The sequence below is a fragment of the Pseudomonas sp. B22129 genome (assembly GCF_044218875.1).
In the GTDB taxonomy this organism is placed as follows: Bacteria; Pseudomonadota; Gammaproteobacteria; order Pseudomonadales; family Pseudomonadaceae; genus Aquipseudomonas.
In genome coordinates, this window is record NZ_CP162592.1 from 6,698,176 (window position 1) to 6,754,650 (window position 56,475).

At 60.5% G+C, this 56,475-nt stretch carries 53 protein-coding genes (1 of these 53 only partly in view); 34 read left to right on the forward strand and 19 right to left on the reverse strand.

Annotated features, from left to right (window positions below; genetic code table 11):
- Window positions 1–19: 19 nt before the first annotated feature.
- Together AB4P94_RS30600 and AB4P94_RS30605 are read left to right on the forward strand one after the other, a co-directional pair.
- On the forward strand, window positions 20–220 hold the full coding sequence (locus AB4P94_RS30600) for a hypothetical protein (protein WP_003172389.1): 201 nt from the start codon (window positions 20–22) through the stop codon (window positions 218–220).
- Window positions 221–544: 324 nt separating this feature from the next.
- Window positions 545–2,020: an inorganic phosphate transporter gene (locus AB4P94_RS30605; protein WP_176994764.1), complete on the forward strand. Its 1,476-nt coding sequence runs from the start codon at window positions 545–547 to the stop codon at window positions 2,018–2,020.
- A gap of 276 nt (window positions 2,021–2,296) precedes the next feature.
- On the opposite strand, the gene ccoM is transcribed toward AB4P94_RS30605, so the two are convergent.
- The 3 genes from ccoM to AB4P94_RS30620 all read right to left on the reverse strand — a co-directional run bounded on the left by ccoM (window position 2,297) and on the right by AB4P94_RS30620 (window position 3,305).
- Window positions 2,297–2,413, reverse strand: coding sequence for a cytochrome c oxidase subunit CcoM (ccoM, locus tag AB4P94_RS30610; protein ID WP_017137226.1), 117 nt, complete (start codon window positions 2,411–2,413; stop codon window positions 2,297–2,299).
- A gap of 143 nt (window positions 2,414–2,556) precedes the next feature.
- A complete protein-coding gene (locus AB4P94_RS30615) occupies window positions 2,557–2,718 on the reverse strand; it encodes a hypothetical protein (RefSeq protein ID WP_395608785.1) in 162 nt (53 codons plus the stop codon).
- A 101-nt stretch (window positions 2,719–2,819) separates the two neighbouring features.
- Window positions 2,820–3,305, reverse strand: coding sequence for a lipocalin-like domain-containing protein (locus tag AB4P94_RS30620; RefSeq protein ID WP_395608786.1), 486 nt, complete (start codon window positions 3,303–3,305; stop codon window positions 2,820–2,822).
- A gap of 169 nt (window positions 3,306–3,474) precedes the next feature.
- On the opposite strand from AB4P94_RS30620, the gene AB4P94_RS30625 reads away from it, so the two are divergent.
- The 3 genes from AB4P94_RS30625 to AB4P94_RS30635 all read left to right on the forward strand — a co-directional run bounded on the left by AB4P94_RS30625 (window position 3,475) and on the right by AB4P94_RS30635 (window position 6,086).
- Window positions 3,475–4,347: a LysR substrate-binding domain-containing protein gene (locus AB4P94_RS30625; RefSeq protein WP_395608787.1), complete on the forward strand. Its 873-nt coding sequence runs from the start codon at window positions 3,475–3,477 to the stop codon at window positions 4,345–4,347.
- Between the two features lie 90 nt (window positions 4,348–4,437).
- Window positions 4,438–4,908, forward strand: coding sequence for a RidA family protein (locus tag AB4P94_RS30630; RefSeq protein ID WP_395608788.1), 471 nt, complete (start codon window positions 4,438–4,440; stop codon window positions 4,906–4,908).
- On the forward strand, window positions 4,905–6,086 hold the full coding sequence (locus AB4P94_RS30635) for an aminotransferase class V-fold PLP-dependent enzyme (RefSeq protein WP_395608789.1): 1,182 nt from the start codon (window positions 4,905–4,907) through the stop codon (window positions 6,084–6,086). Before AB4P94_RS30630 ends, AB4P94_RS30635 begins: the two co-directional genes overlap by 4 nt.
- Here the strand turns inward: AB4P94_RS30635 and AB4P94_RS30640 are convergent.
- On the reverse strand, window positions 6,083–6,424 hold the full coding sequence (locus tag AB4P94_RS30640; RefSeq protein WP_078741171.1) for an aspartate-semialdehyde dehydrogenase: 342 nt from the start codon (window positions 6,422–6,424) through the stop codon (window positions 6,083–6,085). The genes AB4P94_RS30635 and AB4P94_RS30640 overlap by 4 nt on opposite strands.
- Before the next feature lie 219 nt (window positions 6,425–6,643).
- Between AB4P94_RS30640 and rapA the strand changes: the two genes are divergently transcribed.
- The gene (gene rapA, locus AB4P94_RS30645; RefSeq protein WP_395608790.1) at window positions 6,644–9,490 is read left to right on the forward strand and encodes an RNA polymerase-associated protein RapA; all 2,847 of its coding nucleotides are present in this window, start codon (window positions 6,644–6,646) and stop codon (window positions 9,488–9,490) included.
- Between the two features lie 147 nt (window positions 9,491–9,637).
- Here the strand turns inward: rapA and AB4P94_RS30650 are convergent, their stop codons facing one another.
- Window positions 9,638–10,984: a spinster family MFS transporter gene (locus tag AB4P94_RS30650; RefSeq protein WP_395608791.1), complete on the reverse strand. Its 1,347-nt coding sequence runs from the start codon at window positions 10,982–10,984 to the stop codon at window positions 9,638–9,640.
- Between the two features lie 250 nt (window positions 10,985–11,234).
- Between AB4P94_RS30650 and AB4P94_RS30655 the strand changes: the two genes are divergently transcribed.
- From AB4P94_RS30655 to AB4P94_RS30665, 3 genes are all read left to right on the forward strand, one after another.
- The gene (locus tag AB4P94_RS30655) at window positions 11,235–11,600 is read left to right on the forward strand and encodes a YkgJ family cysteine cluster protein (RefSeq protein ID WP_395608792.1); all 366 of its coding nucleotides are present in this window, start codon (window positions 11,235–11,237) and stop codon (window positions 11,598–11,600) included.
- A 139-nt stretch (window positions 11,601–11,739) separates the two neighbouring features.
- The gene (locus AB4P94_RS30660; protein ID WP_395608793.1) at window positions 11,740–14,004 is read left to right on the forward strand and encodes a putative bifunctional diguanylate cyclase/phosphodiesterase; all 2,265 of its coding nucleotides are present in this window, start codon (window positions 11,740–11,742) and stop codon (window positions 14,002–14,004) included.
- A 136-nt stretch (window positions 14,005–14,140) separates the two neighbouring features.
- Window positions 14,141–16,318: a hypothetical protein gene (locus tag AB4P94_RS30665; RefSeq protein ID WP_395608794.1), complete on the forward strand. Its 2,178-nt coding sequence runs from the start codon at window positions 14,141–14,143 to the stop codon at window positions 16,316–16,318.
- Between the two features lie 292 nt (window positions 16,319–16,610).
- Here AB4P94_RS30665 and AB4P94_RS30670 read toward each other — a convergent pair whose 3' ends face one another.
- Window positions 16,611–16,913: a DUF2288 domain-containing protein gene (locus AB4P94_RS30670; RefSeq protein WP_395608795.1), complete on the reverse strand. Its 303-nt coding sequence runs from the start codon at window positions 16,911–16,913 to the stop codon at window positions 16,611–16,613.
- Between the two features lie 341 nt (window positions 16,914–17,254).
- On the opposite strand from AB4P94_RS30670, the gene AB4P94_RS30675 reads away from it, so the two are divergent.
- From AB4P94_RS30675 to AB4P94_RS30715, 9 genes are all read left to right on the forward strand, one after another.
- Window positions 17,255–18,382 (forward strand): branched-chain amino acid ABC transporter substrate-binding protein, encoded by a 1,128-nt coding sequence (locus AB4P94_RS30675; protein WP_395608796.1) that lies wholly within the window; start codon window positions 17,255–17,257, stop codon window positions 18,380–18,382.
- A 227-nt stretch (window positions 18,383–18,609) separates the two neighbouring features.
- Window positions 18,610–19,533: a high-affinity branched-chain amino acid ABC transporter permease LivH gene (gene livH / locus AB4P94_RS30680; RefSeq protein ID WP_017479358.1), complete on the forward strand. Its 924-nt coding sequence runs from the start codon at window positions 18,610–18,612 to the stop codon at window positions 19,531–19,533.
- Window positions 19,530–20,783 carry a high-affinity branched-chain amino acid ABC transporter permease LivM gene (locus tag AB4P94_RS30685; protein WP_395608797.1) on the forward strand — a complete coding sequence of 418 codons (1,254 nt, stop codon included), beginning with the start codon at window positions 19,530–19,532 and terminating at the stop codon, window positions 20,781–20,783. Before livH ends, AB4P94_RS30685 begins: the two co-directional genes overlap by 4 nt.
- On the forward strand, window positions 20,780–21,547 hold the full coding sequence (gene livG, locus AB4P94_RS30690; RefSeq protein ID WP_395608798.1) for a high-affinity branched-chain amino acid ABC transporter ATP-binding protein LivG: 768 nt from the start codon (window positions 20,780–20,782) through the stop codon (window positions 21,545–21,547). The genes AB4P94_RS30685 and livG overlap by 4 nt, the downstream gene beginning before the upstream one ends.
- A 1-nt stretch (window position 21,548) precedes the next feature.
- Window positions 21,549–22,250: an ABC transporter ATP-binding protein gene (locus tag AB4P94_RS30695; protein ID WP_065932826.1), complete on the forward strand. Its 702-nt coding sequence runs from the start codon at window positions 21,549–21,551 to the stop codon at window positions 22,248–22,250.
- Between the two features lie 260 nt (window positions 22,251–22,510).
- A complete protein-coding gene (locus AB4P94_RS30700; RefSeq protein WP_395608799.1) occupies window positions 22,511–22,810 on the forward strand; it encodes a DUF2282 domain-containing protein in 300 nt (99 codons plus the stop codon).
- Window positions 22,811–22,833: 23 nt separating this feature from the next.
- Window positions 22,834–23,712 carry a DUF692 domain-containing protein gene (locus tag AB4P94_RS30705; protein WP_395608800.1) on the forward strand — a complete coding sequence of 293 codons (879 nt, stop codon included), beginning with the start codon at window positions 22,834–22,836 and terminating at the stop codon, window positions 23,710–23,712.
- On the forward strand, window positions 23,709–24,485 hold the full coding sequence (locus tag AB4P94_RS30710) for a putative DNA-binding domain-containing protein (RefSeq protein ID WP_395608801.1): 777 nt from the start codon (window positions 23,709–23,711) through the stop codon (window positions 24,483–24,485). Before AB4P94_RS30705 ends, AB4P94_RS30710 begins: the two co-directional genes overlap by 4 nt.
- The gene (locus AB4P94_RS30715) at window positions 24,482–24,967 is read left to right on the forward strand and encodes a DoxX family protein (protein ID WP_395608802.1); all 486 of its coding nucleotides are present in this window, start codon (window positions 24,482–24,484) and stop codon (window positions 24,965–24,967) included. The genes AB4P94_RS30710 and AB4P94_RS30715 overlap by 4 nt, the downstream gene beginning before the upstream one ends.
- Here AB4P94_RS30715 and AB4P94_RS30720 read toward each other — a convergent pair.
- Window positions 24,964–25,872 carry a LysR family transcriptional regulator gene (locus AB4P94_RS30720; RefSeq protein WP_395608803.1) on the reverse strand — a complete coding sequence of 303 codons (909 nt, stop codon included), beginning with the start codon at window positions 25,870–25,872 and terminating at the stop codon, window positions 24,964–24,966. The genes AB4P94_RS30715 and AB4P94_RS30720 overlap by 4 nt on opposite strands.
- Before the next feature lie 104 nt (window positions 25,873–25,976).
- Between AB4P94_RS30720 and AB4P94_RS30725 the strand changes: the two genes are divergently transcribed.
- Window positions 25,977–26,576: a short chain dehydrogenase gene (locus AB4P94_RS30725; protein ID WP_395608804.1), complete on the forward strand. Its 600-nt coding sequence runs from the start codon at window positions 25,977–25,979 to the stop codon at window positions 26,574–26,576.
- Between the two features lie 47 nt (window positions 26,577–26,623).
- On the opposite strand, the gene AB4P94_RS30730 is transcribed toward AB4P94_RS30725, so the two are convergent.
- Window positions 26,624–26,980 (reverse strand): hypothetical protein, encoded by a 357-nt coding sequence (locus AB4P94_RS30730; protein WP_395608805.1) that lies wholly within the window; start codon window positions 26,978–26,980, stop codon window positions 26,624–26,626.
- A gap of 160 nt (window positions 26,981–27,140) precedes the next feature.
- On the opposite strand from AB4P94_RS30730, the gene AB4P94_RS30735 reads away from it, so the two are divergent.
- Both AB4P94_RS30735 and AB4P94_RS30740 read left to right on the forward strand, forming a co-directional pair.
- Complete coding sequence (locus AB4P94_RS30735) at window positions 27,141–27,812, forward strand: COG3650 family protein (RefSeq protein WP_395608806.1); 672 nt, start codon at window positions 27,141–27,143, stop codon at window positions 27,810–27,812.
- 107 nt (window positions 27,813–27,919) lie between these two features.
- Window positions 27,920–29,533 carry an NAD(P)/FAD-dependent oxidoreductase gene (locus AB4P94_RS30740; protein ID WP_395608807.1) on the forward strand — a complete coding sequence of 538 codons (1,614 nt, stop codon included), beginning with the start codon at window positions 27,920–27,922 and terminating at the stop codon, window positions 29,531–29,533.
- Between the two features lie 137 nt (window positions 29,534–29,670).
- Here AB4P94_RS30740 and AB4P94_RS30745 read toward each other — a convergent pair whose 3' ends face one another.
- Window positions 29,671–30,765 carry a PLP-dependent cysteine synthase family protein gene (locus AB4P94_RS30745; RefSeq protein WP_395608808.1) on the reverse strand — a complete coding sequence of 365 codons (1,095 nt, stop codon included), beginning with the start codon at window positions 30,763–30,765 and terminating at the stop codon, window positions 29,671–29,673.
- A 216-nt stretch (window positions 30,766–30,981) separates the two neighbouring features.
- On the opposite strand from AB4P94_RS30745, the gene nhaA reads away from it, so the two are divergent.
- Window positions 30,982–32,157 (forward strand): Na+/H+ antiporter NhaA, encoded by a 1,176-nt coding sequence (gene nhaA, locus AB4P94_RS30750; protein WP_395608809.1) that lies wholly within the window; start codon window positions 30,982–30,984, stop codon window positions 32,155–32,157.
- 177 nt (window positions 32,158–32,334) lie between these two features.
- A complete protein-coding gene (locus AB4P94_RS30755) occupies window positions 32,335–33,957 on the forward strand; it encodes a methyl-accepting chemotaxis protein (protein ID WP_395608810.1) in 1,623 nt (540 codons plus the stop codon).
- 249 nt (window positions 33,958–34,206) lie between these two features.
- On the opposite strand, the gene AB4P94_RS30760 is transcribed toward AB4P94_RS30755, so the two are convergent.
- The 6 genes from AB4P94_RS30760 to dinG form a co-directional block, all read right to left on the reverse strand.
- On the reverse strand, window positions 34,207–34,671 hold the full coding sequence (locus AB4P94_RS30760) for a glycine zipper 2TM domain-containing protein (protein WP_056857494.1): 465 nt from the start codon (window positions 34,669–34,671) through the stop codon (window positions 34,207–34,209).
- Window positions 34,672–34,938: 267 nt separating this feature from the next.
- Complete coding sequence (pdxH, locus tag AB4P94_RS30765) at window positions 34,939–35,586, reverse strand: pyridoxamine 5'-phosphate oxidase (protein WP_395608811.1); 648 nt, start codon at window positions 35,584–35,586, stop codon at window positions 34,939–34,941.
- A gap of 27 nt (window positions 35,587–35,613) precedes the next feature.
- On the reverse strand, window positions 35,614–36,795 hold the full coding sequence (locus AB4P94_RS30770; RefSeq protein ID WP_395608812.1) for an OmpA family protein: 1,182 nt from the start codon (window positions 36,793–36,795) through the stop codon (window positions 35,614–35,616).
- A gap of 143 nt (window positions 36,796–36,938) precedes the next feature.
- Entirely contained in the window at window positions 36,939–38,084 is a 1,146-nt protein-coding gene (locus tag AB4P94_RS30775) for a serine hydrolase domain-containing protein (RefSeq protein ID WP_395608813.1), read from the reverse strand.
- 82 nt (window positions 38,085–38,166) lie between these two features.
- Entirely contained in the window at window positions 38,167–40,464 is a 2,298-nt protein-coding gene (locus tag AB4P94_RS30780) for a beta-galactosidase (RefSeq protein ID WP_395608814.1), read from the reverse strand.
- A 98-nt stretch (window positions 40,465–40,562) separates the two neighbouring features.
- Window positions 40,563–42,707: an ATP-dependent DNA helicase DinG gene (dinG, locus tag AB4P94_RS30785; protein ID WP_116628327.1), complete on the reverse strand. Its 2,145-nt coding sequence runs from the start codon at window positions 42,705–42,707 to the stop codon at window positions 40,563–40,565.
- A 99-nt stretch (window positions 42,708–42,806) separates the two neighbouring features.
- On the opposite strand from dinG, the gene AB4P94_RS30790 reads away from it, so the two are divergent.
- Window positions 42,807–43,271 carry a CopD family protein gene (locus AB4P94_RS30790; RefSeq protein WP_395608815.1) on the forward strand — a complete coding sequence of 155 codons (465 nt, stop codon included), beginning with the start codon at window positions 42,807–42,809 and terminating at the stop codon, window positions 43,269–43,271.
- 105 nt (window positions 43,272–43,376) lie between these two features.
- On the opposite strand, the gene AB4P94_RS30795 is transcribed toward AB4P94_RS30790, so the two are convergent.
- Window positions 43,377–44,135 carry a collagen-like protein gene (locus AB4P94_RS30795; protein ID WP_395608816.1) on the reverse strand — a complete coding sequence of 253 codons (759 nt, stop codon included), beginning with the start codon at window positions 44,133–44,135 and terminating at the stop codon, window positions 43,377–43,379.
- Between the two features lie 135 nt (window positions 44,136–44,270).
- Window positions 44,271–44,966, reverse strand: a complete 696-nt coding sequence (locus AB4P94_RS30800; protein ID WP_395608817.1) for an OmpA family protein — start codon at window positions 44,964–44,966, stop codon at window positions 44,271–44,273.
- A gap of 190 nt (window positions 44,967–45,156) precedes the next feature.
- Between AB4P94_RS30800 and AB4P94_RS30805 the strand changes: the two genes are divergently transcribed.
- From AB4P94_RS30805 to AB4P94_RS30820, 4 genes are read left to right on the forward strand one after another with little or no spacing between them, the layout of a single operon-like run.
- Window positions 45,157–45,654, forward strand: a complete 498-nt coding sequence (locus AB4P94_RS30805) for a DUF6231 family protein (RefSeq protein WP_395608818.1) — start codon at window positions 45,157–45,159, stop codon at window positions 45,652–45,654.
- 4 nt (window positions 45,655–45,658) lie between these two features.
- Complete coding sequence (locus tag AB4P94_RS30810; RefSeq protein WP_395608819.1) at window positions 45,659–46,129, forward strand: YchJ family protein; 471 nt, start codon at window positions 45,659–45,661, stop codon at window positions 46,127–46,129.
- Between the two features lie 20 nt (window positions 46,130–46,149).
- Window positions 46,150–46,632: an LEA type 2 family protein gene (locus AB4P94_RS30815; protein ID WP_395608820.1), complete on the forward strand. Its 483-nt coding sequence runs from the start codon at window positions 46,150–46,152 to the stop codon at window positions 46,630–46,632.
- Window positions 46,629–46,829 carry an SEC-C metal-binding domain-containing protein gene (locus tag AB4P94_RS30820; RefSeq protein ID WP_395608821.1) on the forward strand — a complete coding sequence of 67 codons (201 nt, stop codon included), beginning with the start codon at window positions 46,629–46,631 and terminating at the stop codon, window positions 46,827–46,829. Before AB4P94_RS30815 ends, AB4P94_RS30820 begins: the two co-directional genes overlap by 4 nt.
- Before the next feature lie 142 nt (window positions 46,830–46,971).
- On the opposite strand, the gene AB4P94_RS30825 is transcribed toward AB4P94_RS30820, so the two are convergent.
- Window positions 46,972–48,357, reverse strand: coding sequence for an ATP-binding protein (locus AB4P94_RS30825; RefSeq protein ID WP_395608822.1), 1,386 nt, complete (start codon window positions 48,355–48,357; stop codon window positions 46,972–46,974).
- The gene (locus tag AB4P94_RS30830) at window positions 48,354–49,064 is read right to left on the reverse strand and encodes a response regulator (RefSeq protein ID WP_395608823.1); all 711 of its coding nucleotides are present in this window, start codon (window positions 49,062–49,064) and stop codon (window positions 48,354–48,356) included. Before AB4P94_RS30830 ends, AB4P94_RS30825 begins: the two co-directional genes overlap by 4 nt.
- Before the next feature lie 197 nt (window positions 49,065–49,261).
- On the opposite strand from AB4P94_RS30830, the gene AB4P94_RS30835 reads away from it, so the two are divergent.
- The 6 genes from AB4P94_RS30835 to AB4P94_RS30860 all read left to right on the forward strand — a co-directional run.
- Window positions 49,262–51,643 (forward strand): TonB-dependent receptor, encoded by a 2,382-nt coding sequence (locus tag AB4P94_RS30835; RefSeq protein ID WP_395608824.1) that lies wholly within the window; start codon window positions 49,262–49,264, stop codon window positions 51,641–51,643.
- 25 nt (window positions 51,644–51,668) lie between these two features.
- Window positions 51,669–52,784 carry an ABC transporter substrate-binding protein gene (locus AB4P94_RS30840; protein ID WP_395608825.1) on the forward strand — a complete coding sequence of 372 codons (1,116 nt, stop codon included), beginning with the start codon at window positions 51,669–51,671 and terminating at the stop codon, window positions 52,782–52,784.
- A gap of 140 nt (window positions 52,785–52,924) precedes the next feature.
- Window positions 52,925–53,983 carry a FecCD family ABC transporter permease gene (locus AB4P94_RS30845; protein ID WP_395608826.1) on the forward strand — a complete coding sequence of 353 codons (1,059 nt, stop codon included), beginning with the start codon at window positions 52,925–52,927 and terminating at the stop codon, window positions 53,981–53,983.
- On the forward strand, window positions 53,980–54,765 hold the full coding sequence (locus AB4P94_RS30850) for an ABC transporter ATP-binding protein (protein ID WP_395608827.1): 786 nt from the start codon (window positions 53,980–53,982) through the stop codon (window positions 54,763–54,765). Before AB4P94_RS30845 ends, AB4P94_RS30850 begins: the two co-directional genes overlap by 4 nt.
- Window positions 54,766–54,870: 105 nt before the next feature.
- Window positions 54,871–55,515, forward strand: a complete 645-nt coding sequence (locus AB4P94_RS30855; protein ID WP_395608828.1) for a glutathione binding-like protein — start codon at window positions 54,871–54,873, stop codon at window positions 55,513–55,515.
- 198 nt (window positions 55,516–55,713) lie between these two features.
- A protein-coding gene (locus tag AB4P94_RS30860; protein WP_395608829.1) for a penicillin acylase family protein crosses the window boundary here: on the forward strand, window positions 55,714–56,475 show its start. 1,680 nt of this gene lie beyond the right edge of the window; only the first 762 of its 2,442 coding nucleotides appear in the window; the start codon lies at window positions 55,714–55,716; its stop codon lies off the right edge, out of view.

Sequence of the window (56,475 nt, forward strand, 5' to 3'; positions counted from 1 at the left end):
AACTCAATTAGGTAACACTGTGACGAAAGACGAACTGCGCGCGGAACTTGAGCGCCAGGAGCAACGTTACAAGGATGTTTACGGCGGGGAAGTCACCACCTACGCCGCCCAGCCAGAGCCGGAGCGCAAACCATGGCGCAAACGAGCGAGCTTGCTGGATCAGGCCTTTGCCCAGGAAATCCAAAAGATTGAACAGGAACTCAAAGCCGAAGAGCCATAAGCACTTCGGGTTGAGCCATCAGGTTTAGCCACCGCCGCTGGCGCATTGCCAGTGGTGGGCAAGCTCACTTTTGTCACGCGGCCGACCGCCGGCAGCGAAATTTCGTACAAATGTTTCAGACATGACGTTTGGATGACAAAACCTCGTTATTTTGACCCCGCGCTTTATAAATCAAAGACTTGCCAAAGCCCCGAAAACCCTGGGATGCGCCTTCCTGCACCATGGTTTTTCAGTGAAGATTGTTACCGATGAGCAGCTAGTGCATCGATTACTGAGGTTTTCTGGCATAATCGCGCCCCCTTACGACCGGGTCAGAAAACCTTCATGATCGATTTATTCAGCGGACTGGATGCTTGGGTTCTAGTGAGCCTGTTGCTCGCCCTGGCCTTTGTCCTCGCCTTCGAGTTCATCAATGGCTTTCATGACACCGCTAACGCGGTGGCCACAGTCATCTATACCAAAGCCATGCCGCCGCACCTGGCCGTGTTCTTCTCCGGGGTGTTCAACTTCCTCGGCGTGTTGCTCGGCGGTGTCGGCGTCGCCTACGCCATCGTGCACTTGCTGCCGGTGGAGTTGCTGATCAATGTGAACACCGGCCATGGTTTGGCAATGGTTTTCTCCTTGTTGGCCGCGGCGATCACCTGGAACCTGGGCACCTGGTACTTCGGTATCCCTGCCTCCAGCTCCCACACCCTGATCGGCTCGATTCTCGGTGTCGGCCTGGCCAATGCCCTGATCAACGACATCCCCCTGGCTGACGGTGTGAACTGGCAGAAGGCGATCGATATCGGTGCCTCGTTGGTGTTCTCGCCGATGGCCGGTTTCCTGGTCGCAGCCCTGGTGCTGATCGGCCTGAAATGGTGGCGCCCGCTGTCGAAGATGCACAAGACCCCGGACCAGCGCCGCAAGCTTGACGACAAGAAACACCCGCCGTTCTGGAACCGCCTGGTGCTGGTGATCTCGGCCATGGCCGTGAGCTTCGTACACGGCTCCAACGATGGCCAGAAAGGCATCGGCCTGATCATGCTGGTGTTGATCGGCATCGTGCCGGCGCAGTTCGTACTCGACCTGGGCAGCACCACTTACCAGATCGAACGCACCCGCGATGCCACCGTGCATTTGAGCCAGTTCTACCAGCGCAACAACGCCACGCTCGGTGAATTCCTGGCCCTGGGCAAAAGCGTGAAGAACGACCTGCCAGGCAAGTTCCAGTGCAACCCGCAGCAGACCGAACCGACCATCAGCGCGCTGATGGAAACGCTCAAAGGTGTTTCGGACTACCACTCGCTGACCGCCGAACACCGCATTGAAGTGCGCCGTTACCTGCTGTGCCTGGACGACACCGCGAAGAAAGTCGGCAAGCTGCCGGGCCTGGATGCGCGTGAGAAGTCCGACTTGGACAAACTGCGCAAAGACCTGACCGCCACCACCGAATACGCACCGTTCTGGGTGATCCTTGCGGTCGCACTGGCGTTGGGCCTGGGCACCATGGTGGGCTGGAAGCGCGTGGTACTGACCATCGGCGAGAAGATCGGCAAGCAAGGCATGACCTACGCCCAAGGCATGTCGGCACAGATCACCACCGCGAGCATGATTGGCCTGGCCAACATCTTCAGCTTGCCGGTTTCGACGACCCATGTACTGTCGTCGGGTGTTGCCGGGACCATGGTTGCCAACAAAAGCGGCCTGCAAGGCGGCACCGTGAAAACCATCCTGATGGCTTGGGTGTTGACCTTGCCGGCGACCGTGGGCCTGTCGGCCGGGTTGTTCTGGCTGGCGTCCAAGGCGCTGGGCAGCTGATAAGCCGTCCGTAATAAAAAAAGGTGCGATCCGTGAGGTTCGCACCTTTTTTTATGTCTGTTTAGTTAGCTGATCCAAAGTCAGACACGATCCAAATGTGGGAGCGGGCTTGCTCGCGAATACGGTATGCCAGGCACAAAATTTTTAACTGATACACCGCATTCGCGAGCAAGCCCGCTCCCACAGGGGCCAGCGCCGTTACTTAAATCATGCGCAAAAAAAAGGGCGACCGAAGTCGCCCAAAATGCCTTGCGTGCTCATAAAACCCGGAAAGACTTACGGTTCTTTACGCTTATTAGCGTCCTTCCAGATAAAAATCCCGAACCCTACAAAAAACAACACCATGAGGCTGACCGTCAGCACTCCAGCAAACACCACATTATCGAAAAACATGACCGGCCTCCCGCTCGTGCCCTGTTGCGATAGGGCTAAGTTAAAGGAGAAGGCGGGTTGGAAAATTGACGGGGATCAATGTCGCCCGCAACGGGGCGTAAAGAAGGGCAATAACTGACCTGCATCAACAGATGCAGGTGGCTTCAACGTTTTTTCGGTTTGTTCTTCGGCTTTTTCTTGATTTTACCCAGCGGCATCGCCTGTTCAAACGCCTGGCGAACTTCATTCAGGCGCTTGTCATTCAGGTCGTGCACGCGCTTGGCGCGCTCGGCACTCAGGTCAATCAGCTTGTCGTCATCACTCATGGCATGGCTTACGTCGTGGCGGGAATGCCTCAATAATGCGGCCTGCCCCGCCCGACGGCAAATACCGGGGTAAAAATCTTCACCCCGGCCCACCCCTTGGCTTATTTGTCGCGCTCAAACGTAATGATGGAGCGCGTAGTGCCCGGCCAATTCGGCATTTGTCGCCAAGGCGTCAGCACTTGCAGGGTGTCACCCTTGAGGCGAAAGTCACGACACTGCTCAGTACCGACCCAAGCGGGGTTCCACGCGCTGTCTACCTGCGTACACCACTGGTTACCTTCAACCCGCTCGATACCGGTGTAGGCCACCAGCGTGCTCAACAACGCTGATTTTTCCGCATCCGACGTCCCCACTTGTCGTCCCTCGCCAGTCAATACGAAAGCCACGCGGTGATCGGCGGTAAAGATGACGCGCCCGGTAGGTCGCTCGCCCATGGCAGGGATTTTCGTATGGGTGTCCTGAGATTCAACCTGGTAGCCAATCAGCCGCCAGGCGCCCACCAACGGTGACTCGCTCGCCTGCGCGTCGCCGTAAAACACCGTTGCCAACCCCATGCCGACCAGACAAGCCATCACGTAATGTTTCATCGTTTTACCGTCTCCAGAAAAACATGAAGCATTTCCCAGCCGTGAAAAGGCGTATGTAGGGCATATCCTTAAACAAGGCCTAAACACCGACGGCAAATCAACCGGCGACAAAATGCAGGTCATCCCCCAAAATTGTCACTTTCCACCCAATCTCAAGAGGCGCACCCAGGTGGCACTGCACAAGGACCTTCCCCCGCTGCTGGCCCTGCGCGCCTTTGAGGCCGTGGCACGGCACTTGAGTTTCATCAAGGCGGCGAACGAGTTGTCGGTCACCCAAAGCGCCTTGAGCCACCAAGTACACAAGCTCGAACAACACTTGGGTAAACCGCTGTTTGTGCGACGTACCCGTGCAATTGATCTGACTGCCGACGGCCAGCATTACTACGACGAAATCCGCCCTGCGCTCGATGCCATTGCCTGCGCCACCCGCACTCAACGGGTCGCGCCCACCGCCACGGTGTTACGCGTAGGCTTGCTCGCCTCCTTCGCCACCTTGTGGCTGGCGCCGCGCCTGGCCGGCTTTCTGAACCGCTACCCGCTTATCCAGGTGGAATTGCTGCCGGCCATTCAATTGGCGAATGTCGCCGCCGCCGAGGTCGACCTGGCGATTCGTTATGGCAAGGGCGACTGGCCCGATGTGCAGGCCACGCGCCTGATGGATGAAGCCATCTCACCCGTATGCAGCCCGGCCTTCAAGGCCAGTCAACTGCACAAGGGCCCGCTGCTGATGGCCACTTCACACCGTCCTTTCGAATGGACAGACTGGTCTGCGCATTATCAAGTGGACCTCGCCAACCACCCGCGCGTGATGCTGCACGACTACAACATCGTGGTCGAAGCCGCCGTTGCCGGCCAAGGCATCGCCATGGGCCGGCACCGCCTGATCGAACGCAGACTCAAAGACGGCAGCCTGGTGGAAGCCTTCGATTGGCCGCCCTACCGCAGCGATATCGGTTACTGGCTGATCGCACCTCAAGGCCCCCTCAATGAAGCCGCCCAGTGTTTCAGCGAATGGCTGAAGAGCGCTTGCGCAGACGCGTGAGTTTTTTCGATACGTCGCGTGAGATCTATCCGTTTGTCGCCCCCTTGCCCTGGCCCACATGCTCAACCCTCTTAACCTGGAGGATTAATCATGAGCAACTCCCTGCGCCAACGCGTGCAAGCCCTCGGCCTGACGCTGCCGACACCCAGCCAGCCGGCCGCCAACTACATCAACCATGTCATCAGCGGCAACCAGTTGTTCGTCTCCGGGCAAATCCCGCTGGTCGATGGCAAACCCGCCTACATAGGCCGGCTGGGCGAATCCCTCAGCGATGAAGAAGGTGCCCAGGCGGCGCAACTGGCGGCGCTTGGCCTTCTGGGGCAATTAAGCGATGCCTTGGGTGATGACCTGTCGCGCCTGGTGCGCATTCTGCGTCTGGGTGTGTTCATCGCCAGCAGTGGAGACTTCAAGCAACAGAGCGTGGTCGCCAACGGCGCGTCGAACCTGGTGGTCAATGCCCTCGGCGACAAAGGCCGGCATGTACGCACTGCAGTGGGTGTTTCCAGTTTGCCGGCCGGCGTCGCGGTGGAGGTTGACGCAATTTTCGAGCTGCGGCCGTGAACCCGCTCGAAGCCCGGTACCTGCGTGACGAAACGCCGGGCTGCCAGTCGGGCATCGTGCATTTCAACCATGCCGGTGCCTCGCTGCCCAGCCAGGCAACCCTCGACGCAATCGTCGACCAACTGCAGCGCGAAGCGCGCGACGGCCCGATGGAAGCTGGCGAGCACGGCGCCGTGCTGGTGGAGAAAGCCCGACGCGCAGCCGCGCACTTGCTCAACGCGCCCGCCTCATCGATTGCTTTCACCAGCAGTGGCTCGACAGCCTGGAGCATGGCGTTCCAGGCATTGGGCCCATGGCAACCTGGCGACCGCATTCTGGTGGGCCGCCATGAATGGGGCGGCAACCTGGCGAGCATGGACCTGGCGGTGAAGGCCGGTGCGCGGGTGGAGGTCATTCCTTGCGATGCCTCCGGCGCGGTGTGCCCGATAGCGCTGGAGGCGATGCTTGATGAGCGCGTAAAGCTGATCGACCTGACTTGGCTCCCGGCCAACGGCGGCCTGATCAATCCGGCCCAGGCCATCGGCGCAGTCGCCAAACGCCATGGCATTGCTTACTTCATCGACGCCGGCCAAGCCGTCGGCCAATTGCCGGTGGATGTGCAGGCATTGCACTGCGATGTACTCAAGTCAGCCGGTCGCAAACACTTGCGCGGGCCACGGGGTACGGCGCTGATGTATGTGCGCCCGGGTTTCCTGCCACGCTTGAATCCCGCCCAGCGCGACGTGTTTTCAGCGCCATGGACCGCAAACGGTTTCGACCTGCGAGACGACGCCCGGCGTTTTGAAACCAGTGAAGTGTCTTTTGCGCTGCTGGCCGGTTTGGGCAATGCCTTGCAAGAGGCCAACCGGCTTGGAGTGGAGCGGACATGGGAACGTGTCTTACAGCTCAGCGAACTCATTCGCGAAGCATTGCGTGAGATTCCGGGTATTTCCCTGCACGACCTGGGCACGGCTCACTCGGGATTGATCGCCTTCAACCTCGCCGGCTGGGACGCCTTCGAACTCAAGCGGCGCCTGGGGTTGAAACGCATCAATATCGGCGCCAATGGCGTGGCCTACACCCCGCTGGATATGCAGGCGCGCGGCCTGACCAGCATTGCGCGAATTTCGGTCAGCCCGCTCAACGACGAGCAGGATATCGAACTGCTGATGGCGGCTTTGCGGGCATTGCGCGATTAAACCTCGATGTCCACCCACAGGCCCTGGCGCGGCGCGTCTTCAATCAACGGCACCACCGGCACGGTGTTGTCGGCGTTGAGCACGTCGCCGGGAATCGCCAGGTGCTGCTCGGGGTCCTCGTCGGCTTCGCGGCGGCGTTTTTGTTGCTCTTGCTGGCGGCGCTGTTCTTCGCGCAGAAGAAACGTCGACTGCTCGGAATCACCCTTTTTCAGATCGATCGTGCTTTCGTTGGAGCCGGCTTGAACGGGCACCACGGGCGGGATATCCGGCTTCTGACGCGCCGGATCAAGCTGTGACGTGACCGGCACAACGCTGACGGGCAGCATGGGTGGCAACATAATGATTACTCTCCTGATCAACAGGCTGTCGGCGCCATGCGGGGCAACTTGAGCCCCGCCCCGCCAAGCTGTGACCGAGTCGACACTCCCAAGTGCCCGCCACCCGTCGATTCAACTTCCGAACCACCGCCCAAACAGGGTAGTTTTCGTCAGAGTCCTTGGGCGTGGGGGCTTGTTCCGTTAAGATAGTCGGCTTTTTCACGGCGGGAGTCAGGCAGCATGGCGCAGCAGTATCAACCGGGGCAACGCTGGATTAGTGACAGCGAAGCAGAGCTGGGGTTAGGCACCGTTCTGGCACAGGACGGGCGCTTGTTGACCGTGCTCTATCCGGCCACTGGCGACACCCGCCAGTATGCGCTACGGAATGCGCCCCTCACTCGCGTGAGGTTTTCGCCGGGTGACTCCATCACCCATTTCGAAGGCTGGAAAATGACCGTGCAGGAAGTCGACGACGTCGACGGCCTGCTGGTCTACCACGGCCTCAATGGGCAGAACGAGCAGGTGACCCTGCCGGAAACCCAACTCTCCAACTTCATCCAGTTCCGCCTGGCCAGCGACCGTCTGTTTGCCGGGCAGATCGATCCGCTGGCGTGGTTCTCCCTGCGTTACCACACACTGGAACACACCAGCCGCCAGTTGCAGTCCTCGCTGTGGGGCCTGGGTGGCGTGCGTGCGCAACCTATCGCTCACCAATTGCACATTGCCCGTGAAGTCGCTGACCGCATCGCGCCACGGGTATTGCTGGCGGACGAAGTGGGCCTGGGTAAAACCATCGAGGCCGGTTTGGTGATCCATCGCCAGCTGCTGTCGGGCCGCGCCAACCGCGTGCTGATCCTGGTCCCGGAAAACCTGCAGCACCAATGGCTGGTGGAAATGCGCCGCCGCTTCAACCTGCAGGTTGCACTGTTCGACGAAGAACGCTTTATCGAAAGCGATGCCGCCAACCCGTTCGAAGACACCCAGCTCGCGCTGGTCGCGCTGGAATGGTTGGTGGACGACGAGAAAGCCCAGGACGCGCTGTTCGCCGCCGGCTGGGACCTGATGGTGGTCGACGAAGCCCACCACCTTGTGTGGCACGAAGAGAAAGCCAGCCCGGAATATGCGCTGGTCGAGCAACTGGCCGAGGTTATTCCTGGCGTACTGCTGCTGACCGCCACCCCGGAACAACTGGGCCAGGACAGCCACTTCGCGCGCCTGCGCCTGCTGGACCCGAACCGTTTCCACGACCTTGCCGCCTTCCGCGCCGAAAGCGAAAACTATCGCCCGGTGGCCGAAGCCGTGCAGGAGCTGCTGGACAAGGGTCGTCTGTCGCCACAAGCACACAAGACCATCCAGGGTTTCCTCGGTAACGAAGGCGAAGCCTTGCTCGCCGCCGTCAACGATGGCGACACCGAAGCCAGTGCTCGCCTGGTGCGTGAGCTGCTCGACCGCCACGGCACCGGCCGCGTGCTGTTCCGTAACACCCGCGCCGCCGTGCAGGGTTTTCCGGAACGCAAACTGCACGCCTACCCGCTGCCAAACCCGGACGAATACCTCGAGTTGCCGTTGGGCGAGCACGCCGAGCTGTACCCGGAAGTCAGCTTCCAGTCGCAGCCGGACATTGAAGAAGAAAACCGCTGGTGGCGCTTCGACCCACGCGTCGAGTGGCTGATCGACCAGCTGAAAATGCTCAAGCGCACCAAGGTCCTGGTGATCTGCGCCCACGCCGAAACCGCCATGGACCTGGAAGACGCCCTGCGCGTGCGCTCCGGTATTCCGGCCACGGTGTTCCACGAGGGCATGAACATCCTCGAGCGTGACCGCGCCGCCGCCTACTTTGCCGATGAAGAGTTTGGTGCCCAGGTGCTGATCTGCTCGGAGATCGGCAGTGAAGGTCGCAACTTCCAGTTCTCCCACCACCTGGTGCTGTTCGACCTGCCGTCCCACCCCGACCTGCTCGAACAGCGGATCGGCCGTCTGGACCGGATCGGCCAGAAACATGTGATCGAACTGCACGTGCCGTACCTGGAAACCAGCCCGCAAGAGCGCCTGTTCCAGTGGTACCACGAAGCGCTGAACGCGTTCCTCAATACCTGCCCGACCGGCAACGCTCTGCAGCACCAGTTCGGCCCACGCCTGCTGCCGCTGCTGGAAAACGCCGACGACGGCGAGTGGCAAGCCCTGATTGACGAAGCCCGTGCCGAGCGCGAGCGCCTGGAGCAGGAGCTGCACACCGGTCGCGATCGCCTGCTGGAACTCAACTCCGGCGGCGCGGGTGAAGGTGATGCGCTGGTCGAGGACATTCTCGAACAAGACGACCAGTTCGCCCTGCCGATCTACATGGAAACCCTGTTCGACGCCTTCGGCATCGACAGCGAAGACCATTCGGAAAACGCGCTGATCCTCAAGCCCAGCGAAAAAATGCTCGACGCCAGCTTCCCCTTGGGCGACGACGAAGGTGTGACCATCACCTACGACCGTAACCAGGCGCTGTCGCGTGAAGACATGCAGTTCATCACCTGGGAACACCCGATGGTGCAAGGCGGCATGGATCTGGTGCTGTCCGGCTCAATGGGCAACACCGCCGTGGCGCTGATCAAGAACAAGGCGCTCAAGCCGGGCACCGTGTTGCTGGAACTGCTCTACGTCAGCGAAGTGGTTGCGCCGCGCTCGCTGCAATTGGGCCGCTACCTGCCGCCGGCCGCGCTGCGCTGCCTGCTGGACGCCAATGGCAATGACCTGTCGGGCCGTGTGTCGTTCGTGACCCTCAACGACCAGTTGGAAAGCGTGCCACGGGCCAGCGCCAACAAGTTCATCCAGGCCCAGCGCGACCAGCTGACGCCACGGATCAATGCCGGTGAAGAGAAGATCACCCCGCAGCATGCCGAGCGTGTGGCCGAGGCCAAGCGCCGTCTGGCGGCAGACACCGACGAAGAACTGGCGCGCCTGACGGCGTTGCAAGCGGTCAACCCGACCGTGCGTGACAGTGAACTGGTGGCGCTGCGCAACCAGCGCGAGCAAGGTTTGGCGATGCTGGACAAGGCTGCTTTGCGCTTGGAAGCGATTCGAGTCCTGGTCGCAGGCTAAAAACGAAGGCCCGCGCAATGCGGGCCTTCTTTATTGCCTTTCGGGCCTCTTCGCGGGCGAGCCCGTTCCCACATTTGATTGCATTTCAACTGGAGAAACTCAGTCGAATGTGGGAGCTGGCTTGCCTGCGATAGGGTCAACCCGGTCTCATGCCGGAACCGCCGAGGCCGGCACCGGCACTGCGCCCAACCCCTCCTTCATCTTCTGGGCATCCCGCACAAAGCACCGCGACGCCTGAAACAGAAACAACATCGTCAAAAACAGCGCCACCGGAATCAGGTACATGGCGTCATGCAACCCCACCGCCTTATAAGCCTCGGTCATCTGCGCGGCGCCATCGGCATACATCGCCGAATGGGCAAAATGGTCAGACAAGCCCCCCACCACAATCGGCCCCATGCCGCCGCCCAGCAAATACAGCCCGGCGAAGAACAGCGCCATCGCCGTGGCGCGTAAACGCGGCTCGACCACGTCTTGGATCGCCGTGTACACGCAGGTGTAGAAGTTGTAGGCAAACAGCCAGCCCACGCTGAACAGCGCCACAAATACCCCGATCTCAATGCGCCCCGCGTGCAGCGCCCAGGCCGTAGTGACGGTGGAGATGATCAGGCTGAATGCGGCAAACAGCAGCCGGCCATTGGCGACGCGTTGGTGGATCTTATCGGCGATCCAGCCACCGAGGGTCAGGCCCACCAGGCCCGTAATGCCGACGATCACACCGGTGGCCACCGCCGCCTCCTGCAATGGCATCAGGAAGTAACGCTGCAGCATCGGCACCAGAAACGAGTTGCACGCATAGGTGGCGAAGTTGAAGCACAACCCCGCCAGCACCAGCCACAGGAAGGTCGGCACCGCCAGTACGCGGCGAATCGGGCGGTCGACACGCTCCTGGGAGACTTGCACGGTTTCCGCCGCGCCGCGCTTGGGCTCCTTTATATAGAACATGAAAATGGCCAGGATCAGCCCCGGCACGGCGGCAATAAAGAACGGCGCGCGCCAGCTGTCGAACGCCTTGACCATGGCGCCGATGGTAAAGAACGCCAGCAGCAGGCCCAACGGCAGGCCCAGCATGAAAATCCCCATGGCCCGCGCGCGGCGGTGCGCCGGGAAGAGGTCGCCGATCAGCGAGTTGGCCGCTGGCGCATAGCTGGCTTCGCCAATGCCGATGCCCATGCGCACCAGCAAAAACGTCCAGAAACTGCCAACCATGCCGTTGACCGCCGTCAGCCCGCTCCAGGCAAACAGGCCCCAGCCCATCAGTTTGCTGCGCGAGCCGGTATCGGCCAGGCGCCCAAGCGGCAACCCGGCAATGGCATAAACGATGGTGAAGGCCGTACCGATGATGCCGAGCTGGAAATCACTCAGATGCCATTCCATGCGGATTGGCTCGATGATGATCGCGGGAATGGTGCGGTCGAAGAAGTTGAACAGGTTGGCGAGGAACAGCAGGAACAGAATGCGCCAGGCATTCGCCGCTTGGGTCGAGTTCTGCATGGGTCCGTCTCTTTATTGTTATTAGAGCTGCGATGCCCGATGCATCCTGCCCGGTACCTGCAACATAGTCAGGCGCGCCCCGGTTGTCTGTAATGATTCGTAAAGCTGATAGGGCATGATTTCACCCGTCGCAATGGGACTTTGCCTACGAAAAATATAAGTGCCGCCCCCTCTTCCCAACGGCCATGGCACGGCTAGAATGGCGAGCCTTCCCGTAGCACCCTTCCCTTACTTTTTATTGATGACGCCCATGTCCGAAGCCAGTCCGTGTCTGAGTTGCGGTGCCTGCTGTTCATACTTTCGTGTGTCTTTCTTTTGGGGAGAGTGCGCCTCATCGGGGGGCACGGTGCCCGACGACCTGGTGGTGCAGATCAACCCCACCCGCGTGGCGATGATCGGCACCGACCAGAAGCCCGCGCGTTGCTGCAGCCTGGAAGGCGAAGTGGGCAAGGGCACCAGTTGCTCGATCTATGAACTGCGCTCGAGCCCCTGCCGCGAGTTTGATGCGTCGTGGAGCCAGGGCGTGCAAAACGTCGATTGCGACGCCGCCCGCGCCGCATTTGGCTTGCCGCCACTGGACGCGCCGTTCGAACTTGACCTGCCGATCAGCGCTTAGCATCAAACGCTATGGCGAGCATGCCAAAATCGTTGAGAGCAAAGTGCCATTATGCATGGCGAATCCCGTGAGGCTTCTATACTCGAAGTCGTAGGCTGTTGCTGTAGGCAACGGCACAATGACTTTGACGGGATTTGCTATGGAATGGCTTGGTTTGCATTTTTTTACCGACCTTCCGGACACTGGGCACTTATTACTCAACTGCAGTCATAACCCCTTTCTGGTGCTGTTGGCGTACCTGGTCGCGTGTGCGGCGGGTTTCGGCACGCTGGACATGGCCGAGCGTGTCGGCCACGTCGAGGACCCAACCGCCCGTCGCCACTGGCGCTGGCTCGGCGCCGGTTGCCTGGCCGGTGGCATCTGGTCGACGCACTTCATCAGCATGCTGGCCTTCCAGGCGCCTATCGCCATTCATTATGAATTGCTCATGACGTTCGCCTCGCTGGTGATCGCCCTGATTGCCTCGCTGTTTGCCATGCAAACCCTCAGTCATGCCCACCTGCGTTTTCATCAGTATTTGCTGGCGTCGGTATGGATGGGGCTGGGCATTGCGTTGATGCACTACGTCGGCATGTCGGCGATGCGCTCGCAAGCTCAAGTGTATTTCGAGACAGGGCTGTTCATGGCCTCGGTGGGCATTGCCATCGGTGCCAGCCTCACCGCGCTTTTGCTCTCGTGCTACCTGCGCGAAGGCGCCGGGGTGTTCCATCAATTACTTAAATATGCCGCCAGCCTGATACTCGGGGCCGGCATCCTGAGCATGCATTTCACCGGCATGGCGGCCATGCAAATGCTGGTGCCCACCGGGGCCGATCTATCGTTACCGGTGGACAACAACCCCATTCAACTCGGGTTGTCGGTGGCGGTGATTACCTTGCTGGTCATCGGCAGCAGCGTCAGCGCCGCCCTTGCGGACAAAAAGCTGCAGCACAAGGAGCGCGACCTGCGCCGGGTCAATGCACTGCTCAGCGAACTGGACCAGGCCCGCGCCTCGCTGCAACAGGTGGCCCACTTCGATGCGTTGACCAGCCTGCTTAACCGTCGGGGGTTCAACCAGATCTTTGCGGAGAAAGTCGCTGAAAAAGCTGGCAGCCACGGCATGATGGCGGTGATCTTCCTGGATATCGACCACTTCAAGCGCATCAACGACAGCCTCGGTCATGACGCCGGCGACCAATTGCTCACCGTGCTCGCCGGGCATATCAAGGGCTCGGTACGCAGCCATGATGACGTGGTGGCACGGTTCGGCGGCGATGAGTTCTGCATTCTGATCAACATCCACCATCGCGATGAAGCGCGGCACCTGGCGCAGCGCATCATGCAAAAGATGAAAGAACCCATCGAACTGGCCGGCCGACGCATGGTGATGACCACCAGCATTGGCATCAGCCTGTTTCCCGACGATGGACTGACCTGCGAGGAACTGCTGAAAACCGCTGACTTGGCGTTGTACCAGTCCAAGGACACCGGGCGTAACAGCCTGAACTTTTTCAGTTCCAACCTGAAAACCCGCGCTTTCCTGGAGTTGCAACTCGAAGAAGAGTTGCGCGCCGCCCTGCGTGGGCGCAATGAATTGGTGCTGTTCTATCAACCGATCTTTGACATGAAGCTGGGCAAAGTCACCCGCCTGGAAGCCCTGGTACGCTGGCAGCACCCGCGTCATGGGCTGCTGGCGCCGGACCGGTTTATCGGCATTGCCGAAAACAACGGGCTGATTGCCGACCTGGACCACTGGGTATTGCGCCAGGCCTGCCACGACTTGAGCTTGTTGTCTGATCGCGGCTACACCGAACTGACCATGGCCGTGAACTGCTCGGCGCTGAACCTGGCGCGTGATGAACTGGCGGATGAAATCGAAGCGGCCCTGCGCTTCGCCGGGATTGCCGCCAACCGCCTGGAGTTGGAAGTCACCGAAAATGCCCTGATGGGTAATATCAGCAGCACCCTCGCACTGCTGCGGCAAATCCGTGCGCTGGGTGTGTCACTGGCGATTGATGACTTCGGTACCGGCTATTCGTCGCTGGCCTATCTCAAGCGTTTGCCGCTCAACACGTTAAAAATTGATCGCTCGTTTATCCAGGACATCCCCAAATCCACCGCGGACATCGAGATCGTCCAGGCGATTATCGGCATGGCCCACACGCTGCACCTGCAAGTGGTGACCGAAGGGGTGGAAACCCAGGCCCAGTTCGAACTGCTGCTCAAACACGACTGCGACTTCATTCAGGGCTACCTGCTGAGCCCGGCCGTGCCTGCCAGTGAAATTGTTGGCGTGATGCAAGGTATCCAGATGCGCAACCCGCTCTACCCTTTCAGCGTGGAAGGCAACAAGGATGCCTCCTCGCCAAAAGAACCGGCTCCGGGACGCATTGGCCCGCCCTCCATCGTCAGGCCAATTCGCTGACGCCGAAATTTTGGCATTCTGCCATCATTCGCCTAAAGAACCCCGACGAACGGCCGATTCATCAGAATCCGGCCTGGCTTCCCCCTGTAAACAGGGGCAAACCTGACCGCCCCATTCGTCCAGGTACATGGCGCCCATGACTTCCAATAACAACGCTGCCACCGTGGTTCCCGATCTGTTGCCCACAGCTACTGCAGAAAAACCCTCAGGTTCGAGGTCATTGAGCAGCGCCCGTCCGCTGGCGACCCAGCAGTACCTGTACTTCACCGAAACCAATACCGACCGCATCCTCGACAACCTCGACGGCCTGCGCGACATGGTGTTCCCTCGCCCACTTCAACCGGAAGCCGAAGGCGCCCCACGCAGCGAGCAGGCATTTCCCTCGGTCTGCCTGATCGGCCTGGGCCGTTGCGGCTCGAACATTGCGTTGGACGTGGCAGAGTTGGTGTACAACGCGCGCAAGTTCTACCTGAACGAATTCAGCGCCGAAGACAAAACCCAGGACAAGGGTTACAGCCCCGCCCAGTGGATCCGCAATAACCTGCGGTTGGGCAGCGGCAAGGCCAGCAAGCCGGTGTTCCTGGTGGAGCCGCTGGTGATGCTCGGTGACCTGGACAAGGACATTGCCGGGCGCATCCGCTTCTCGCGCAAGGGCGAAAAAAGCGGCTTCCTGCGCGACTACAGCAAGATGAAAATCATGGACCTTTCGGAGGTGCATGCCGGCGGCGCCGGTAACGCGCCGATCCTCGGCCAGTACCTGGCCAAGATCATTCTCAACAAAGACACCCAGCGTTTTTCCAGCCCCGATTGGAAGATGATCCACTCGTACCTGATCGACTCCTGCGGCATCAAGGCCAACCAGTCGCGCCTGTATTTCTCGATCTTCAGCGCCGGCGGCGGCACGGGCTCGGGCATGGCCTCGGAGTTCGGCCTGGCCCAACAACATTCGTACATGAACAAGACGTTCGACACCAAGCCCGCCGACGAGCACGACAGCAAAAGCGGCCACGCCTTTGTGTTTGAGCCAATCTTCACCAGCGGCATCTGCGTGTTGCCGAACATCTCCGACCACCGCAGCGAAATGTCCGAGGCGCTGCACATCAACGCCGGGCGGCTGCTGTGCAAATATCTGTCGGAGGAATGGGACTTCTCGTACAACTTCGACAATGAAGACAGCAGCGAAGCGAGCGTCAAAGGTCGCATCCGGCCCTGGAACGCGATGATGCTGATTTCCAACGACATCATGCGTTACGCCGAAGAAAGCGATGACGGCAATATCCAGAACATTGACGTCAATGCCATGGAAAAACACGCCAACCAATATATCTCGCAGCAGATCTTCAACATTCTGACGGCCCAGGCGGTAACGACTGACTATGATCAGAACTACTTCCGTCGCGCCGGTATCGACATCGGTGAAACCATCCGCCTGGATGCCAACGACCTCTTCATGAGCCTGGCCGGGCCGGTCGCGATTGCGTATGCCGAATCGGTGGTTCCCGAGACACCAGCGCCGTCGAACGACAAGTTCAAGGTGTTCGATAAAGAGCCGCAACGCCTGAATATCGATGACTTGTTCTTCCGCTCCATCGACCTGCCGCACTTCAATAAAGTCACCCAGGCCATTGAAGGCATCAGCCTGTTGCCGATTGAGTCCAAGCGCTACAAGGCGTCCCTGGAGCAATACAAGAATTCCGGCTACGACGCGGCGGCGCTGCACGACCTGCACTTCTTCAAGAACTGTTCTTCGGTGGTGTCAATTGTCTCGCTGCCCAAGGATTACAAGCTGTCCTACATGGACCTGAACCGGCTCAAGACCCACCTGAACAGCTTGTTTCCCAATACGACGCTCAAGCGCTACGCACTGGTGATCGGCGCGTCGGCCAACTTGTCGCTGACCACATTGATCGCCAAGAGCCCGTGCCTGTCGGATGATTTTTTGACGTTGATCGTGGCGTTTATCAAGCGTTGTTTCGCGCGCAACGCCTACCGGTTTGATGACACGCTGGACCATTCGATTCTGGATTTCATCATCCACGAGGATTTTGACGAAGGCCGGATTGACGACTTGCTTAACGAATTCGAAAACCCGGCGAAGATTCTGGATACCAACTGGTACGCGATCAAACCGATGTATGAGAAGAAGTACCGCGAGCTGATCAACGACAAAGACAAGTTCGTGTCGATCAATGACATTCGCCTGTCACGGGACTGCGTGAAAAAAGCGATCAAGTATCTGCGTGAGATTTATCGCCACCGGATCGGCAAGACCAAGGTTATTTCGTTGAATAACCATACCGGCAAAACCGCCTAGACCGAGCCGCCTTTATCGCAGGCAAGCCAGCTCCCACACTTGGAATGCATTTCAACTGTGGGAGCTGGCTTGCCTGCGATAGCGGTCAGTCACACACCAACTATCTACAGCTCTGCCACACCCGGAAACAATTCCCTGCCCGCTTGGCCCCGCGTAAAACTGTTCCCGTGACGTGCACGTCACCCTGACCTGTGACCTTTCTCTACGGCAAGGTGCCATCACAGCGTGAGCGGTTACTCGGCTACACACTTCTCACCGCAAAAAACACGCACCTTTTAAGTGCGCTCAATTCTTACAGCGCCCTTTCCTGGATCAGAATCCACGGCGAAACCACTACCGCCCACAGGCTCGGATCACGCTCAACCAGGTCCAATGCCCGCGTCGCAGACACTTCGCCAAGGCTGCCCGAGGCCAGCCAGCCAGCGACTTTCTCGCGGTTATCCTCGGCCATTCCCTCGGCCGCTTCGATCAAATCCAGACCGGCGTCGACCCACAATAGGGCACCCTTGGCAAAGAACGGCTCGAGCTCCTTCCAGGAAATTTCGGCGGTTTCACCGAGCAGCTTGGCATAGAGGGTGCTAGGTTCTTGCGTCATGGGAATTCACCTGAGTAAAAAATCGGCGCAATCATAACGTCGTGACTCTTGTAGAAAAACCCAGTTGCAAATGAGGCACCGAACGAAAGTGTCAGGAAAGCCAAGGATTGCCCGAAACTCTGGCATAACCCCGCCGCAATTCTGTCTTTTTCTTTCATTTAAGCGACATCCCCGGGGTTTGCCCCCAGCAGCCAGCTTTTCAAGCGATGAACCGGCGCTCTACACTGTACCGGTACAGTTGCCAGGGCACTGCCGGGGGGATATCCGAGATATCTGATCCGGTTCTGCAGCTCACAAGGCCGCTAGAACTATAAAAAATACAACAGCAAGAGTGGAGCACTATGAATAAGGCTACTAAGCAGATTTCCAAACTGTTTGCCGCTATGGTCCTGGCTGGGGTTGCCGGCCATTCGTTCGCAGCCGACACCATCAAGATCGGCATCGCCGGCCCTAAAACCGGCCCGGTGACGCAATACGGCGACATGCAATTCATGGGTGCCAAGCAAGCCATCGCCGACATCAACGCCAAGGGCGGCGTCGACGGTAAAATGCTCGAAGCGAAAGAATACGACGACGCTTGCGATCCGAAACAAGCCGTGGCCGTAGCGAACAAAGTGGTCAACGACGGCGTCAAGTTCGTGGTCGGTCACCTCTGCTCCAGCTCCACTCAGCCAGCGTCCGATATCTATGAAGACGAAGGCGTCATCATGATCACCCCGGCTGCCACCAGCCCGGAAATCACTTCCCGTGGTTACAAACTGGTGTTCCGTACCATCGGCCTGGACAGCGCCCAAGGCCCTGCAGCCGGTAACTACATCGCCGACCACGTGAAGCCAAAAGTCGTTGCGGTCATTCACGACAAGCAGCAGTACGGTGAAGGTATCGCCACCGCCGTTAAACAGACCCTCGAGAGCAAAGGCGTGAAAGTTGCCCTTTTCGAAGGCATCAACGCTGGCGACAAAGACTTCGGCTCCCTGATTCAGAAGCTCAAGCAAGCCAACGTCGACTTCGTCTACTACGGCGGCTACCACCCTGAACTGGGCCTGATCCTGCGCCAAGCCAAGGAAAAAGGCGTGAACGCCAAGTTCATGGGCCCAGAGGGTGTCGGCAACGACTCCATCTCGCAAATCGCCCAGAACGCTTCCGAAGGCCTGCTGGTGACCCTGCCGAAGTCGTTTGACACCGACCCTGCCAACAAGGCGATCGTTGAAGAGTTCACCAAGGCCAAGCAAGACCCAAGCGGCCCGTTCGTGTTCCCGGCCTACTCGGCTGTTGAAGTCATCGCCGGCGGTATCGCTGCCGCGAAGTCTGAAGACACCGCCAAAGTGGCGGCTGCCATCCACGCAGGCACCTTCAAGACCCCAACCGGCGACCTGAGCTTCGATGCCAAGGGCGACCTGAAGGACTTCAAGTTTGTGGTCTACGAATGGCACTTCGGCAAACCAAAAACCGAAGTTTCCCCTCAGTAAGCCAGGCGTTACTGGTCCAACAAGCCCACTGTGAGAGCAGTGGGCTTTGTTTTACGAGGTTTATGGGCCTGACACCCGCGATCCGGGCGCTGGCTCACCTGAAAATCTTAAAACCGTCACCAGCGGTTCGCTGGCAAACGCTTCGTGCAACCTGATCATAGAGCAGGGCACCGAGCCGGAAATGACTCCACCAGTGAAATGCGTATCGGGTTTTTAGGAGCGCTGTAATGCCTGAGATCTATCATTTTTTCCAAACGCTGGTTAACGGCATGACCGTTGGCAGCACCTATGCCTTGATAGCCATTGGCTACACAATGGTTTACGGCATCATTGGAATGATTAACTTCGCCCATGGCGAGGTGTACATGATTGGTTCCTACGTGGCCTTTATCGCCCTTGCCGGGCTGGCCATGCTGGGTATCCATTCCCTGCCGTTGTTGATGACCGCCGCGTTCCTGGCGTCGATCGTCGTGACCAGTGCCTATGGCTACAGTATCGAGCGCGTTGCCTACCGCCCCTTGCGTGGCAGTAACCGTTTGATCCCGCTGATTTCCGCCATCGGCATGTCGATTTTCCTGCAGAACACCGTATTGCTGTCCCAGGACTCCAAGGACAAGTCCATTCCCAACCTGATCCCGGGGAGCTTCTCCTTCGGCCCGGGTGGCGCACAAGAAGTGCTGATTTCGTACATGCAGGTCCTGGTCTTCGTCGTCACCCTGGTGGCGATGCTCGGCCTGACCCTGTTCATCTCCCGCTCCCGTCTGGGGCGCGCCTGCCGGGCCTGCGCCGAAGACATCAAGATGGCCAACCTGCTGGGCATCAACACCAACAACATCATCGCCCTGACCTTCGTGATCGGTGCCGCGCTGGCCGCCGTTGCGGCGGTGCTGCTGAGCATGCAGTACGGCGTGATCAACCCCAACGCCGGTTTCCTGGTGGGCCTGAAGGCCTTTACCGCAGCGGTCTTGGGCGGCATCGGCAGTATTCCGGGCGCGATGCTCGGCGGCCTGGTGCTGGGTGTGGCTGAAGCCTTTGGCGCCGATGTGTTCGGCGATCAATACAAGGACGTCGTGGCGTTCGGCCTGTTGGTTCTGGTGCTGTTGTTCCGTCCGACCGGCATTTTGGGCCGTCCGGAGGTTGAGAAAGTATGAGCAGATATCTTAAATCGGCGTTTTTCAGCGCGCTGCTGGTGTGGGCGGTTGCGTTCCCCGTCCTCGGCCTCAAGCTGAGCATTGTCGGCATCAACCTGGAAGTGCATGGCACTGGTCCCGTGACCTTGACCATCATCGCCCTGTGCTCGGTGCTGATGTTCCTGCGTGTGCTGTTCACCCAGCAGGTCGGCGCCCTGTTCAAGGGCAACCGTGGCCCACTGGTATCGCCCAAGGTCAGCCAATTCCTGACCCTGCCGCGCACCCAGCGCTACATCATCATCGCGTTGATCATTGCTGCACTGATCTGGCCGTTCTTCGGCTCGCGCGGTGCCGTCGACATCGCCACCCTGATCCTGATCTACGTGTTGCTGGGCCTGGGCCTGAACATCGTGGTGGGCCTGGCCGGTCTACTCGACCTCGGTTATGTGGGCTTCTACGCCGTGGGTGCCTATACCTACGCGCTGCTCTCGCACTACCTGGGCTGGGGCTTCTGGATCTGCCTGCCACTGGCCGGTATGGCGGCGGCCACCTTTGGCTTCCTGCTGGGCTTCCCGGTGCTGCGCTTGCGTGGTGACTACCTGGCGATCGTGACCTTGGGCTTCGGTGAAATCATCCGGCTGTTCCTGCGTAACCTCACCGATATTACGGGCGGCCCCAACGGTATCAGCAGCATTCCCAAGCCGACGTTCTTCGGGTTGTCCTTCGACCGTACTGCGGCTGAAGGCATGCAGACGTTCCACGAGTACTTCGGGATCGACTACAACCCGGTGAGCAAGGTGGTGTTCCTGTACCTGGTGGCACTGTTGCTGGCGCTGGCGGCCTTGTTCGTGATCAACCGTTTGCTGCGCATGCCGATCGGACGCGCGTGGGAAGCCCTGCGCGAAGATGAAATCGCCTGCCGTGCACTGGGCATGAACCCGACAGTCATCAAACTGTCGGCCTTCACCCTCGGCGCCACATTCGCCGGTTTTGCCGGCAGCTTCTTCGCCGCTCGCCAAGGTTTGGTGACCCCGGAGTCGTTTACCTTTATCGAGTCGGCAATCATTCTCGCCATCGTGGTACTGGGTGGCATGGGCTCGCAGTTGGGCGTGATCCTGGCGGCGATCGTGATGATCCTGCTGCCGGAAATGATGCGTGAGTTCAGCGAATACCGCATGTTGATGTTCGGCGCCATGATGGTGCTGATGATGATCTGGCGTCCTCAAGGCCTGCTGCCCATGCAACGTCCACACATGGAGCTGCGCAAATGAGCCGCGAGATCCTGAAAGTCGAAAACTTGAGCATGCGCTTCGGCGGCTTGCTGGCGGTCAACGGCGTGGCCCTGACCGTAAAAGAGAAACAGGTTGTGGCGCTGATCGGCCCGAACGGCGCCGGCAAGACCACGGTGTTCAACTGCCTCACCGGCTTCTATAAGCCGAGCGGTGGCAGCATCCTGCTCGATGGCCAGCCGATCCAGGGCCTGGCCGGTCACGAGATCGCCCGCAAGGGCGTGGTGCGGACCTTCCAGAACGTACGGTTGTTCAAGGACATGACAGCGGTCGAAAACCTGCTGATTGCCCAGCACCGCCACCTGAACACCAACTTCTTTGCAGGCCTGTTCAAGACCCCGTCGTTCCGCAAGAGCGAGCGCGAGGCCATGGAGTACGCCGAGTACTGGCTGGACAAGGTCAACCTCACCGAGTTTGCCAACCGCCCTGCCGGCACCCTGGCCTATGGTCAGCAACGTCGCCTGGAAATCGCTCGCTGCATGATGACCCGCCCGCGGATCCTCATGCTCGACGAACCGGCCGCCGGCCTGAACCCCAAGGAAACCGAGGACCTCAAGGCACTGATCAGCGTGCTGCGTGAGGAACACAACGCCACCGTGCTGTTGATCGAACACGACATGAAACTGGTGATGAGCATTTCCGACCACATCGTGGTGATCAACCAGGGCACGCCTTTGGCAGACGGGACGCCGGAGCAGATCCGCGACAATCCTGAAGTGATCAAAGCCTATTTGGGGGAAGCGTAAAATGCTGCAATTCGAAAACGTTTCCACTTTCTACGGCAAGATCCAGGCCTTGCACAGCGTCAACGTGGAAGTGCGCCAGGGTGAAATCGTCACGCTGATCGGCGCCAACGGTGCCGGCAAATCGACCCTGCTGATGACCTTGTGCGGCTCGCCGCAGGCGCATAGCGGCAGCATCCGTTATATGGGCGAGGAATTGGTCGGCAAGCATTCCGCCGAAATCATGCGCAAGAGCATCGCGGTGGTACCCGAAGGCCGCCGCGTGTTCTCGCGCCTGACCGTGGAAGAGAACCTGGCCATGGGCGGGTTCTTCACCGACAAGGGCGACTACCAGGAGCAGATGGACAAGGTGCTGCACCTGTTCCCTCGGCTCAAGGAACGCTTCAGCCAGCGCGGCGGCACCATGTCCGGTGGCGAGCAGCAGATGCTCGCCATCGGCCGTGCACTGATGAGCAAGCCCAAGCTGTTATTGCTCGACGAACCTTCGCTTGGCCTGGCGCCGATCATCATCCAGCAGATCTTCGACATCATCGAACAGCTGCGCAAGGACGGTGTGACGGTGTTCCTGGTGGAGCAGAACGCCAACCAGGCGCTGAAAATCGCCGACCGTGCCTACGTGCTGGAAAACGGCCGGGTGGTGATGCAGGGCACGGGTGAGCAGTTATTGACCGACCCGAAAGTGCGCGAGGCTTACCTCGGAGGCTAAATAGCCGGTAGCTGTATGAACCGGATCTAAAATGTGGGAGCGGGCTTGCTCGCGAATGCGGTGGATCAGCAAATGAACTTATTGGCTGACACACCGCATTCGCGAGCAAGCCCGCTCCCACATTTGCTTTGTGTGATCCTGAAGTTTTGCGATATTTGAAATTATTTTCGTCGGGCGTGTAACGAAATTCGTCCTGCTGCCTCTAGTGGAGTAAGCAGGCAAACATGCCTGATACCTCAACCCACTGCTGGAGCTACACCATGACTACCAAACTCTCCGCCGCTACCCTGATCCTCGCCCTCGGCTCCGCTCTGAGCCTGTCCGCCATGTCCAACATGGCCCACGCTGACGACGCCAAAATGGACAAATGCTTCGGCGTCGCTGAAGCCGGCAAGAACGATTGCGCCGCAGGCGCTGGCACCACCTGCGCCGGCACCTCGAAAGTCAAAGACCAAGCCAACGCCTGGAAACTGGTCCCGGCCGGCACCTGCGGCAAAACCACCAGCGCCACCTCGCCGACCGGTTTCGGCCAGCTGCAAGCCTTCACCGCCAAGTCCTGAAACCCTGCGCAACCTGAGTACTGATGATGACGCTTTTACCCCAGCACACGGTCTCGCCAGCTCAGGTGCCCGGCCTCCCTTACAGGGCCGGGCTGGGGCTGAAGAACGAACACTTCATCGAAGTGCTTGAGACTTCACCCGACATCGGTTTTTTTGAGGTGCACGCCGAAAACTATATGGTGGCCGGCGGCCCTTTTCATCACTACCTGGGTTTGATCCGCGAACAGTACCCACTGTCGTTGCATGGCGTGGGCCTGTCCATCGGCGGCGAAGGGCCATTGAACCGTGAGCACCTGGCACGGCTGGCCACGCTGATCGAACGCTATCAACCCCACTCTTTTTCCGAACACCTGGCCTGGTCCAGCCACGGCCCGGTGTTTCTCAATGATTTGCTGCCGCTGGCCTACGATACCGCCACCCTGAACCGGGTGTGCGAGCACATCGACCAGGTGCAAAGCACCCTAAAGCGGCCGATGCTGCTGGAAAACCCCTCGACGTACCTGCAATTCCGGCATTCCACGCTGGACGAGGCGGACTTCATCAGCGAGATCATCCGTCGCACCGGTTGCGGGCTGTTGCTGGACGTCAACAACGTCTATGTGTCATGCATCAACCATCAGCGTGATCCTCTTTCCTACATTGATGCGCTGCCGTTGCGCGCCGTGGGTGAGATTCATCTGGCGGGTTTCGCCGAAGACACCGACAGCCTCGGCGACCGCCTGCTGATTGACGACCATGGCGCCCCCATCGATAACGCGGTGTGGCAGTTATACGAACAGGTGCTGGCACGCACCGGCCCGGTGGCCACATTGATCGAGCGGGATAATCAAGTGCCGGCTTTCAGCGTCTTGCAAGCGGAAGCCCAACACGCCGACTGGCACCTCGCGCAGGTGGCCTCATGAGCCATCAAACAGCGTTTGCCAACGCCCTGCTCGCGCCCGACCAAGCCTGCCCCGAAGGTGTATTCAGCAGCAACGGTGCCGACCCCGCCAGCCGTTTTTCGGTGTACCGCAACAACGTCCACAGCTCGTTGATCAACGCCTTGGCGGCGGCTTACCCGGTGACTCTGCAATTAGTCGGCGAGGAGTTCTTTCGCGCGATGGCCGCTCTGTTCGTACAAGCCTACCCACCGACCAGCCCGCTGATCAGCGAGTACGGCAGTGCATTCGCGGCCTTTATCGAAGATTTTGAACCAGCGGCCAGCGTGCCATACCTCGCCGATATTGCACGCCTTGAGCGGCTGCGCGTACGCGCCTACCACGCGGCGGATACCCAAGCGCTGGACCAGCAGGCGGTGCTCCAGGCGCTGCAAGGTCAGGCAGCCCTGGGAAAACTGCGCTTGCGACTGCATCCCTCGCTTGCCGCCCTGAACTCCGCCTATGCCGTCGTGGCGGTGTGGGCTGCGCACCAGACCGAAGGCGCCATGGCCACTTTGGACCCCTGGCATGCCCAAGGCGCACTGGTTCTGCGTCAGGGCCTGACGGTCAAGGTGTTCGCCATCGACAGTGGTTCGGTCGCGTTTATCAACAGCCTGAACCAGGGCGCAGAACTGGAGATGGCCGTGGCTCACGCCCTCGAAGCCTCTACCGAATTCGATCTGAACCAATGCCTGACGCTACTGATCAGGCACGACGCCATCACTGGCCTGCACCCAGAACAAAAGGAATCACCATGAGCACTTCTTCTTCGAACCCCATCAACCGGGTGATTGCACTGTTTGAGAAAATCCCCTACAGCCTGATCGCCTTTCTCGCACGCTTCTCGATTGCAGCAGTATTCTGGAAGTCCGGGCAAACCAAGGTCGAAAACTTTGCGATTGACTTGATCAGCGGCACGTTCCAACTGGGCGCGCCACAGCTGGCACCCTCCACCATTCCGCTGTTCCAGAGCGAATATCACGTGCCGCTGCTCTCCCCGGAAGTGGCTGCACACTTGTCCGCATTCGCCGAGCACTTCTTCCCGGCACTGATCCTGATCGGCTTTGCCACGCGCTTCTCGGCCCTGGCCCTGATTGGCATGACACTGACCATTCAGCTGTTTGTCTACCCGGAAGCCTACCCGACCCACGGCACCTGGATCGCGATACTGCTGCTGTTGGTCGCCAAGGGCCCGGGCTGCTTCTCCATCGATCATCTGATCGCACGCCGCTACCGTTAAAGACGGTCCAGGGCTTCGCCGCTGCGCTTGAACCAGTCGACCAAATAGTCGGCGAGTACCTGGGTTCGGCGCGGCAGGCCACCCTGATAAGGATGAACCAGATACATCGGCATGCTTCGCGTCTGATAATCACGCAGGAGCCAGCGCAATCGGCCGTCAGCCAATTCCGCCGGTAACACGTAGGACGGCAAGCGCGCGATACCCGCACCTACCAGCGCGGCCTTTTTCAACAGGTTGTAGTGGTTGGAGGCAAAGGTGCCGCTGACCCGCACTCGCAACAGCTCATGTTGCTGGTGATAGAGCCACTCCTCGCGCCCGCTGTAATGGCTGTTTAGCAGGCAGGTATGGGTGGCGAGATCAGCCGGGGTCAATGGCTCACCGTGCTCCTCAAGGTAGGCCGGGCTGGCGCAGGTCATTTCGTGCCAGGCCAGCAGCGGTTTGGCCACCAGTCGCTCATTTTCGATAGCCCCCGTGCGTACGCCCAAATCGAAGCCGTCTCGCGCCAGATCGCGGTAGCTGTTGTTCAGCTCCAGCTCAATCTGCACCTGCGGGTATTGCTTGGAAAATTCCAGCAGCAAGCCGTCAAAGAAGGTTTCTCCCAACGATACCGGAACGGTCATACGCACCGGCCCGGCCAAATCGTCCTTGAGTCGCGCCAACGCCTGACGTGCACGGTCCACTTGGACGACAAGCGCCTGAGCCTGGGGCAACAACGCCGCCCCGGCAGCAGTGAGGCTGAGCTTACGCGTGGTGCGATGCAGCAGCACCACGCAAAACTGCGCCTCCAATTGGCTGATGCGCTTGGACAACTGGCCTTTACTGCAGCCAAGTTGCTCGGCGGCTACGGTGAAACTGCCGGCTTCGATCAGCACGGCAAAGGCCGCCAGGTCATCCATCTCGCTCATGGATTGTTTCCATTTGAAAACCAAAGGTTGCCTATTAGCACGTTTATCAAGGGAAAAAGCCACTCTAGACTGAACCTTCACTTACCCCCTGGAGGAACAGCACGATGAAAATCCTATTGATTGGTGCCAGCGGCACGGTCGGTTCAGCAGTCAAGGCAGAGCTGGCGCAGCGTCACGAAGTGATCAGCATCGGCCGCAACAGTGGCGACTTCCAGGTGGATATCAGCGACAGCGCCTCGATCCGCAAGCTGTTCGAACAAACCGGTAAATTCGACGCCTTGGTCTGCGCCGCGGGCAGCGTCAACTTTGTTGCGCTGGGCGAGATGAGCGAAACCGATTTTGAACTAGGCCTGCGTGACAAGCTGATGGGCCAGGTCAACCTGCTGCTGATCGGCCGCGAATACGCCAACGACGGCGCCTCGTTTACCTTCACCAGCGGCATTTTGAACCGTGACCCGATTCGCACCGGTGCCTCGGCGGCACTGGTCAATGGCGCGCTGGATGCGTTCGTCAAAGCGGCAGCAATCGAATTGCCACGCGGCCTGCGCATCAACTCGGTGAGCCCGACCGTGCTAGTGGAAGCGATGGGCAGCTATGCGCCCTACTTCCGGGGCTTCAAACCGGCGCAGGGGGCTGATGTGGCACTGGCCTACGCAAAAAGCGTTGAAGGTTTGCAGACTGGTCAGACGTTCATTGTGGGTTGAATGCCTCGCGGGTGCCACCGGCCTTTTGGTTGAGTGACATCCGGGGGTTATCGCATCAATGACGGCATCATCCTCAGGAGCATCTGTCTGGGGATTTGAAACTGCATCTGCCCACTTGCGATGGGGTCGTGAACTGTAACAGTGCTCAACTGCCAGCCATTTACATAGAGCGTCATCGACTTGTTCAAGGCCAGCGTCATCAACTCTGTCGTACGCGCTTTGGCAGCCGGGCTCAGGACTACCTGCACGCCAACGTATTGAGGGTTGGCGTTGTCCTGTGCTTTCAGCGACAGGCTAATCTGTGCAAAGTCAGTCTGCGAGTTGTAGAAAAGCTTGACCGGTTGCTCGGCCCACGCACTGGACGCCATCACCAGCACGCCAAACAAAGCGGTTTGTATGTTCACGGCTTACACCTCCCACGCAAAATCCAAGCATTGCACACCAAAGCACCTCTCGCTGTAGGACGATGCCCTTCCGGTTTTCTCACAGCATCAGTTCTCACTCCTGACTTGTGATGCAGCGCCAGCCTGCGTAACGTGGCGGCACTTGTTTGGAGACTGATCAATGCGTGCCGCCCGTACCCTCGTCCTGTTTGCCCTGCTGCCCTTGTTCACCGCTTGCCAGATGTTCGAAAGCGAGCCGGCCAAGCCCTCCACCGCCGGGATGACCCGCATGCAGGGTGAGCTGACGGCCGTGGGCGGCAAGCTGCTGTTCCAGCCCTGTGGCGACCAGCGCAACTACGTGGTCAACGACACCGGCGGCACCAGCGTGCTGCAGGAAGCCGCCTCTCTGGCTGGCCAGCAAGGCGCGCTGTTTGCCGACCTGCGCGGCAAATTCTCCGGGGTTGCCGCCGGCACCCAGGGTTCGGTGGAGTTGCAGCAGCTCTATCGCGTCGAGCGTTCGACGTCGGCCTGTAACGACCCGGACTTCAAACGCATGATCCTGCGCGCCAATGGCCACAAGCCGGCCTGGGCAATGAATGTCACAGCCAAGGGCATGGTGCTGGAACGCGAAGGCCAACCGCCATTGGCCGTACCCTACGTCGAAGAGCAAATCGGTGACGGCCGTTTCAACCTGATGACGGAAGCCAACAATCAACATGTCGAGTTGTGGGTAGCCCCGCAGCGCTGCGTCGACCCGGTCAGCGGCAACCTGCAGCACATGACCGCCGAGCTGCGCGTCAATGGCCAGGTACAGCGCGGTTGCGCGGCATTTGGTGGTTCGCGCGACGACTGATTGCGCCCCCCCGTTGTTTTAACCTGACGGAAAACCGCCTTTGGGGCTTATAATCGCCGGTTTGCAAAACAGCCGGCATCAAAGCCCGCCGCCTACCGGACCCTGTCATGTTACGAATCACCGAACTCAAGCTGCCCATCGACCATCCCGAAGAAGACCTGCGGCCTGCCATCGTGCAGCGCCTGGGCATCGCCAGTGATGACCTGCTCGATTTCACCCTGTTCAAACGCAGCTACGACGCCCGTAAAAAGTCGTCGGAGCTGTGCTTCATCTACACCATCGACCTGAACGCCAAGGGCGAAGCCGCCCTGCTGCTCAAGTTCGCTGATGACCGCAACGTCAACCCGGCGCCGGACGTCAGCTACAAGGTGGTGGGCCAGGCGCCGGAAGGCCTGGTCGAACGTCCGATCGTGGTGGGGTTTGGTCCGTGCGGGATCTTCGCCGGGCTGCTGCTCGCGCAGATGGGCTTCAAGCCGATCATTCTCGAGCGCGGCCGCGAAGTGCGCCAGCGCACCAAGGACACCTGGGGCCTGTGGCGCAAAAATGTGCTCAACCCCGAGTCCAACGTACAGTTTGGCGAAGGCGGCGCCGGTACCTTTTCCGACGGCAAGCTGTACAGCCAGATCAAGGACCCGAAATTTCACGGCCGTAAAGTGCTGCACGAGTTCGTCAAGGCTGGCGCGCCGGAAGAAATTCTCTACGTCAGCAAGCCGCACATCGGTACCTTCCGCCTGACCGGCGTGGTGGAAAACATGCGCCAGCAAATCATCGCCCTGGGCGGTGAGGTGCGCTTCGAACAGCGCGTGACCGACGTGCTGATCGAAGATGGCCAGTTGAACGGCGTGGTCGTCGACGGCGGCGAGCAGATCCTTTCCAAACACGTCATCCTGGCCCTCGGCCACAGCGCCCGCGACACATTCCGTATGCTCCACGGCCGTGGCGTGTACATGGAAGCCAAGCCGTTCTCGGTGGGTTTTCGCATTGAGCACCCGCAGTCGTTGATCGATGCCGCGCGCCTGGGCAAGTACGCCGGGCACCCGAAACTCGGCGCAGCCGACTACAAACTCGTGCACCACGCCAAGAACGGTCGCTCGGTCTACAGCTTCTGCATGTGCCCGGGCGGGACGGTGGTTGCGGCAACGTCCGAGCCGGGCCGCGTCGTCACCAACGGCATGAGCCAATACTCGCGTAACGAACGCAATGCCAACTCCGGCATCGTGGTCGGCATCACGCCTGAAGTGGATTACCCGGGCGGCCCGCTGGCCGGGATCGAGCTGCAGGAGCGCCTGGAATCCCACGCCTACATCCTCGGCGGCAGCAACTACGAGGCCCCGGCGCAACTGGTGGGAGACTTCATCGCCGGCAAGCCGTCCACCGCCCTTGGCAGCGTGGAGCCGTCCTACAAACCGGGCGTGGCGCTGGGCGATTTGGCCCTGGCACTGCCGGAGTTCGCCATTGAAGCGATCCGTGAAGCACTGCCGGCGTTCGAGAAGCAGATCAAAGGCTATTCGCTGCACGACGCGGTATTGACCGGGATCGAGACCCGCACTTCGTCGCCACTGCGGATTACCCGTAACGAAACGATGCAGAGCTTGAACGTGAAAGGCCTGTTCCCGGCCGGTGAAGGTGCAGGGTATGCCGGCGGCATTCTGTCGGCGGGCGTGGACGGCATCCGGATTGCCGAGGCGCTGGCGCGGGATATGCTGGGCATCGAAGACTGATCGGAAAATCCGAAAACTACGCAGTTTAAATGTGGGAGCGGGCTTGCTCGCGAAGGCGGTCTGTCAGTTGATTAATGTGCTGACTGATCCACCGCATTCGCGAGCAAGCCCGCTCCCACATTTAGCTATGCGTCGTGTCAGATGTTGGCGCGCAGGATCGTATCCGGCAACTGCTCACCCCGCTCCACACTCGCCGCAACGGCCGCGATCAAACTGCCCAGCTCGTAACCCTGCGCGGTAAGCCACGCCTGATCATAATAGGTGGTCGCATACCGCTCGCCCCCATCACACAGGATCGCCACGATCGACCCCGATTCCCCCGCGGCTTTCATCTGCTGCGCGGCCACCAGAGCGCCGATCAGATTAGTCCCGCTGGACCCACCGACCCGCCGTCCCAACCGCTCAGCCAAGTAATGCATGGCCGCCAGGGACAATGCATCCGGCACTTTGACCATCGCATCAATCACGTTCGGCAAAAATGACGCTTCTACGCGTGGCCGCCCAATACCCTCAATGCGCGAACCACAGTCCAGGCGCAGGCTGGCGTCACCCGTCTGGTAAAAGTCGAAGAACACCGAGCGTTCGGCATCGGCGCACAGCACGCGGGTGCAATGCTGGCGATACCGCACATAACGCCCCAGGGTCGCCGTGGTGCCGCCCGTGCCGGGGCTGGAAATCAGCCAGCTCGGCTCGGGGTAATGTTCGAAGCGCATCTGCTGGAAGATCGATTCGGCGATGTTGTTGTTCGCCCGCCAGTCGGTGGCGCGTTCGGCGTAGGTGAATTGGTCCAGGAAATGGCCACCCGTTTCCTTCGCCAGGCGCTCGGACTCGGCATAGATCTGCGTCGGGTCTTTAACCAAGTGGCTCTTGCCGCCGTAAAAGGCAATCTGGTCGATCTTTGCTTGAGAGGTCGTGGCCGGCATCACTGCAATGAAAGGCAGGCCGAGCAAGCGCGCAAAGTACGCCTCCGAAACGGCCGTAGAACCGCTGGACGCCTCGATGACAGGCGCCCCTGGCTTGAGCCAGCCGTTACACAGCGCGTAGAGGAACAGCGAACGGGCCAGTCGGTGCTTCAGGCTGCCGGTCGGATGGCTGGACTCGTCCTTGAAGTACAACTCGATACCCGGCAACCCCGGCAGTGGCAAAGGAATCAGGTGCGTGTCGGCGCTGCGCTGAAAATCCGCTTCGATGATACGAATGGCTTCGCGTGCCCAGGTACGGTGGTCGCTCATAAGGTGGATCTCTGAAGATTTCAGCCCCAATTTTAGGGGGTTTCCTACACTGCACACAGATACAGTGACGACTCAATTGGACACACAATTGCCAGGCTTTGGCATAACCCCAACCCACGTCGCTGCTTATAACAAATAAGAATATAACTTTTGTTTTAACAACTAACGGTACGGGTTAGGGTACCCACCTATTGAACCTGGATTGGAGAGCATCTCGTGCCTCTGCGTAGCACTTTCACCCGTTTCTTCCAGCTGGAGGCTGCCAGCGGTCTGTTGTTGATCGCCGCTGCCGCCTTGGCGCTGATCATCAATAATTCACCGTTGTCGCACCTGTACAACGCCTTTCTCGACACACCCGTAGTCGCACAGATCGGTGCCGTAAAAATCGCCAAGCCTGCGCTGCTGTGGATCAACGACGGCCTGATGGCCCTGTTCTTTCTGCTGATCGGCCTTGAGGTCAAGCGCGAGTTGCTTGATGGCCACCTGTCCAAACCGTCACAAGTGGTTTTGCCAGGCGCGGCGGCCATTGGAGGGATGGTCGTTCCAGCACTCATCTACTGGGCAATCAACAGGGACTTCCCCGCCGCACTCTCGGGCTGGGCGATTCCCATGGCCACCGACATTGCCTTTGCATTGGGCGTATTGGCCTTGCTGGGCAAGCGTGTGCCGGTGTCGCTGAAACTGTTCCTGATGACCCTCGCGATCATTGACGACCTCGGCGCAATCATCGTAATTGCGGTGTTCTACTCTACCGACCTCTCGGGCGCCGCCCTGGCAGGTGCAGGCGCGTGCCTGATTGCCTTGATCGCGATGAACCGCCTGGGTGTGATCAAGCTTGGGCCCTACCTGATCATCGGCCTGATCCTGTGGGTGTGTGTGCTCAAAAGCGGCGTACACGCAACGCTCGCCGGCGTGACCCTGGCGTTCTGCATCCCGCTGCGCACCAAAAATGCCGAGCCATCGCCACTGCTGACCCTGGAACACGCGCTGCATCCGTGGGTGGCCTACGGCATTCTGCCGCTGTTCGCCTTTGCCAACGCCGGCGTCTCGCTGGCCGGGGTCAGCCTCGACAGCTTCACCCACCACGTACCCATGGGCATCGCCGCCGGCCTGCTGATCGGCAAGACCGTCGGCGTATTCGGCCTGACCTGGATCGCGGTCAAAACCGGCCTCTCCGCGTTGCCGAGCGGTGCCAATTGGGGCCAGGTATTCGGGGTGGCCATCCTGTGCGGCATTGGCTTCACCATGAGCCTGTTTGTCGGCTCCCTGGCGTTTGTGCCGGGCGCCAGTGAATTTGCCGGCGAAGACCGGATGGGCATTCTGACCGGCTCGATCCTGGCGGCGTGCATCGGTTATGCAGTCACGGCGATGGCGAGTCGCAAGCACGCCTGATCCTCTGAAGCGCTCTGAAAACCCCAACCGGGTAACCGGTTGGGGTTTTTCTTTTTGCGCAGCTCAGGTTTCATCATCAGCCACCTAAAGACTTGCCCCCTCCCGCCGACTATCTGTTGTGGCGATCTCACTGCCCGCACTTGCTCCCCAACGCGTTTCAGCCCGAGCGACAAGCCCATGTTCCTGAGAAATATAAGAATCGCGGCCAGAGCCTTCATCGGCTTCGCTGCTATTGCGTCGCTGAGTGTGTTTCTCGGCCTGTTTGCCCTCAAACAGATTGGCGAAGTCCAGTCCCAGGCAACCGACATTCAGAACAACTGGATGCAGCGTGTGCGGTTGCTGGCCCTGGCGAATGCCTCGCTCGACCGTTTCCGCCTGGGCGAAATGGCGCACATCCTGTCCTCAAGCGATGCGGATATGCAGACCTACGAAGATAAATCTGCCGGGCGCTTGAAAGCCGTCAAGGAGCAATTGGGCCAATACGCCGCGCTACTGCGCACATCGGAGGAAAAGTCCCGGCTTGAAGTGTTCAACCAGAGCCTTGATGGGTACGCGAAAAACCACACCGAGATGCTCAAGCGCTCACGCTCAGGCGACAAGGCCGGCGCCCGCGACTTTCTCAACAGCATCCGGGAAAGCTATGAGCAGATGACCAAGAACTTCGACCAGTTGATCGACCTCGCCAACAAAGGCGCAGAACAGGCCGGGCGCACGTCCGAAAACGCTTACCGGCATGCGGTAAACGGTATTGCGATCGTTATCCTGCTGGTGAGTGCCGGCACCGTGTTGGTGGCGTGGCTGCTGACCCGCAGTATCACCGGGCCAATCAATGAAGCCGTACAAGTGGCCGAAACCATTGCCAAAGGTGACCTGACCCACCCGATCAATCCCACAGGCAACGACGAAGCCACGCGCTTGCTTCGGGCCCAGGAAACCATGCGTAACAACCTGGTGCAGACCCTGCGGCAAATCACCGGTTCATCCAGCCAATTGGCCGCTGCGGCCGAAGAACTGAATGCCGTGACTGCCGAGGGTAGCCGCGACCTGCAACAGCAGCACGGAGAAATCCAGCAGGCCGCCACCGCCGTCACCGAGATGACCACGGCGATTGAAGACGTCGCGCGCAATGCGGCATCGACTTCCGACCTGTCCCAAGAGTCACGCAGTATTGCGTTGAAAGGTCAGCAACGCATGGTTGAGGCGCTGAACTCAATCCAGGCGCTGACCCGTGGGGTTGAAGTCAGCTCCGGGCAAGTCGGTGGCCTCGCCGAGCAGGCCAAAGGGATCGGCAAGGTGCTTGATGTGATTCGTACGATTGCCGAGCAAACCAACCTGCTGGCGTTGAACGCCGCCATCGAAGCGGCCCGCGCCGGTGAAGCCGGGCGCGGTTTCGCCGTGGTCGCCGACGAGGTTCGCGCCCTCGCCCATCGCACCGCTCAATCGACCCAGGAAATCGAGCAGATGATCGGCAGCATCCAGACCAACACCGCCAGCACCGTCAACACCATGCTCGACAGCAGCACCATGACCCGGCAAACCCTGGGGCTGGCCGAACTGGCGCAACAGGCACTGGCGGATATCCTGGCGGCCAACGACGAGATCAACGACCGCAACCTGGTGATCACCACCGCAGCGGCTGAGCAGGCTGATGTTGCCCGGGCAGTGGATCGCAATTTGCTGAATATTCAGCAGTTGTCGATTCAATCGGCTGAAGGTTCAACGCAAACGACGGCTGCTTCGCAATCACTGGCCAGCCTGGCGCATGAGTTGAATACGATGGTGAAACACTTTCAGGTTTGAACTGACGCTTGGAGGGGCTAGCGCAACCTTGTGGCGAGGGAGCTTGCTCCCGCTGGGCCGCGAAGCGGTCCCGTCTCTTTGTTTACAAAGCCTGGGACTGCTGCGCAGTCCAACGGGAGCAAGCGCCCTCGCCACAGGTACAGCGTTCGCCCTTAACTGACTGGCATTAGGGCAAGCCCGCTCGCCTCTAAAACCAAAAACCCCCAACCAGTCACCCGGTTGGGGGTTTTGTGTTGCTACAACCGACGCTTAACGGGTAACGCGGCTGGTACCGTTGACGGTCATGATGCGTACGCGGTCGCCAATGCGGAAGATTTCGTTCTCTTCAACCGCCTGGACGTAGGCGCGCATGCTGCCGTCGTCTTCGCGAACGGTGATTTCCACGCCTTGGGTACGGGTCAGGCCTTCTTCGGTGGCCGAACCCAGCAGGCCACCGGCTACCGCGCCGATCACTGCGGTCACGATGCTGCCACGGCCGCCGCCGATGGCGCTGCCGCCAACGCCGCCGATGACTGCGCCCGCAGCGCCGCCGATTGGGGTTTTGGTGCCTTCGATCTTCACGGGGCGCAGGGACTCGATGGTGCCCATGCGAACGGTTTGTACACGACGCGCCTCGTCACGGGAGTACGAGTCGCCGGTCAGACTCGAGGCGCAGCCACCCAACAGCAACGACAGGGTGGTAAAGCAGGCAACTAGTAAAACGGACTTACGCATAGCATCAACTCCAAAGGACAGGTATTCATTAGACGCTGCGGCTTGGCGCCTGTCACGGCAAGCCAGGCAGAAAATTGCTTTCATTCAGCCTTAGTACAGACTGCCAGTACCAGAAAACTCGACGAACGGTAGCACTCGACGTGTTCGAAAGAATGTCATGGACCCACTCGGCAGTGTAGTCGTCACGCAGCCGCGCACGCCCCGAGACGCTTGAGTAAAACGTCGGAGCGGCACGCAATATTCCTGGAAGGTGACGAAAGGCGAAGCTCAGGGCGCCAGGCGTTCGCGCGTCCACTCGCCCGCTTCAAGGCGATAGTTGAGGCGGTCATGCAGGCGGCTGGCGCGGCCTTGCCAGAACTCGATGCGCTCTGGCAGCAAGCGATAACCACCCCAATGCTCGGGGCAATCGGGCTGGGTATCACTGAAACGCTGCTCGGTGGCCTTGAGCAGGTCGTGCAGCTCTTCGCGGTCACGAATGACCTTGCTCTGCGGCGACGCCCAAGCGCCCAGACGACTGCCCAGCGGGCGTACCTGATAATAAGCATTCGACTCTTGCGGCGTGACCTTGACCACCCGGCCTTCGATGCGCACCTGGCGCTCAAGGGTCGGCCAGAAGAAGGTCATGGCCGCAAACGGCCGCGCCGCAAGCTGTTCGCCCTTGGCACTCTGATAGTTGGTGAAGAAGGTAAAACCCTGTGCATCCAGGCCCTTGAGCAACAGGATGCGGCAGTGCGGGCGACCTTCCTGGTCGACCGTGGCCAGCGTCATGGCATTCGCCTCCACCGGTGGCTGTTCGGTTTTCACCGCATCGCCAAACCATTGGTGGAACAACGCAAACGGCTCGCCTGGGGCTTGCGCCTCGCTCAAACCGTCCCGTGTGTAGTCACGGCGCATATCGGCCAGTGCCTGGGTCATGCGGCTTTATCCTTCTGGTTCAACGGATCAGTTTTTTGCCTGGTCGTTCGTTGCGGGGGCGTCCGCCTTCGGTGCAGCCTTTTTCGCGGCCGGCTTGGCAGCGGCTTTTTTCGCGACTGGCTTGGCGGCGGCTTTCTTGGCCGGAGCTTTCTTCGCCGGAGCGGCTTTCTTCGCTGCCGGTGCCGGTACAGGTGCCGGTGCGGTTTGCACCGCGACCATCTCGGCCACCGGTGGTTTGCCCGAGCTGTATTTGTTCAACAACGCCAGCATGGTGGTGCGCTGGGTAAACATGATTTCCATACGACGGTTCAAGGCGCGGCCCTGGGTGCTGTCGTTGGCGGCACGTGGCATCAGGTCACCCATGCCGCGCATCATCAAGCGGTCCTGCTTCAGGCCGCTGAGGCTGAAAATCGAAGCGATGGACTGTGCGCGCTCGCGGGTCAACGCCTGGCTCACGGGCTCGGCGCCGTTGGTGTCGACGTGGCCGAGCACCAGCACGGCCGTCTTCGGGTCGCCTTCAACCGCCTTGGCGACGCGGGTGAACGGGCCCAGGGTCACCGGCAGCAACATCGCCGGGCGCTTCGGGTTGTAAGAGCCGTCTACCGGTGCGATCACAACCAGTACGTTTTCACGACGCTCCAGTTGCAGGTTGCTGTCCTTGATGGCGGCGCGCAGGCGCGGCTCGTAGTCGTCCAGCCAGGCTTGGGTGATTTTCGGGTCAGGCATCACCACGTTGGTGACATCGACCTTGGCCAGAGGTTTTGGCTTGCTTTCAAACGGCCACCACCATTTGGTGTCGGTGTCAGTCTTGGCGACAGCAGGCGCGGCGTCCGGCGCACTGGCCGGGGTTGCAGCCTTGAGGTCGGCTTTCAGGTCGGCCTTGGCGTCGGCCGCCTTTTCGTCAGCGCTTTTGGAAGAGAACGGCCACCAACTGGAGCCGGTGTCAGCCTTGGCGACCGGGGCAGGCGCGGCGGCCGGGGCTGGAGCCGGGGCAGCGGCGGCGGTAGCCGGTGCGGCGGGCTTGGCGCCAGCAGCCGGGGCCGACGGGGCAGCAGGCTTGGCGTCGGTTTGGGTCACTGCGTCCTTGGTAGCAGCCTTGTCACCGCCAAATGACCACCAGTGCCCGCCTTCGGCATCATTTTGTGGAGTTTGTGCGCAGCCAGTAATAGTGAGGCACAGCGCCAGTGCCAAGGACTTGTTCGATAACATGAGATATCCACAAAATGAGAAAAAATCAGGGGGTCTGGTTGACCCGTTAAACAGACGCTTACAGAACATTAAAGTTACACAATTTCGTTCAGCGCCTTCTTATAGTTGCCTTTGTAACAAAAAAACGTGAAACAGCAAGCGCTTTACAGACAATCGGCCAATATTCCGACCAACTTCTGTGCACGCGGGTCCATAAGTACATAAGGCCCCAGTGTATTAGTCACGAAACCGAATGCTACATCATGTTCCGGGTCGGCAAACCCCACCGAACCACCAGCCCCGGGGTGCCCAAAAGCACGTGGGCCAAGGCCATACGTGGCATTGGGCAACTGCGGCTGATCCAACATGCAACCCAGCCCGAAACGGGTTTGGGTCAATAAAGTTTTATCCGGCCCGATACTGTGTTCGCGCGTCAATTGTTCGAGCATGTCGCTTTCCAGCAAACTACCGTCCAACAATCCGCTATAAAAACCCGCCAGGCTGCGTGCATTACCGTGACCATTTGCCGCCGGCTGCTGCATGCGTCGCCATTCGGGCTTATTAGTGCTGGTCAGAATAGACGGTGGGTTGGCAAATGCACGGGTAGTCATTGCCGCAGGTTCACGCATCATTACTTGCAATAAGCGTTGTGCCGCTTCATCACCCATATTGCCTTTGCTGCGCGCAATATGAGCAACGCGATAAAACTCTTCGTCCGCCAGGCCGACATGAAAGTCCAGGCCCAATGGCCGCGCGACTCGCGCCACAATCGACTCACCCGGCCCGCGCCCGTCGGCACGGCGCAACAATTCGCCGACCAACCAGCCATAGGTGATGGCCTCGTAGCCATGACCTTCGCCCGGCGTCCACCACGGGGCTTCGGCCGCCAGCGTGTCGACCATCAATGGCCAGTCGTACAGCGCTTCGGTGGGCAGCATTTCGCGGATCGCCGGCAACCCGGCCTGATGGCACAGCAACTGGCGCAGGGTGATGGCTTCTTTGCCGGCCGCCGCGAATTCAGGCCAGTAATCGGCAACTGGCGCGTCGAGTTTCAACTTGCCCTCGGCCACCAATTGCAGGGCCGTGACAGCGGTGAAGGTCTTGGTGCAGGAAAACAGGTTGACGATAGTATCGTTGTGCCAGGCTTCGGCACCGTCCTTGTCGGCGGTACCGGCCCACAGGTCGACGACGGTTTCGCCGCCGATCTGTATGCACAACCCGGCGCCACGCTCCTGCGGGTCATCGAACAAGGCGGCGAATGCCTCACGTACCGCTTCGAACTGGAGCTCGTAATGACCCTGAATCTGCACCTGATCCGCCTCGGAAAACGCTGTAAGAAATGGCGGCCATTGTTCCAGCCATTACGGGTTTTGTGAACCCGTCAAACATGAATCAATGGCCATTTCCAGAGTGCCCGCCGGCATGCCCGCCGCCCTGCCCCGCACCTTTGCCCTCATGCCCGGCCTTGCCGCCTTCACTTTCACGCACCGCGCTGGCAGCCTTGGCTTTTTCGGCTTCCTTGCCCAACTGATCGACCGCCGCAAGGTTGCTTTTACGCACGCTGTCGACAAACCCCTGGAAGGGCACATCGGTGATGCCGACCAGGCCGAAGTGGCCGTTTTCACCGTCCAGCAGGCGCCCGGTCACTGGCTGGTCGAGGTACTGAAACCAGTGCACGCCGACAATCGACGGCTCGGCCATGGCTTGCTTGAGGAAGGTGCTGTACGCCGCGCTGCGATCTTCTTCGCGGGCCAATTGCGTCACGCCGCCCCAGAACGGGCCACGGTCCGCCGAGCCGAAGTTGAATTCGGTGATCAGTACCGGTTTGTCCAGCGCGCGCAAGGCAGCGAAGTCATAACCGTCCTGCGGTTTGAGGGTGTACATGTTGAAGCTCAACACATCGCAATACTGCGCACACGACGCCACAGCTTCCGGGGTGCTCACGGCATAACGGCCGCCCAGCAACAGTTGGTTCGGCGCGTGCCATTTGAGCGAGTCGGAGATGGTCTTGAAGTAGGCGTCGGCAAAGGTCTTCTGGAAGTATTTGAAGTCGGCTTCGATTTCCGGGTGCTCAGGGCTCGGCATCGGCGGCTCGAAACCCGGGTCTTCCATCAGTTCCCAGCCCGCCAGGTGAATACCCCAGGCTTTCGACAGGCCGTCTTCGTTACGGTATTTGTCGCGCAATTGCTTGAGGAACGCCCGCTTGGCCGGTACGTCAGTGGTCATGCGCAAAGTGCCGTAAGCCAGGGCGTAACGGGACTTCGGATCGTCGCCCGGGCCGGCCCAGGCCAGCTCGTTGTCGGCAAAGTAGCCAATCAACCACGGATCATCCCGATGATCACGCGCGGCAATGGCCACGGCCCGTTCGGTGGCCATGGCGAAGCGCGGGTCGAACGGGTCGGGCATACCGCCCCACCAGTCGGTGCCGGTGCTGATGCTGGCGTAATCACCGACGATCGACAGCGGCAAGGTGTAGGGCACGCGGTCAGCGGTGGCTAACCCTTCGTCGCTCCAGTTGCCCACGGTGTTGAAGCCCCAGGCTTGCAAACGGTCGAGGGTGTGAGTCACCCAGCGTTTCGGGTCGAAACCTTCGCCGCCATAGGTGCGCTGCAAGTTGGCGCCGTAAAAGTCGTACCAGCGGCCTACGTTGAAGCCCCGGCCCTGATCGGCGCCATTGCCACCACGGTTGTCACCGCTGCCGTAGTACTTGTCGAACGGCTCGCCGGCCTTGGGCAACGCGGCGAACATCCACTCGCGGCCTGCCACGTAGGTTTGGTTGTTGTCCGGCGCCACGGTGTTCACGCCGAGGGAATAGAACGGATGGCCTTGCGGCGTCACCAGGTACCAGCGACCGTCACGTTTCTCGGTGCGGAAAAACCCGCTGGCCTCGAACGCCGGGCCTTTGTTCCAGCCGCCATATTGGTCCAGCGAAGACTTGTCACGCTCAGCCAGCCAGCCCTTGAGCTGTTGTTGCTCCTTGGTGGCGGCAGCCTTGAGTTGGTCGTCGCTGCTGACTTTTTCCGGCCAGCGCGCACGGGTGGACTGACCATAGGCATCCACCAGTTCGCTGTAAGCCGCTTTCATGACCGGTTCAATGTCCTGCACGCCAAAGCGCTCCAGCAGGATGCTTTGCGCGGCATTGGGCTTGATCATCGACAGGGTGACCGAAGCAACCTGGCTGCGGTCGATTTCCCCGGCGCTGCTGCCCAGCAGCACACGCTGGCCATCCACGGTGATTGGCATCGGCGGACCCGCCTTCATGCCCTGGCTCAATGGCGAATTGGCTTGCAACGGAATCAGCAGCGTCTGAGCCGGGCCGGCGGGTAGATCGATGCGGCTGACCAGCGTCTTGCCATCCGTACTCTGCACTTTGACGTACAACGTCAGCGCCCAGTCCATGGCGCTCTGGATACGCAGGCTCATGGCCCCCGACTGCGACCAGTCCCAGGTCCCGGCCTGCGGGCTGAGTACCAGGCTCGGTTCAGCGGCCGGGTTGAAGGTGATGCGGCGCAGCACTTCGCCTTCGGGGGTTTGTTCGGCGTTGTATTGCGGCAGGCTGGCGTCCTGGGTCGCCACTTTGACCACATCGGCAGGCCGCACGAAATTGAACAGGGTTTGTTGCCCGGCGGGCGCAGCCATCAAGGGCGCGGCGAACAGCAGGGCAAAAAGGGCGGGCAGCGTGCGAATCATACGAGCAAGGTTCTCCCAAACGGCCGATGAATGGCCTGATGACATAAAGCGTTGGCAGTGAGATAGACCACGAAGTGGGCGAATTCGCCCACGGTGGCTCAAGAAATTTCGCGCCTGAACGGCGGCAAGGCATTGAGGATCGCCTTGCCGTAGCGCTGGGTGACCAAACGGCGGTCGAGCAAGGTGATGGTGCCCCGGTCTTCTTCGGTACGCAGCAAGCGCCCGCAGGCCTGGACCAACTTCAGTGAAGCATCCGGCACCGAGATCTCCATGAACGGGTTACCGCCCCGCGCCTCGATCCATTCGGCCAGCGCGGCCTCGACCGGATCATCCGGTACCGAGAACGGGATCTTGGCGATCACCACGTGCTCACAGTAAGCGCCGGGCAAGTCCACGCCTTCAGCGAAGCTGGCCAGGCCGAACAGCACGCTGGAATCCCCGCCATCGACGCGTGCCTTGTGCTTGTTCAGGGTTTCCTGCTTGGACAGGTTGCCCTGGATAAACACTTGCTTGCGCCAGTCGCGGTCGAGGCCGTCAAACACGTCCTGCATCTGCTTGCGCGACGAGAACAGCACCAGAGTGCCCCGCGAGCCTTCCACCAATGACGGCAGGTCTCGGATGATCGCCGCCGTGTGGGCGGGCGCGTCCCGTGGGTCGGCCTTGAGGTCCGGCACCCGCAGCACACCGGCATCGGCGTGATGGAACGGGCTCGGCACCACGGCGGTGACGGCCTTTTTCGGCAGGCCGGCGCGCATGCGAAAGCGGTCGAAGGTGCCCAGTGCGGTCAGCGTCGCCGAAGTCACCAGGCAGCCGTAGGCCACGTTCCACAGGTTGCGCCGCAGCATTTCCGCCGCGAGGATCGGGCTGGCATTGACCTCGATATCAAACAGCGCACCGCTTTCCGACAGCGTCAGCCAACGCGCCATCGGCGGGTTGTCTTCCGGGTCTTCGACGGTGAAGGCGGTCCACAACTCCCAGTTGCCCTGGGAGCGCGACAACAGGCTGCCGAACAGCGGGTACCATTCTTCGGCCTGGTTGCTGGCGATGCCGATGTTGACCTCACCGTCCATGCCTTCTTTGAGCAGGTCGGTCAGGCGCGTGAACAAATCCGTCAGGCGTGAAAAGCCTTTCTTCAGCTCGATGCCCATTTCGCGCATGTGCTCGGGGATCAACCCGCCGACGAAGCGGTGACGCGGCCGCTCCCGGCCCTCCACGTCTTCGCCGGGCTTGAAGTCGGCCACCTGTTCGCAGGCGCTGAACATGAATTGCTGCTGGGTCTTGATCTCCCGCGCCAGCTCCGGCACCTGCTCGATCAACTTGCCGAGGTCGCCGGGCAACGGGTGCTGCGCCAGCAGTTTGGTCAGGTTCTTCGCGGTGGTTTCCAGCCAGTCGGCGGTGGAGCGCAGGCGCGTGTAGTGGGCGAAGTGGCCAATGGCCTTGTCAGGCAAGTGATGGCCTTCGTCGAACACATAGAGCGTGTCGCGCGGGTCGGGTAGCACGGCGCCACCGCCCAGGGCCAGGTCGGCCAGCACCATGTCGTGGTTGGTGACAATCACGTCGACCTTGCCCATGCCTTCGCGGGCCTTGTAGAAGGCGCACTGGCCGAAGTTGGGGCAATGGCGGTTGGTGCACTGGCTGTGGTCGGTGGTCAGGCGCGCCCAGTCGGCATCTTCGAGAGCGGTGGGCCAACTGTCACGGTCGCCATCCCATTTATTGCCGGCGAGTTTCTCGATCATGCTGGTAAACAGCTTCTGGCTGACCTCATCGACCTCGATCTTGAAGCCTTCTTCTTCGAACAGCGAAGCCGTGGCGGTTTGCGCGTGGCCTTCCTGCAGCAAGACGTCGAGCTTGGACAGGCACATATAGCGGCCACGGCCCTTGGCCAGGGCGAACGTGAAGTTCAAGCCGCTGTTGCGCATCAGGTCGGGCAAGTCTTTGTAGACGATCTGCTCTTGCAGGGCGACGGTGGCGGTGGCAATCACCAGGCGCTTGCCGGCGGCCTTGGCGGTCGGGATGGCGGCCAGGCTGTAAGCCACGGTTTTACCGGTACCGGTGCCGGCTTCAACGGCCACGACCGCAGGCTCACCTTCGCGGCGGCCTTCGTCGTCGGTGTCGATATCCCCGAGGACCTTGGCCACTTCGGCGATCATCAGGCGTTGGCCGTAGCGCGGTTTCAAGCTCTTGGCTTCGAGAAAACGCGAGTAGGCACCCTGGATCGTGGTTTTGAGTTCAGTGCTGATCATGGATAGTCGGGCGCAAAAAACGCTGGATAAATTTTCAGTGGTTCGGATCGGCGGCTATCATACCCCGCTAATGAATCCCGCGCAGAACGGAGTACCGCAATGACCGTGTTTAGCCTTGTTTATACCCTGCATGTATTGGCCGCCGTCGTCTGGGTCGGCGGCATGTTTTTCGCCTGGATGATCCTGCGCCCCGCCGCTGTGGCGGCACTTGAGGGCCCTGCCCGGCTCAAGTTGTGGGCCAATGTGTTTCAACGTTTTTTCGTGTGGGTGTGGGTGGCGGTGCTGGTTTTGCCGATCAGCGGTGTCGGCCTGCTGCAATTGCGTTTCAGCGGGTTTGAAACCGCGCCGCGTTATGTGCAGGTGATGATGGGCTTGTATCTGGTGATGACGGCGCTGTTTATCCGCATCCAGGCGCTGAAGTTCCCGCAGTTGCGCACGGCGGTGGCGGCTGAAGACTGGCCGGCAGGTGCGGCGGTGCTGGGGCAGATTCGCAAGTTGGTGGGGATCAATCTGATTGTGGGGTTGGTGGTGGTGGCGATTGCTTCGGCTCGGCCGATGTTCTGAGGATGTTTTTCAGGGCCTCATCGCGGGCAAGCCCGGCTCCCACAGGTTGGAATGCATTCCAATGTGGGAGCCGGGCTTGCCCGCGATGACGTCAGGGCAAACGCATCAAAGCCGCTGGATGGTCACAGCACCCGCAGGCCCGGCAGGCCCCGGCTGCCCTTCCAGCCCTGGGCGCCCCTTCTGGCCGCCATCGGCGCGGTACACCAGGCACCCCTTGGACTGCCCGCCTTTACCGGGCTTGCCCGCCGTACCGGCCAACCCACCGGCGCCGCCATCGACCCAGACCTTGATCTGTTCAGCCGGGAAGCTTTGCGGCAGCTCGACACGCACCTGCGCACCCGCCGCGCCCGGCAGGCCATCGCCGCCGTTATCGCCATTGGCGCCGCGCCCCGCCGAACCCCAGGTGCAACCCGGATCAACGCCGTTGGCGCCATCCAGCCCCGCATAGCCTTGAGCACCGGCGCCGCCACGGGCGTCCACCGACAGTTCGTCGGCAGTCAATTCATTGATGCGCAACGTCAGGTCGCGTCCAGCCTTGGCCGGGCGTTCGTGGGTACCAGGCGCTCCGCGCGAGGTGATCTGGCTGCCATGTTCCAACTGCGCATGGCGCACCTGCAACTGCAACGCGGTATTGCCGGGCACGATGGTGATACGGGCTTCGCGCCCCAGGTGCAGTTCATCCACCGCCACCTGGCTGATGTTGGCCGGAATCAGCAAGGTGCCGTAATCCGCCACGTCCAGGCGTTCGAGCTGCAAGACGCTGGTGCTGTTGGGCAGGCGCATCAACGAGTTGCTCTCAACGCTGACGTTCTGCGCCAGGGCAATGGGGCTGACCAACAGGGCCAACAGAAAAACCTTACGCATGATTGGCCTTCTTATTTTGTTCTAGACGGCCGCACAGTAACGACTTCTAAAGGCGTTTTGCCAGTGAAGGATCAAAAAAAACCAAAAAGGTGCCATTGAGCAATGCCCCCGTGGCTCACACGGGGGCAAAGGCTGTCAGCGGTTGATTTTGATTTCCACGCGACGGTTCAGTGCGCGGCCCTCTGCCGTTTTGTTATCGGCCACCGGCTGGCTTTCGCCCGCGCCGACGACAGACACAAAGTTGCTGCGCGGCACGCCCGCGCCGATCAGATAATCGGTCACCGAATGCGCACGTTTTTCCGAGAGTTTCTGGTTGTAGGCGTCTTTGCCGACGCTGTCGGTGTGCCCGCTGACCCGCAGTTGCGCGCCCGGGGCTTCCTGTTTCAAGCGGGTGGCGATGGTGTCGAGTTTGGTTTTGTCCGCCGCCGTCAACTTGGCCGAGTCGAACTGGAAGTGCACATCGCGAATCACGATGGTTTCTTCCTTGACCACGACCACCTCCTCAACCACCGCCGCCGGCGGTGCCGGTGGGCAACCGTTGGCATCGACCTGTACGCCTTTGGGCGTGCCCGGGCACTTGTCGCGGCTGTCCGGCACGCCATCACCGTCTTCGTCGCCATCGCCGTGCACCCAGCAATAGGCGCCGGCCATGCCGCCGATCAGCAGCGCGCCGTAGCCTGCGTAGGCCGAGCTTTCAGTGGCGCCAATCGCGGCGCCCGTCACACCACCCACGGCTGCACAGGTGGGCCAATCGGTTTTTTGCAAACCTGCGCAACCTGTCAATACTCCGGTTAGCAGAACCAAGGGTAGAGCTGTCCGCATGATGCTCATGTGATTTCTCCTGAGGGTATCGGCGGGGGCCGATGGGTGGAGTAAAGACGGCTCTTTTCATCTGCGCCAGTACGCCACACCCCCGGTTTTATTGAGGATTACAGCCCTCCGAGGACTTTTCGCAGCCGCCCGCTCTAGGCCCGCACGCTCAGCCGCGCTAGTCTCTACGGTCCTGATGTGAGGATCTGTGATGACCGCTGGTATTTCTTCCCGTACACCTCAGCAAGCCTTGGCCGCCTTGCTCGACCTGCACCAGCCAAAACGCCTGCTTTTATTGGGTGCCAGCCAATTTCCGGCATTGGAGGCGTTTCAAGCAGAGCACTCCGACACCGTAGTGGCCATCGCCCCGCCCGGGCCGCTGCCCGCGGAGTTGGCCGCGCAGCGTTTTGACCTGGCGCTGGTGGTCGACTGCCTGGAGCACCTGTCAAAACCGCAAGGCCTGACCCTGCTCGGCGGTATCCGCAACCTGAATGCCAGCCGCATTGCAGTGCTGGTGGACTTGAATGCCTGCGGCTGGAAGGAAACCGACTTCTTCTCCCTGGCCCTGCAAGCCGGCGAGCGTTTCCAGCGCGACGAGCAGGTTCTGACGCTGTTTACCTATGATCTGCTTGACTATAAGCAAGTGCCCGACTGGCTCAACGCCCGCTTCTGGGCCAACCCGGAAAACTTCGGAAAGTATTGGTGGTAACCCGATGAGTACATCCATTTGCCCCTGCGGCAGCGGCAACCTGCTGGATGCCTGCTGCGGCCATTATCACGCCGGCCACCCGGCACCCTGCGCCAGCGCGCTGATGCGTTCACGCTACAGCGCCTATGTGCTGGGCCTGGTGGACTATCTGGTCGCCACCACGTTGCCGGCGCAACAGGCGGGTCTTGACCGCGCCGCCATCGGCGCCTGGAGTGCACAGAGCACCTGGCTGGGCCTCTCGGTGGAAAGCTCCGAGGTATTCGGCGGCCAGCCGGAACACGCCTTCGTGACCTTTACCGCACGCTGGCACGACAGCACCGGCGAACACAGCCACCGTGAGCAGTCTTCTTTCGTACAGAACGAGGGGCGTTGGTACTTCATCGACCCGACAGTTGAGGTGAAGGCCGGGCGCAATGATGTATGTTTATGCGGCAGCGGGCAGAAGTTCAAGAAGTGCTGTTCCAGCTACCTCTAACCACCTGACGGGAAAACGCCATGCTTCGGATGTATTGCTTGATGCTGGCGTTGACCCTGGGCTTGACCGGCTGCGCCTCCTGGTTTGAGGACGATGCCCCGCCGCCCCATGTGTCGTTGGTGAAAGTCGAAGTGGTGCGCGCGAAGTTGCTCGAGCAGAAATTCAAACTGTGGTTTCGCGTGGACAACCGTGACGACGAAGACCTGACGGTTCGCGGCCTGATCTACAAGGTCAGCCTCGGCGACTTTGTGCTGACCGAAGGCGAGTCCAACGAGTGGCTGACAGTGCCGCCGCGCAGCCATGCTTTTTTCCGTGTCTCGGTGCGCACCAACCTCTGGCCGCAGATTCGTGATGTGGTGCAAATGCTGAAAAATCCCGACAAGCCCGTGCCGTATCGCCTGGAAGGCGAACTGAAAACCGGATTATTCATCGGTAATGACGTGCAGGTGAACCACAATGGCGAGATAATCCCCGGCGATTTTATTCCGGAGCGACATCGATGAACCAGCAACCCCATGTCCATGGTCCTGACTGCAACCACGATCAAGATCACCATGATCACGACCACGGCCATGTCCACGGCCCGAACTGCGGCCACGCTCACCAGGAGCCGGTGCGCAACGCCTTGAAGGACGTTGGCCGCAACGATCCTTGCCCGTGCGGCAGCGAAAAGAAATTCAAGAAGTGCCACGGGGCGTAAAGCCACGCTGAAGATACAACTGTGAGCTGGCTTATGTGGGAGCGGGCTTGCTCGCGAAGGCGGTGGATCAGAAACACATGCAGTGACTGACGCTCCGTATTCGCGAGCAAGCCCGCTCCCACATTTAGATAGCACTTCAAATTCAGGATTTGCGTTGGAATTGTAAATCCACCTCAAGCCCCCCACCTTCCCGATTACGCAAACTCAATCGCCCGTCATGCGCCTTAGCAATGGTGTGCGCAATACTCAAGCCCAACCCATACCCGCCCGTTTCAGCATTGCGTGAGCCTTCCACCCGGTAAAACGGCTCCATCACCTGCTCCAGCTGTTCCGGCGCAATCCCCGGCCCGCGGTCGCTGATCACAATCTTCAAGCTGCCCGCCTGGTCCTCGACCCGCACCACCACTTCACAGCCATAACGCACCGCGTTCTCCAGCAGGTTCTGCACACAGCGTTTCAAGCTGCGCGCGTATCCCGGCAACGGCTGCCGGGCGCGGCCGACGAGGGTGACGCTGTTGCCCACATCCTCCAGATCCGCCTGCAGGCTTTGCAGCAAGGCATTGATGTCGATGTTCTGCCGCGTTTCGTTGATTTCGCCGCTGCTGACAAAATCCAGGGTGCTAGAGACCATGTGTTCCATTTCCTCCAGATCACTGCGAAAACGCTCCTTGGTGCGGTTGTCTTCAAGCATTTCGGTGCGCAGGCGCAGGCGTGTGATCGGTGAGCGCAGGTCGTGGGAAATCGCCGCGAGAAACCGCGTGCGCTCGGCGATGTTGGCGATCAGCCGCTGCTGCATCGCATTAAAAGCCTGGGCGGCCCGGCGCACTTCGGTGGGGCCGTCCACCGACAGTGGCGGGCGCTGGATGTCCCGGCCCAGCGCTTCGGCGGCCTTGGCCAAGGCATTGAGCGGGCGAATCGCCAGGCGTACCGCGACCAGTGCGATCACCACCAACACCAGCACCCGCAGCAAATAGATGCGCATCACGTAGTCGAACAACAAATCCAGCGGCGAGGTGCTGGTCCAGCCCTGCTCTTCGCTGGCGTCCACCTGCAACCAGCGCCCATCGGGCAGGCGCAGGTCAATCAGGAATTGGCCCACCACCGGCTTGGAGCCGAGCAAGGTCGAGAGGCCAGCGGTTTGCCCTTCGCCGTCCACCAGCGACAGGCGCAACAGAATCAGGGTTTGCGCATAGCCGGTTTTCTCCGACAGTACCTTTTTGATCAGGCGCTCGGTGGGCCGGTCACTGTCGGTGAGGGTGCTGGGCGTGCTGCTGGCCTGGTCGCTCAGGGTCAGTTGAAAGTGCGGCGCATTGAGCAGTTTGATCAGTTGATCGGCCTGCTGCGGGTCGCTGTGCACCAGCCGCACCACGTCCGCCAGCCGTGTGGCGATCAGCCGCGCGGGGATTTCCAGCACCTGCCCATGGCGCCGGTCGTACCAGATGCTGCTGGTCAGCGCCTGGGCCGCGAGCATGCCGCTGACCAGAATCAGCACCAGCCGCCCGAACAGCGACTTGGGCAGCAACCTCACGAGCCCAATGCCACGTCGTCGGCGGTGAGCATGTAACCCTCGTTGCGCACGGTCTTGATCAGCCCGGCGGGCAGTTGCGAACGCAGGCGGCTCACGCACACGTCAATGGAACGGTCGAACGGCGTGCTGTCCTTGTCGAACACGTGGTTGAGCAGAAAGTCGCGGCTCAACGGGCGGTTCGGGTGCTGCAATAACAGGCGCAACACGCGGTAATCCGAATTGCCCAGGCTGACCACCACGCCTTCGGGTGTCAGCAATTGCCGCGCCCGCGTGTCGAGTTGCCAGCCCGCGAAGCGAATGCTCGGCGCCTCATCCAGCCGTGCGCGGTCGGGAAAGCTTTGCACCCGGCGCAACACCACCTTGATCCGCACCAGCAGCTCGCGCGGGTCGAAGGGTTTGGGCAGGTAGTCGTCGGCGCCGATTTCCAGGCCGACGATGCGGTCGATCAGCGACCCCTTGGCCGTGAGCATCACCACCGGCGTGTTGGAACTCACGCGCAGTTCGCGGCACAGGCTCAGGCCGTCTTCGCCGGGCAGCATCAGGTCGAGCACAATCAGGTCGATGACATTCAGCGCCAGGCGGCGGCGCATTTCCTTGCCGTCAGCGGCGGTGGACACCTGAAAACCGGCGTCACTGAGGTAGTCGCAGAGCAGTTGGCGGATTTGCGGGTCGTCATCAACGATCAGCAGGTGGTCAAGCTTGGCCATGGGCGGTCAATCCGAAAACTCAAAACGCAGGATCTAGCCGAAAGTTCGGCCAGCAGGTCGGGCAAATGTAATGGAATGTTGTAGGAAACCATAATCACGCATCAGCGATACAAAGCCAGGGTATGGCAGGGGAAATCGCTCTTTAGACTACCGAACCTAAATGAGAGTAATTGTAATTTAGACTCGGATCACTGCCCATGTCATCTCCCACGCCTTACCGCCACACGCTGAATACAACCCTGGCGCCGATGTTCGGTTTTCTCGCTGCCGGCAGTGTCGCACCGACCGCCTGGGCCGACACCAACACCACCGCGCCGAATGATTCAGTGCTGAGTCTGCCGGAAATCAAGGTCGACGGCGAAGCCACCTCCACCTTTAAAGTGGACCGCGTAACCTCGGCCAAAATCAGCCAGCCACTGCTCGACGCCCCGCAAAGCGTGACCATCGTGCCGCAGCAGGTGCTCAAGGAGCAGAACGCGCAGACCTTGCAGGAAGTGTTGCGCAACGTGCCGGGCATCACCTTCATGTCTGGCGAGGGCAACCTGGGCTGGGGCGACCTGTTTTCGATTCGCGGTTTCTCGTCCGAACAAAGCCTGACTGTCGACGGCGTGCGCGATGCGGGCATGTCGACGCGCACCGACACCTTCAACCTGCAGCAAGCTGAAGTGTTCAAGGGCACCGGTTCCATCGAATCCGGCGTGTCTGCCGTGGGCGGCAGCGTCAACCTGGTGAGCAAAGAAGCACACTTGGGCGACGCCAACAAAGTCGCCGCCGGCATCGGCACCGACAGCTACCGCCGCCTCACTGCCGACCTGAACAAACAGATCAACGACACCACGGCCGTGCGCATCAACCTGATGAAGCACTACAACCAGGTCGCCGAGCGCGACGACGTGGACTACGACCGCTGGGGCATCGCGACGTCCTTCGGTTTTGGCCTGGGCACCGATACGCGGTTTTTCGTCGACACCTTCTACCAGAAAGACACCAACACCCCGGACGGCGGCGTGCCGATTCAGCGGGGTACAGACGGTCACCGCATGCCCGGCGTGTCGCGTTCAAACTGGTACGGCGACTCCAGCCTCTACACCCAGCAGAACGAAACCACCTCGCTGACCGCGCGTTTCGAGCATGACTTCGACTGGAACGACGCCCACCTGCGCAACCAGACGCGCTGGGAACGCAGCGACAACTTCGCCGTGCTGTCCCCGGCCCGCTTTTTCGCCGCAGGCGCCAACGGCAAGAAAACCTGCACCGGCACCCGCTGTGCGACCCTGGGCTACACCGGCGTAGGCCCAATTAGCCAAGTGCCCGGCAGCACGGTAAACGCCTACACCGACTACGCGAACAACAGCAACACCGCCTACGGCATCCTGCGCGGCAGCGATTTCGGTTTGTCCAAGCGCTACACCATCCTCGATAACCAGACCGACTTCAGCTTCGCATTCAACACCGGCAGCCTGCAGCACTCGATCGTCTCGGGCCTGGAGTTCTATCACGAGACCTACGGCGGCCTGAAACGCAACGCCGAAGTACCGGCCGGCGACATGTTCTTCAACATGAACGACCCCAGCCACAGCTTCGCCAGCACCTACGTGACCAAGGGCGAAGGCGACCCGCGTTCAATCGTCGACAACGCCGGCATCTACCTGGGCGACACCGTCACCCTCAACGAGCAATGGCAAGTCCTCGGTTCGCTGCGCTACGACAACTGGCGCGCCCAGACCACCCAGCGTGGCCAGGCTGACATCAGCAGCACCGACGGCGCCGTCAGCGGTCGCGTCGGCGCGGTGTTCAAGCCGTTGCCGAACGGCAGCATCTACGTGTCTTACAGCGAGGCGGCGCAACCGTCGGCGCTGGGTGCGTCCACCAACAACCAGATCTTCGGTTCGGCCACCACCAGCAACTACAGCCCGGCCAAATCGAAAACCTACGAGATGGGCACCAAGTGGGACATCGCCGACGACATGCTTAATGTCACCGCGGCGATCTTTCGCACCGAACTGGACAACGCCTGGGAATACCAGGACGGCGAAGCCGCGCCGGTGCGCGCCCTGCCCGCCAAACGCGTGGACGGCGTAGAACTTGGCCTGCAAGGCAATATCACGCCGCGCTGGACCACTTACGCCGGCTTCTCGGCGCTCAAAAGCACCCAGACCAAGGGCATCAACAAAGGCAGCGAAGCCAAGAACGTCCCCGACCTGACCGCCAACCTGTGGACCACCTACGCCGTCACCGACGACCTGAGCCTGAGCTACGGCGAGCAATACGTGGGCCGTCGCCGCTACACCGACAACAAATATGTCGGCGGTTTGAACAACAACAGCAGCTACGCCAACGGCCCGTCCGGGGTTAACGCCATCTACGTGCGTGACAACGAAAAAGCCCCCGGCTACTGGCTGAGCAACGTGGCCGCGCAATACAAGGTGAACAAGGCCACCACGGTCAACCTCAACCTGAACAACGTGTTCAACAAGTTCTATTACAGCCAGATCGGCGCATCCCTCGACGGCTTCCAGCTGTACGGCATCCCCGGCGCAGGGCGCACCCTCACGGCCAGTGTCGATTATGAATTCTGATGTTCCCTCACCCGGAGTCCTTTCCATGTTCAAACCCCGTAACGTGTTCAAGCTCGGCGTGCTGTTCGCCGCGCTGGTCCTCGGCCACGCCGAAACCGCCGCCGCCCATGAAGTCACCGACGTACTGGGCCGCAAGGTCGAGGTGAAGGACGACGTCAAACGCGTGGTGCTCGGCGAAGGCCGGTTGATTTCCGCGTTTGCCCTGCTCGACAAGGAGGCGCCGTTCCAGCGCATCGTCGGCTGGCAGAACGATTTGAAACTGCTCGACCAGCACACTTACAACGCCTATGTGGCGAAATTTCCCACGGTGAAAGACATCCCGCTGATCGGCCAGGCGTCGGAACAAAGCGTCAGCGCCGAGGAAATTCTCTCGCTTAAACCGGACCTGGCGGTGTTCAGCATCTCGGGCCACGGCCCCACCGAACACAGCCCGGTGGCTGACGTGCTGGCCAAAGCCGGCATTCCGGTGCTGTTCGTGGATTTTCGCATCAACCCGGTACAGGGCACCCACACCAGCATGCAGGCGCTGGGCGAGGCGTTGGGCCGTGAAGCCCAGGCCAAGGCGTTCCTGAGTTTCTATGACCAGCACATCAAGGTCATTACCGACGCCGTCGCCACCCTGCCGGCGGGCCCGCGCCCGAGCGTGTTCCTCGAACTGCTGGCCGGCGCCTGGCAAGCACCGGGGCACACCACCGGCAAAAGCGGCATGGGCGAAGTGATCAAGCTGGTCGGCGGGCGCAACATCGCCGCCGACGTGGTGCCAGGGGCGCTCGGCGATATCAGTGTCGAGTACGCGCTGAAGGCGGATCCAGATGTGTACGTGGCCACCGGCAACCATAAACCGGGGCTGATTCTGGGTGCAGGCGTGAGTAATGAAGACGCCCGTGAAGCGTTTGACCGCGTGCTGGCCCGCCCGGAATTCGCCAACCTGCGTGCCATCCGCGAGGGCAATTCCCACGGCCTGTGGCATGACTTCTACAACTCGCCGTACAACCTGCTGGCGATTGAAGCATTGGCCAAATGGGTGCACCCGGAGCTGTTCGCCAAGCTGGATCCGCAGGCGACCATGGAGCAGATCAACCAGCAGTTTCTGGGGATGCCGCTGCAGGGTGCGTATTGGATTGACGCAAAAACCAAGTAAACACAGGCCCCCATGTGGGAGCGGGCTTGCTCGCGAAAGCGGCGTACCAGTCAATGAATATATTGACTGACACACTGCATTCGCGAGCAAGCCCGCTCCCACATTTTGATCTTCATCGACTTCAAGAATCTGTGAGCCAAATGACCACTCAAACCCTCGACCTCGCCAGCGCCACCCACGGCTATCGCCGCTTGCTGGCGCGGCGTGCCTGGCTGCTGGCGTTGCTCGGCACCGCGCTGGTCTGCGCCATTCTGGTGGACCTCGCCAGCGGCCCGTCCGGCATGGGCCTGCTGGCATTGCTCGACGGCATTTTGCACCCCTCCCACCTGAGCGCCACTGACCAAGTGATCATCTGGAACGTGCGCCTGCCCTACACGCTGATGGCAGTGCTGGTCGGTTGCGCGCTGTCGCTGGCCGGGGCCGAGATGCAGGCGATTTTGAATAACCCGCTGGCTAGCCCGTTCACCCTCGGCGTGTCCTCGGCGGCAGCGCTGGGCGCTTCGCTGGTCATCGTGTTTCCGGTGACCACACTGTGGGTGTCGGCCAACACGGCGATTTCCATCTCGGCCTTTATCTTCGCCGCCGCCTCGGTGTTTTTGCTGCAAGCCATGTCACGCCTGCGTGGCGCCGGGGTCGAGAGCCTGGTGCTGTTCGGTATCGCACTGGTGTTCAGTTGCAACGCCGTGGTGGCCTTGTTGCAGCTGGTCGCCACCGAAGACGTGCTGCAACAACTGGTGTTCTGGACCCTGGGCAGTGTGACCCGGGCCAATTGGGACAAACTCGGCATTCTCGCCTTTGTGGTCGCCGTGGTGATGCCGTTTTCTTTCACCGCCGCCTCGCGCCTGACCCTGCTGCGCATGGGCGAAGACCGCGCGCAAAGCTTCGGCGTGGACGTGAAGCGCCTGCGGTTTTTCTCGTTGCTGCGCATCAGCCTGTTGTCAGCTACCGCCGTGGCATTTGTAGGCACCATCGGTTTTATCGGCCTGGTCGGCCCGCATATCGCACGGATTCTGGTGGGCGAAGACCAACGTTTCCTGCTGCCGGCCAGCGCCTTGACCGGCGCCTTGCTGCTGTCGCTGTCGTCGATTACCAGCAAACTGATCATGCCCGGCGTGATCGTGCCGGTGGGCATCGTCACCGCGTTGGTGGGCGTGCCGATTTTTGTGGTGCTGGTATTCAAGCGCGGGAGGCAGTTATGAGTGCAGGTTTATCGGTACACCACGCCAACGTCAGCTACGGGCGACGGCAGATTGTGCATGACCTGAGCATGCCCACCCTGCCCCACGGCAGCCTGACTGCCTTGATCGGCCCGAATGGCGCGGGCAAATCCACGCTGCTGCGCGCCGTGGCTGGGCTGGAAAAGATGCAAGGCGTTGTGCGCCTCGGCGACCTTGACCTGTCGGCCATGTCCATCGGCGAGCGTGCGCGGCGCGTCACTTACATGCCGCAAAATCTCCCACCGGGGCTGAGCCTCAGCGTGATGGAAAGCGTAATCGCCGCCCTGCGCGTGGCAGACGTCGATGGCATCCCGCTGTCGAGTGACGCCTGCCTGCGTGAAGGTTTCGAGGCGTTGCAGCGCATCGGCATCACGCATTTGGCCGACCAACTGTTAAGCACACTTTCCGGCGGCCAGCGCCAACTGGTCAGCCTCGCCCAACTCATCGCGCGCCGCCCGCAAGTGATGCTGCTGGACGAACCCACCAGCGCCCTGGACCTCAATTACCAATTGAAAGTCATGGACTGCGTCCGCGCCCTGGTGCGCGAACACAACCTGATTGCCGTGGTGGTGTTGCACGACATCAACCTCGCCGCACGTTTTGCCGACCATATCGCCGTACTGCGCGAAGGCCGTTTGTATGCCAGCGGCAAAGCCGATGCGGTGCTCGACCCGCTGATGTTCGCCGAGGTGTACCGCGTACGAGCACGTATCGAGCGCTGCTCGCAGCAGTCGTTGCAGGTGCTGGTGGACGGTGCTGTGTGAATGGCTTCTAAGGGTATGCACAAATGTTTCATTGAATTTTCGTCAGTGGAACATTACCTATAGCGACAGGCATTCGCTCAAGCATCACCACCTTTGGAGAGCTTCATGATCGACCTGTATTACTGGACTACCCCCAACGGCCACAAAGTATCGTTGTTCCTGGAAGAAGCCGGGCTGCCCTACAAGGTGCACCCGATCAACATCGGCCAGGGCGACCAGTTCAAGCCAGACTTCCTGAAGATCGCTCCCAACAACCGCATTCCGGCCATCGTCGATCAGAACCCGACCGACGGCGGCGCGCCGATTTCGCTGTTCGAATCCGGCGCCATCTTGCTGTACCTCGCGGAAAAAACCGGCCAGTTCATCCCGCAAGACCTGCGCGGTCGCCAGGAAGCCCTGCAATGGCTGTTCTGGCAAATGGGCGGTTTGGGGCCGATGGCCGGCCAGAACCATCACTTCAGCCTGTTCGCACCGGAAAAAATCCCCTACGCGATCAAGCGCTACGTGGATGAAACCGCGCGCTTGTATGGCGTGCTGGACCGTCGTCTGGCCGATCGCCCGTTCGTGGCCGGCGAGGCCTACAGCATTGCCGACATGGCCATCTACCCGTGGATTGCTTCCCACGAACGCCAGAGCCAGCGCCTGGAAGACTTCCCACATGTGCAGCGCTGGTTCACCAGCATCAAGGAGCGGCCGGCCACTGTCCGCGCCTATGAATTGGTGCAAAAGGTGAACCCGCCCAAAGCCTGACCTTTGTGGGAGCTGGCTTGCCTGCGATAGCTTCACCTCAGTACAACTGACAGACCGAGGTGCCTGCATCGCAGGCAAGCCAGCTCCCACATTGAACGCCCCTCGGCTCAAAAATTGACAAAACTCCCGCTTGCGTCGTTTCGCCGCGCTCACTAACGTAGCGCCTTTACTGACGCTACCCCCCGCAGGAGCTTTGCCATGGCCTCGCCAGCCCTCTCACATTTTCTTCCCCGGTTCGGCGTTGCCGCGGCAGTGGCCAGTGCATTAAGCCTGGCCGGTTGCCAGCTCCAGAGCACCCAGGACACCCTGCCACCAGTCGCCGGTGTGCAGCCGATCAAAGGCCTGGCACAGAATGTGTCGGTGCGCCGCAATGCCCAAGGCATGCCGTTGATCGAAAGCAACACCTTTCACGACGCGCTGTTCAGCCTCGGTTATGTGCACGCCAGCGACCGCATCACACAGATGGTCACCCTGCGCCTGCTGGCCCAAGGCCGCCTGGCAGAAATGTCCGGCCCTGAAGTGCTCGACGTCGACCGCTTCATGCGCGCCGTCAACCTGAAAAAAAGCGCCGGCGAGCTGTATAACGCCTCCAGCCCGCGCCTCAAGCGCTTCTTTGAAGTGTATGCGCGGGGCGTCAACGCCTACCTGTTCCGCTACCGCGACAAGCTGCCGCCGGACCTGGCCCAGACCGGCTACAAGCCCGAGTACTGGAAGCCGGAAGATTCGGCGCTGCTGTTCTGCCTGCTGAATTTCAGCGAGTCGAGCAACTTGCAGGAAGAACTGTCGTCGCTGGTGCTGGCGCAGAAAGTCGGTGTCGACAAACTCGCCTGGCTCACCCCCAGCGCACCGGATGAGCCGGTTCCGCTGGAAGAAACCGAAAAACTCAAAGGCGTGAACCTCGGCCAGATCACCGGCCTGGCCGGGTTGGAAGCGGTAGGCCAGCAACTCAACAGCCTCAAC

Bases quoted from the DNA above. Each gene is read 5' to 3' on its own strand.
- AB4P94_RS30605 (WP_176994764.1), top strand. From the start codon at position 545: ATGATCGATTTATTCAGCGGACTGGATGCTTGGGTTCTAGTGAGCCTG.
- ccoM (WP_017137226.1), bottom strand. From the start codon at position 2,413: ATGTTTTTCGATAATGTGGTGTTTGCTGGAGTGCTGACGGTCAGCCTC.
- AB4P94_RS30615 (WP_395608785.1), bottom strand. From the start codon at position 2,718: ATGAGTGATGACGACAAGCTGATTGACCTGAGTGCCGAGCGCGCCAAG.
- AB4P94_RS30620 (WP_395608786.1), bottom strand. From the start codon at position 3,305: ATGAAACATTACGTGATGGCTTGTCTGGTCGGCATGGGGTTGGCAACG.
- AB4P94_RS30630 (WP_395608788.1), top strand. From the start codon at position 4,438: ATGAGCAACTCCCTGCGCCAACGCGTGCAAGCCCTCGGCCTGACGCTG.
- AB4P94_RS30640 (WP_078741171.1), bottom strand. From the start codon at position 6,424: ATGTTGCCACCCATGCTGCCCGTCAGCGTTGTGCCGGTCACGTCACAG.
- rapA (WP_395608790.1), top strand. From the start codon at position 6,644: ATGGCGCAGCAGTATCAACCGGGGCAACGCTGGATTAGTGACAGCGAA.
- AB4P94_RS30650 (WP_395608791.1), bottom strand. From the start codon at position 10,984: ATGCAGAACTCGACCCAAGCGGCGAATGCCTGGCGCATTCTGTTCCTG.
- AB4P94_RS30655 (WP_395608792.1), top strand. From the start codon at position 11,235: ATGTCCGAAGCCAGTCCGTGTCTGAGTTGCGGTGCCTGCTGTTCATAC.
- AB4P94_RS30660 (WP_395608793.1), top strand. From the start codon at position 11,740: ATGGAATGGCTTGGTTTGCATTTTTTTACCGACCTTCCGGACACTGGG.
- AB4P94_RS30665 (WP_395608794.1), top strand. From the start codon at position 14,141: ATGACTTCCAATAACAACGCTGCCACCGTGGTTCCCGATCTGTTGCCC.
- AB4P94_RS30670 (WP_395608795.1), bottom strand. From the start codon at position 16,913: ATGACGCAAGAACCTAGCACCCTCTATGCCAAGCTGCTCGGTGAAACC.
- AB4P94_RS30675 (WP_395608796.1), top strand. From the start codon at position 17,255: ATGAATAAGGCTACTAAGCAGATTTCCAAACTGTTTGCCGCTATGGTC.
- livH (WP_017479358.1), top strand. From the start codon at position 18,610: ATGCCTGAGATCTATCATTTTTTCCAAACGCTGGTTAACGGCATGACC.
- AB4P94_RS30685 (WP_395608797.1), top strand. From the start codon at position 19,530: ATGAGCAGATATCTTAAATCGGCGTTTTTCAGCGCGCTGCTGGTGTGG.
- livG (WP_395608798.1), top strand. From the start codon at position 20,780: ATGAGCCGCGAGATCCTGAAAGTCGAAAACTTGAGCATGCGCTTCGGC.
- AB4P94_RS30695 (WP_065932826.1), top strand. From the start codon at position 21,549: ATGCTGCAATTCGAAAACGTTTCCACTTTCTACGGCAAGATCCAGGCC.
- AB4P94_RS30700 (WP_395608799.1), top strand. From the start codon at position 22,511: ATGACTACCAAACTCTCCGCCGCTACCCTGATCCTCGCCCTCGGCTCC.
- AB4P94_RS30705 (WP_395608800.1), top strand. From the start codon at position 22,834: ATGATGACGCTTTTACCCCAGCACACGGTCTCGCCAGCTCAGGTGCCC.
- AB4P94_RS30710 (WP_395608801.1), top strand. From the start codon at position 23,709: ATGAGCCATCAAACAGCGTTTGCCAACGCCCTGCTCGCGCCCGACCAA.
- AB4P94_RS30715 (WP_395608802.1), top strand. From the start codon at position 24,482: ATGAGCACTTCTTCTTCGAACCCCATCAACCGGGTGATTGCACTGTTT.
- AB4P94_RS30720 (WP_395608803.1), bottom strand. From the start codon at position 25,872: ATGAGCGAGATGGATGACCTGGCGGCCTTTGCCGTGCTGATCGAAGCC.
- AB4P94_RS30725 (WP_395608804.1), top strand. From the start codon at position 25,977: ATGAAAATCCTATTGATTGGTGCCAGCGGCACGGTCGGTTCAGCAGTC.
- AB4P94_RS30735 (WP_395608806.1), top strand. From the start codon at position 27,141: ATGCGTGCCGCCCGTACCCTCGTCCTGTTTGCCCTGCTGCCCTTGTTC.
- AB4P94_RS30740 (WP_395608807.1), top strand. From the start codon at position 27,920: ATGTTACGAATCACCGAACTCAAGCTGCCCATCGACCATCCCGAAGAA.
- AB4P94_RS30745 (WP_395608808.1), bottom strand. From the start codon at position 30,765: ATGAGCGACCACCGTACCTGGGCACGCGAAGCCATTCGTATCATCGAA.
- AB4P94_RS30755 (WP_395608810.1), top strand. From the start codon at position 32,335: ATGTTCCTGAGAAATATAAGAATCGCGGCCAGAGCCTTCATCGGCTTC.
- AB4P94_RS30760 (WP_056857494.1), bottom strand. From the start codon at position 34,671: ATGCGTAAGTCCGTTTTACTAGTTGCCTGCTTTACCACCCTGTCGTTG.
- pdxH (WP_395608811.1), bottom strand. From the start codon at position 35,586: ATGACCCAGGCACTGGCCGATATGCGCCGTGACTACACACGGGACGGT.
- AB4P94_RS30770 (WP_395608812.1), bottom strand. From the start codon at position 36,795: ATGTTATCGAACAAGTCCTTGGCACTGGCGCTGTGCCTCACTATTACT.
- AB4P94_RS30780 (WP_395608814.1), bottom strand. From the start codon at position 40,464: ATGATTCGCACGCTGCCCGCCCTTTTTGCCCTGCTGTTCGCCGCGCCC.
- dinG (WP_116628327.1), bottom strand. From the start codon at position 42,707: ATGATCAGCACTGAACTCAAAACCACGATCCAGGGTGCCTACTCGCGT.
- AB4P94_RS30790 (WP_395608815.1), top strand. From the start codon at position 42,807: ATGACCGTGTTTAGCCTTGTTTATACCCTGCATGTATTGGCCGCCGTC.
- AB4P94_RS30795 (WP_395608816.1), bottom strand. From the start codon at position 44,135: ATGCGTAAGGTTTTTCTGTTGGCCCTGTTGGTCAGCCCCATTGCCCTG.
- AB4P94_RS30800 (WP_395608817.1), bottom strand. From the start codon at position 44,966: ATGAGCATCATGCGGACAGCTCTACCCTTGGTTCTGCTAACCGGAGTA.
- AB4P94_RS30805 (WP_395608818.1), top strand. From the start codon at position 45,157: ATGACCGCTGGTATTTCTTCCCGTACACCTCAGCAAGCCTTGGCCGCC.
- AB4P94_RS30810 (WP_395608819.1), top strand. From the start codon at position 45,659: ATGAGTACATCCATTTGCCCCTGCGGCAGCGGCAACCTGCTGGATGCC.
- AB4P94_RS30815 (WP_395608820.1), top strand. From the start codon at position 46,150: ATGCTTCGGATGTATTGCTTGATGCTGGCGTTGACCCTGGGCTTGACC.
- AB4P94_RS30820 (WP_395608821.1), top strand. From the start codon at position 46,629: ATGAACCAGCAACCCCATGTCCATGGTCCTGACTGCAACCACGATCAA.
- AB4P94_RS30830 (WP_395608823.1), bottom strand. From the start codon at position 49,064: ATGGCCAAGCTTGACCACCTGCTGATCGTTGATGACGACCCGCAAATC.
- AB4P94_RS30835 (WP_395608824.1), top strand. From the start codon at position 49,262: ATGTCATCTCCCACGCCTTACCGCCACACGCTGAATACAACCCTGGCG.
- AB4P94_RS30840 (WP_395608825.1), top strand. From the start codon at position 51,669: ATGTTCAAACCCCGTAACGTGTTCAAGCTCGGCGTGCTGTTCGCCGCG.
- AB4P94_RS30845 (WP_395608826.1), top strand. From the start codon at position 52,925: ATGACCACTCAAACCCTCGACCTCGCCAGCGCCACCCACGGCTATCGC.
- AB4P94_RS30850 (WP_395608827.1), top strand. From the start codon at position 53,980: ATGAGTGCAGGTTTATCGGTACACCACGCCAACGTCAGCTACGGGCGA.
- AB4P94_RS30855 (WP_395608828.1), top strand. From the start codon at position 54,871: ATGATCGACCTGTATTACTGGACTACCCCCAACGGCCACAAAGTATCG.